General features: G+C 58.7%; 50 protein-coding genes. 33 read left to right on the top strand and 17 right to left on the bottom strand.

Translation table 11 applies throughout. The features are described 5' to 3' along the window. Nucleotides 1-369 precede the first annotated feature (369 nt). Nucleotides 370-1,866: a polyphosphate:AMP phosphotransferase gene (gene pap / locus ACIPY9_RS18440; RefSeq protein WP_400704463.1), complete on the bottom strand. Its 1,497-nt coding sequence runs from the start codon at nt 1,864-1,866 to the stop codon at nt 370-372. 139 nt (nt 1,867-2,005) lie between these two features. Further along, the gene (locus ACIPY9_RS18435) at nt 2,006-2,587 is read right to left on the bottom strand and encodes a ferritin-like domain-containing protein (RefSeq protein ID WP_400704460.1); all 582 of its coding nucleotides are present in this window, start codon (nt 2,585-2,587) and stop codon (nt 2,006-2,008) included. Between the two features lie 256 nt (nt 2,588-2,843). Between ACIPY9_RS18435 and ACIPY9_RS18430 the strand changes: the two genes are divergently transcribed. From ACIPY9_RS18430 to ACIPY9_RS18420, 3 genes are all read left to right on the top strand, one after another. After that, on the top strand, nt 2,844-4,076 hold the full coding sequence (locus ACIPY9_RS18430) for a zinc-dependent alcohol dehydrogenase (protein WP_400704457.1): 1,233 nt from the start codon (nt 2,844-2,846) through the stop codon (nt 4,074-4,076). Nucleotides 4,077-4,157: 81 nt separating this feature from the next. Beyond that, entirely contained in the window at nt 4,158-5,807 is a 1,650-nt protein-coding gene (locus ACIPY9_RS18425) for a J domain-containing protein (protein ID WP_400704454.1), read from the top strand. Further along, nucleotides 5,797-6,747: a DUF3829 domain-containing protein gene (locus tag ACIPY9_RS18420; RefSeq protein WP_400704451.1), complete on the top strand. Its 951-nt coding sequence runs from the start codon at nt 5,797-5,799 to the stop codon at nt 6,745-6,747. Before ACIPY9_RS18425 ends, ACIPY9_RS18420 begins: the two co-directional genes overlap by 11 nt. 5 nt (nt 6,748-6,752) lie before the next feature. Here the strand turns inward: ACIPY9_RS18420 and ACIPY9_RS18415 are convergent, their stop codons facing one another. Then, a complete protein-coding gene (locus tag ACIPY9_RS18415) occupies nt 6,753-7,484 on the bottom strand; it encodes an aspartate/glutamate racemase family protein (protein ID WP_400704448.1) in 732 nt (243 codons plus the stop codon). Between the two features lie 394 nt (nt 7,485-7,878). On the opposite strand from ACIPY9_RS18415, the gene ACIPY9_RS18410 reads away from it, so the two are divergent. The 5 genes from ACIPY9_RS18410 (at nt 7,879) to ACIPY9_RS18390 (ending at nt 15,832) form a co-directional block, all read left to right on the top strand. Beyond that, a complete protein-coding gene (locus ACIPY9_RS18410; protein WP_400704445.1) occupies nt 7,879-9,330 on the top strand; it encodes an NCS1 family nucleobase:cation symporter-1 in 1,452 nt (483 codons plus the stop codon). 133 nt (nt 9,331-9,463) lie between these two features. After that, nucleotides 9,464-11,446, top strand: a complete 1,983-nt coding sequence (mnmC, locus tag ACIPY9_RS18405) for a bifunctional tRNA (5-methylaminomethyl-2-thiouridine)(34)-methyltransferase MnmD/FAD-dependent 5-carboxymethylaminomethyl-2-thiouridine(34) oxidoreductase MnmC (RefSeq protein WP_400704442.1) — start codon at nt 9,464-9,466, stop codon at nt 11,444-11,446. Nucleotides 11,447-11,621: 175 nt separating this feature from the next. Further along, complete coding sequence (locus tag ACIPY9_RS18400) at nt 11,622-12,290, top strand: ABC transporter ATP-binding protein (protein WP_400704439.1); 669 nt, start codon at nt 11,622-11,624, stop codon at nt 12,288-12,290. A gap of 1 nt (nt 12,291) precedes the next feature. Continuing rightward, nucleotides 12,292-14,772 (top strand): FtsX-like permease family protein, encoded by a 2,481-nt coding sequence (locus ACIPY9_RS18395; RefSeq protein WP_400704436.1) that lies wholly within the window; start codon nt 12,292-12,294, stop codon nt 14,770-14,772. Further along, the gene (locus tag ACIPY9_RS18390) at nt 14,762-15,832 is read left to right on the top strand and encodes a lipocalin-like domain-containing protein (protein WP_400704433.1); all 1,071 of its coding nucleotides are present in this window, start codon (nt 14,762-14,764) and stop codon (nt 15,830-15,832) included. Before ACIPY9_RS18395 ends, ACIPY9_RS18390 begins: the two co-directional genes overlap by 11 nt. A 168-nt stretch (nt 15,833-16,000) precedes the next feature. Here ACIPY9_RS18390 and ACIPY9_RS18385 read toward each other — a convergent pair whose 3' ends face one another. Next, entirely contained in the window at nt 16,001-18,790 is a 2,790-nt protein-coding gene (locus ACIPY9_RS18385; protein ID WP_400704430.1) for a polysaccharide lyase family 8 super-sandwich domain-containing protein, read from the bottom strand. 241 nt (nt 18,791-19,031) lie between these two features. On the opposite strand from ACIPY9_RS18385, the gene ACIPY9_RS18380 reads away from it, so the two are divergent. The 4 genes from ACIPY9_RS18380 (at nt 19,032) to ACIPY9_RS18365 (ending at nt 24,216) form a co-directional block, all read left to right on the top strand. Beyond that, a complete protein-coding gene (locus ACIPY9_RS18380; protein ID WP_400704427.1) occupies nt 19,032-20,804 on the top strand; it encodes an N-acetylglutaminylglutamine amidotransferase in 1,773 nt (590 codons plus the stop codon). 3 nt (nt 20,805-20,807) lie between these two features. Then, nucleotides 20,808-22,556 (top strand): N-acetylglutaminylglutamine synthetase, encoded by a 1,749-nt coding sequence (gene ngg, locus ACIPY9_RS18375; RefSeq protein ID WP_400704424.1) that lies wholly within the window; start codon nt 20,808-20,810, stop codon nt 22,554-22,556. 143 nt (nt 22,557-22,699) lie between these two features. Next, the gene (locus ACIPY9_RS18370) at nt 22,700-23,896 is read left to right on the top strand and encodes an osmoprotectant NAGGN system M42 family peptidase (RefSeq protein ID WP_400704421.1); all 1,197 of its coding nucleotides are present in this window, start codon (nt 22,700-22,702) and stop codon (nt 23,894-23,896) included. A gap of 92 nt (nt 23,897-23,988) precedes the next feature. Next, nucleotides 23,989-24,216 (top strand): YheU family protein, encoded by a 228-nt coding sequence (locus ACIPY9_RS18365; RefSeq protein ID WP_400704418.1) that lies wholly within the window; start codon nt 23,989-23,991, stop codon nt 24,214-24,216. Nucleotides 24,217-24,218: 2 nt separating this feature from the next. Here ACIPY9_RS18365 and csrA read toward each other — a convergent pair whose 3' ends face one another. Then, nucleotides 24,219-24,410 (bottom strand): carbon storage regulator CsrA, encoded by a 192-nt coding sequence (gene csrA, locus ACIPY9_RS18360; RefSeq protein ID WP_400704415.1) that lies wholly within the window; start codon nt 24,408-24,410, stop codon nt 24,219-24,221. Nucleotides 24,411-24,581: 171 nt separating this feature from the next. Continuing rightward, a complete protein-coding gene (locus ACIPY9_RS18355) occupies nt 24,582-24,914 on the bottom strand; it encodes a YnfA family protein (RefSeq protein WP_400704412.1) in 333 nt (110 codons plus the stop codon). A gap of 157 nt (nt 24,915-25,071) precedes the next feature. On the opposite strand from ACIPY9_RS18355, the gene ACIPY9_RS18350 reads away from it, so the two are divergent. From ACIPY9_RS18350 to ACIPY9_RS18340, 3 genes are all read left to right on the top strand, one after another. Next, on the top strand, nt 25,072-25,587 hold the full coding sequence (locus tag ACIPY9_RS18350; protein WP_400704409.1) for a sigma-70 family RNA polymerase sigma factor: 516 nt from the start codon (nt 25,072-25,074) through the stop codon (nt 25,585-25,587). Further along, complete coding sequence (locus tag ACIPY9_RS18345; RefSeq protein WP_400704406.1) at nt 25,584-26,546, top strand: FecR domain-containing protein; 963 nt, start codon at nt 25,584-25,586, stop codon at nt 26,544-26,546. Before ACIPY9_RS18350 ends, ACIPY9_RS18345 begins: the two co-directional genes overlap by 4 nt. Before the next feature lie 75 nt (nt 26,547-26,621). Continuing rightward, nucleotides 26,622-29,024, top strand: coding sequence for a TonB-dependent siderophore receptor (locus tag ACIPY9_RS18340; protein ID WP_400704403.1), 2,403 nt, complete (start codon nt 26,622-26,624; stop codon nt 29,022-29,024). A gap of 6 nt (nt 29,025-29,030) precedes the next feature. Here ACIPY9_RS18340 and ACIPY9_RS18335 read toward each other — a convergent pair whose 3' ends face one another. Together ACIPY9_RS18335 and ACIPY9_RS18330 are read right to left on the bottom strand one after the other, a co-directional pair. Continuing rightward, nucleotides 29,031-29,846, bottom strand: a complete 816-nt coding sequence (locus ACIPY9_RS18335) for an SDR family oxidoreductase (protein WP_400704400.1) — start codon at nt 29,844-29,846, stop codon at nt 29,031-29,033. Between the two features lie 105 nt (nt 29,847-29,951). Further along, the gene (locus ACIPY9_RS18330; protein ID WP_400704397.1) at nt 29,952-30,329 is read right to left on the bottom strand and encodes a DUF2784 domain-containing protein; all 378 of its coding nucleotides are present in this window, start codon (nt 30,327-30,329) and stop codon (nt 29,952-29,954) included. A 314-nt stretch (nt 30,330-30,643) separates the two neighbouring features. Between ACIPY9_RS18330 and ACIPY9_RS18325 the strand changes: the two genes are divergently transcribed. Next, nucleotides 30,644-30,802: a DUF3309 family protein gene (locus ACIPY9_RS18325; RefSeq protein WP_400704394.1), complete on the top strand. Its 159-nt coding sequence runs from the start codon at nt 30,644-30,646 to the stop codon at nt 30,800-30,802. Nucleotides 30,803-30,862: 60 nt separating this feature from the next. Here the strand turns inward: ACIPY9_RS18325 and ACIPY9_RS18320 are convergent, their stop codons facing one another. From ACIPY9_RS18320 to ACIPY9_RS18310, 3 genes are all read right to left on the bottom strand, one after another. Further along, on the bottom strand, nt 30,863-32,521 hold the full coding sequence (locus ACIPY9_RS18320; RefSeq protein ID WP_400704391.1) for a cation acetate symporter: 1,659 nt from the start codon (nt 32,519-32,521) through the stop codon (nt 30,863-30,865). After that, a complete protein-coding gene (locus ACIPY9_RS18315) occupies nt 32,518-32,829 on the bottom strand; it encodes a DUF485 domain-containing protein (protein WP_400704388.1) in 312 nt (103 codons plus the stop codon). Before ACIPY9_RS18315 ends, ACIPY9_RS18320 begins: the two co-directional genes overlap by 4 nt. A 225-nt stretch (nt 32,830-33,054) precedes the next feature. Continuing rightward, nucleotides 33,055-33,909, bottom strand: a complete 855-nt coding sequence (locus ACIPY9_RS18310) for a glycine betaine ABC transporter substrate-binding protein (protein WP_400704385.1) — start codon at nt 33,907-33,909, stop codon at nt 33,055-33,057. A gap of 1,203 nt (nt 33,910-35,112) precedes the next feature. Here ACIPY9_RS18310 and ACIPY9_RS18305 point away from each other — a divergent pair. Continuing rightward, on the top strand, nt 35,113-36,411 hold the full coding sequence (locus ACIPY9_RS18305; protein WP_400704382.1) for a serine/threonine protein kinase: 1,299 nt from the start codon (nt 35,113-35,115) through the stop codon (nt 36,409-36,411). Next, on the top strand, nt 36,404-37,216 hold the full coding sequence (locus ACIPY9_RS18300; protein ID WP_400704379.1) for a VacJ family lipoprotein: 813 nt from the start codon (nt 36,404-36,406) through the stop codon (nt 37,214-37,216). The genes ACIPY9_RS18305 and ACIPY9_RS18300 overlap by 8 nt, the downstream gene beginning before the upstream one ends. A 99-nt stretch (nt 37,217-37,315) precedes the next feature. Here ACIPY9_RS18300 and ACIPY9_RS18295 read toward each other — a convergent pair whose 3' ends face one another. Beyond that, nucleotides 37,316-37,609 (bottom strand): hypothetical protein, encoded by a 294-nt coding sequence (locus ACIPY9_RS18295; protein ID WP_400704377.1) that lies wholly within the window; start codon nt 37,607-37,609, stop codon nt 37,316-37,318. Between the two features lie 165 nt (nt 37,610-37,774). On the opposite strand from ACIPY9_RS18295, the gene ACIPY9_RS18290 reads away from it, so the two are divergent. After that, nucleotides 37,775-38,584: an alpha/beta hydrolase gene (locus ACIPY9_RS18290; RefSeq protein WP_400704374.1), complete on the top strand. Its 810-nt coding sequence runs from the start codon at nt 37,775-37,777 to the stop codon at nt 38,582-38,584. Nucleotides 38,585-38,589: 5 nt separating this feature from the next. On the opposite strand, the gene ACIPY9_RS18285 is transcribed toward ACIPY9_RS18290, so the two are convergent. Further along, entirely contained in the window at nt 38,590-41,166 is a 2,577-nt protein-coding gene (locus ACIPY9_RS18285; protein WP_400704371.1) for an autotransporter domain-containing protein, read from the bottom strand. Between the two features lie 311 nt (nt 41,167-41,477). Next, a complete protein-coding gene (locus tag ACIPY9_RS18280; RefSeq protein ID WP_400704368.1) occupies nt 41,478-41,846 on the bottom strand; it encodes a DUF805 domain-containing protein in 369 nt (122 codons plus the stop codon). 295 nt (nt 41,847-42,141) lie between these two features. Here ACIPY9_RS18280 and ACIPY9_RS18275 point away from each other — a divergent pair, with 295 nt between their 5' ends. After that, the gene (locus ACIPY9_RS18275; protein WP_400704365.1) at nt 42,142-42,996 is read left to right on the top strand and encodes a pirin family protein; all 855 of its coding nucleotides are present in this window, start codon (nt 42,142-42,144) and stop codon (nt 42,994-42,996) included. 103 nt (nt 42,997-43,099) lie between these two features. On the opposite strand, the gene ACIPY9_RS18270 is transcribed toward ACIPY9_RS18275, so the two are convergent. Both ACIPY9_RS18270 and ACIPY9_RS18265 read right to left on the bottom strand, forming a co-directional pair. After that, nucleotides 43,100-44,284 carry a patatin-like phospholipase family protein gene (locus tag ACIPY9_RS18270; protein WP_400704362.1) on the bottom strand — a complete coding sequence of 395 codons (1,185 nt, stop codon included), beginning with the start codon at nt 44,282-44,284 and terminating at the stop codon, nt 43,100-43,102. A gap of 31 nt (nt 44,285-44,315) precedes the next feature. Further along, a complete protein-coding gene (locus ACIPY9_RS18265) occupies nt 44,316-45,248 on the bottom strand; it encodes a lipid A biosynthesis lauroyl acyltransferase (protein WP_400704359.1) in 933 nt (310 codons plus the stop codon). 121 nt (nt 45,249-45,369) lie between these two features. On the opposite strand from ACIPY9_RS18265, the gene minC reads away from it, so the two are divergent. From minC to ACIPY9_RS18230, 7 genes are all read left to right on the top strand, one after another. Beyond that, nucleotides 45,370-46,110, top strand: a complete 741-nt coding sequence (gene minC / locus ACIPY9_RS18260; protein ID WP_400704356.1) for a septum site-determining protein MinC — start codon at nt 45,370-45,372, stop codon at nt 46,108-46,110. Nucleotides 46,111-46,339: 229 nt separating this feature from the next. Further along, nucleotides 46,340-47,152, top strand: a complete 813-nt coding sequence (gene minD / locus ACIPY9_RS18255; protein WP_400704353.1) for a septum site-determining protein MinD — start codon at nt 46,340-46,342, stop codon at nt 47,150-47,152. Continuing rightward, nucleotides 47,153-47,413, top strand: coding sequence for a cell division topological specificity factor MinE (minE, locus tag ACIPY9_RS18250; protein WP_400704351.1), 261 nt, complete (start codon nt 47,153-47,155; stop codon nt 47,411-47,413). It begins immediately after the preceding gene. A gap of 91 nt (nt 47,414-47,504) precedes the next feature. Continuing rightward, nucleotides 47,505-48,140 (top strand): RluA family pseudouridine synthase, encoded by a 636-nt coding sequence (locus ACIPY9_RS18245; protein WP_400704348.1) that lies wholly within the window; start codon nt 47,505-47,507, stop codon nt 48,138-48,140. A gap of 117 nt (nt 48,141-48,257) precedes the next feature. After that, nucleotides 48,258-49,547 (top strand): M18 family aminopeptidase, encoded by a 1,290-nt coding sequence (locus tag ACIPY9_RS18240; RefSeq protein ID WP_400704345.1) that lies wholly within the window; start codon nt 48,258-48,260, stop codon nt 49,545-49,547. Nucleotides 49,548-49,678: 131 nt separating this feature from the next. Continuing rightward, the gene (locus ACIPY9_RS18235; RefSeq protein ID WP_400704342.1) at nt 49,679-49,843 is read left to right on the top strand and encodes a hypothetical protein; all 165 of its coding nucleotides are present in this window, start codon (nt 49,679-49,681) and stop codon (nt 49,841-49,843) included. Between the two features lie 346 nt (nt 49,844-50,189). Further along, nucleotides 50,190-50,531, top strand: a complete 342-nt coding sequence (locus ACIPY9_RS18230; protein ID WP_400704339.1) for a hypothetical protein — start codon at nt 50,190-50,192, stop codon at nt 50,529-50,531. Between the two features lie 67 nt (nt 50,532-50,598). Here ACIPY9_RS18230 and ACIPY9_RS18225 read toward each other — a convergent pair whose 3' ends face one another. Beyond that, nucleotides 50,599-51,345: a UTRA domain-containing protein gene (locus ACIPY9_RS18225; protein ID WP_400704336.1), complete on the bottom strand. Its 747-nt coding sequence runs from the start codon at nt 51,343-51,345 to the stop codon at nt 50,599-50,601. 354 nt (nt 51,346-51,699) lie between these two features. Here ACIPY9_RS18225 and ACIPY9_RS18220 point away from each other — a divergent pair, with 354 nt between their 5' ends. From ACIPY9_RS18220 to ACIPY9_RS18195, 6 genes are all read left to right on the top strand, one after another. Then, nucleotides 51,700-52,767 (top strand): ABC transporter substrate-binding protein, encoded by a 1,068-nt coding sequence (locus tag ACIPY9_RS18220; protein WP_400704333.1) that lies wholly within the window; start codon nt 51,700-51,702, stop codon nt 52,765-52,767. 91 nt (nt 52,768-52,858) lie between these two features. Beyond that, nucleotides 52,859-53,665 (top strand): alkaline phosphatase family protein, encoded by an 807-nt coding sequence (locus tag ACIPY9_RS18215; protein WP_400704330.1) that lies wholly within the window; start codon nt 52,859-52,861, stop codon nt 53,663-53,665. Continuing rightward, entirely contained in the window at nt 53,662-54,504 is an 843-nt protein-coding gene (locus ACIPY9_RS18210; protein ID WP_400704328.1) for an ABC transporter permease, read from the top strand. The genes ACIPY9_RS18215 and ACIPY9_RS18210 overlap by 4 nt, the downstream gene beginning before the upstream one ends. Beyond that, on the top strand, nt 54,491-55,288 hold the full coding sequence (locus tag ACIPY9_RS18205) for an ABC transporter permease (protein WP_400704325.1): 798 nt from the start codon (nt 54,491-54,493) through the stop codon (nt 55,286-55,288). Before ACIPY9_RS18210 ends, ACIPY9_RS18205 begins: the two co-directional genes overlap by 14 nt. 1 nt (nt 55,289) lies before the next feature. Beyond that, the gene (locus ACIPY9_RS18200) at nt 55,290-56,279 is read left to right on the top strand and encodes an ABC transporter ATP-binding protein (RefSeq protein ID WP_400704322.1); all 990 of its coding nucleotides are present in this window, start codon (nt 55,290-55,292) and stop codon (nt 56,277-56,279) included. 131 nt (nt 56,280-56,410) lie between these two features. Beyond that, nucleotides 56,411-57,064, top strand: a complete 654-nt coding sequence (locus ACIPY9_RS18195; RefSeq protein ID WP_400704319.1) for an HAD family hydrolase — start codon at nt 56,411-56,413, stop codon at nt 57,062-57,064. Nucleotides 57,065-57,671: the final 607 nt, after the last annotated feature.

Genomic DNA, 57,671 nt, shown 5'->3' with positions numbered 1-57,671 from the left:
ACCGATGTGTTCGGTGGCGGCACTGAATGATGAAAGCCATTCAATTCAAACGGTAATTGACCTGAAATTCTTGATTATGGCCAACACCTTTCCTAAGTGAGCTCAAATAACGATTAAAGCCATTTAAGGCGATGCTCTTTACATATGAGAGTGTCTTCGCGGATAAATCCGCCCTCATAAAACAAAACGCAATATCATTATTTACAATCTCTTCTGTGGGAGCGAATTTATTCGCGAGAGGCCCGTGAGGCAGAAGAGAATCTATAGCCTTCAATGACGTCTCGCGAATAAGCGGATTGCCGCCCGATTCGCTCCTACAGTTTGCGCGGCGTTTGGGCGATCTCCGACACCAGAACGTGCAAGCCCATTTTATTTCTTCTTGTCCCTGGCAAACGCCCTCTCCAACGCCTCATTCAACGTCCGCAATACCTTCACCCGCGCCCAGCGTTTGTCATTGGCCTCTACCAATGTCCATGGCGCAATCTCGGTGCTCGTACGGTCCACCATGTCCCCCACGGCCTGTCGGTATTGCGGCCATTTCTTGCGGTTGCGCCAGTCGTCTTCGGTGATTTTGTAGCGTTTGAAGGGGATTTTTTCCCGGGCCTGGAAGCGTTCCAGTTGGGTCTGTTCGTCGATGGCCAGCCAGAACTTCACGACGACGATACCGGCGTCGGTGAGTTGTTCCTCGAAGTCGTTGATCTCACCGTAGGCCCTCGACCAGTCGGACTCACTGCAAAAGCCTTCGACACGCTCCACCAGCACCCGGCCGTACCAGGAGCGGTCGAAGATGGTGAATTTGCCGCGTGGCGGGATCTGTCGCCAGAAGCGCCACAGGTAAGGCTGGGCCAGTTCGTCCTGGGTCGGGGCGGCAATCGGTACGATGTTGTAGTGACGGGGGTCCAGCGCGGCGGCGACCCGGCGAATCGCACCGCCTTTGCCCGCGGCATCGTTGCCTTCGAACACGGCCACCAGGGCATGTCTTTTCATGCGTTTGTCGCGCAGGTTGCCAGACAGTCTCGCCTGCTCGGTAATCAAGGCTTCTTCGTAATCGTCCTTGCTCAGGCTGAGGTCCAGATCAAGGCTGTCGAGCAGGGTCCGTTCGCCGTGGTTGGCTGGCAATGGCCCTACCGTCAGTGGCCTGGCCTTGGCCTTGGGCTGTTTGAGCGCGGCCTGCATGCCTTCAAGCAGCAAGCGGCCGACGGTCAGGCTGCGGTAGTTGGCGTCCATACCCTCGATCACATGCCAAGGCGCATATTCGCGGCTGGTGCGTCGCAGCACCCGCTCGCCGAAGCGCACGAACTTGTCGTAGGTCTTGGATTGCTGCCAGTCCAGCGGGCTGATGCGCCAGCTGTGTAGAGGGTCGTCCTTGAGGGTCTTGAGCCGCGCTTTCATCTGTTTCTTGGAAAGGTGGAACCAGAATTTGAAGATCAGCGCGCCTTCGTCACAGAGCATCTTTTCCAGACGCTCGGCACCGCCTATCGCTTGGTCGAGTTGTGCATCCTTGAACAGGCCATGCACCCGCCCCTGCAACATCTGGCTGTACCAGTTACCGAAGAAAATCCCCATGCGTCCCTTGGCTGGCAATTGCCGCCAGTATCGCCAGACAGCGGGATGCGCCAGCTCTTCGTCGGTCTGTTGGTCGAAGGTGCGGACTTCGATGAAGCGCGGGTCCATCCACTCATTGAGCAGTTTGACCGTTTCTCCCTTGCCTGCTCCTTCGATCCCGTTGATCAAGACAATGATCTGACGCCCGGCCTGCTCATGTAAATCGTACTGGGCTTCCAGCAACGCTTCGCGCAGCGCGGGCACTTCAGCGTCGTAGGTTTCCTTGGCGATGACATGACCGATTTCAGCGGACTCAAACATTAGCGGCTCCCTTCAAATGATCTGCGGCTAATGTAGACCACTCATGCCATCTGGCTATCCTCCTGGATCAATTAAAAAGCGGGATGGGAAAACCAGCCAGGCCTGACACCCGGCAAACCGGTTTTCCTCGATCACTCAATCAGGCCTGTTTTTTCTTTTGCTTGCCTGACGGCTCTTCCTCTTGATCGTCCTCGGGCTCCTCCTCTTCCGGGTCCATCGTGGCGGCCTGAGTCCCGCCCTCTTCGGCAATTGCCGTGAGTTTTTCATCGGCAGCCTTTTCTTCTTCCAGGGTATCGCCCAGCAAGCTCGCAACATCGTCAAGGCCCAAATGTCTGGCCATGGCGATCAACGTTCCGTAGCCGGCAATTTCATAGTGCTCGACCTTCTGGCACGCGGCGATCAGCCCTGCATCCAGCACCGGGCCTTTTTCTATTTCATCCAGCAGTTCCTTGCTTTCTTCGATCAACCCTTCCATGGCAATGCATTTGACGCGCTTGAGCTTGATCTCGGACTGCTCGACCAATTGATCGATACGCTGGATCTGGCCCTGTGTTTCTTCCAGATGTGAATTGAACGCTTCGGCCAGTCTGGGGTTTGTGGAAGCCCTGGCCAGCCGGGGCAATGCCTTGGTGATCTGTTTTTCAGCGCTGTAGATATCGGAAAGCTCGTGAATGAACAGATCCTCTATGGTTGTTCTGGTCTTGCTTGATGCCTTGTTCATCGGGAACCTCGTGGAGTGAGTCCTGCTTCGGATTGACTGCCTTGAAGGGTCCGACTGCTTACCCGTCAGAGGATCGACTGGGCAGGAAAACAGCCGTTCAAGCCATAGAAAAAGAAGCCGACGAACAGCCAGGACAGACTCTGTACACCATTGCCAATGGCCAGTAACCGTTAATCCCCTGCCCTGAACCAAATACGGCAACCCTCATTCCTCTGAGGCAAGACCAGACGCCTTCTGGCAGAAGCGAGGATTGATCATGAGAGCATTGACGTATCACGGAGCACACAGTGTAAAAGTCGATAGCGTGCCGGACCCGGAAATTCAGCAGGCCGACGACATCATCCTGCGCGTGACGGCCACCGCCATCTGTGGCTCGGACCTGCACCTTTATCATGGCAAGGTCCCGGCCATGGAGCATGGCGATATTCTGGGTCATGAGTTCATGGGGGTCATCGAAGAAGCAGGGGCCGGTGTGAGCGCTGTCCAGCGTGGCGACAGGGTTGTCATTCCGTTTGTGATTGCCTGCGGGGACTGCTTCTTCTGCCGACAGGACCTGTTCGCCGCCTGTGAAACCACCAATACCGGACGTGGCGCGATCCTCAACAAGAAGTCCATCCCGCCCGGTGCCGCGCTCTTCGGCTACAGCCATTTGTATGGTGGCATTCCCGGCGGGCAAGCCGAGTATGTGAGGGTGCCCAAAGCCAATGTCGGCCCGTTCAAGGTGCCTGGCACACTGGCGGACGAACAGGTGCTTTTTCTGTCCGATATTCTGCCCACCGCCTGGCAAGCGGTGATCAATACCGGTATCGGCCAGGGGTCGAGCATCGCCATCTATGGCGCAGGCCCCGTCGGGCTGCTCAGTGCGGCATGCGCCCGGATGCTCGGGGCCGAGCGGGTTTTCATGGTCGATCATCAGCCCTATCGGCTGGCTTACGCGCAGAAGACTTACGGAGTCGTTCCGGTCAATTTCGATGAAGATGACGACCCGGCTGACACCATCATTCGCCAGACACCCGGCATGCGCGGCGTCGATGGTGTGGTGGACGCCGTCGGTTTCGAGGCCAAAGGCAGCACCACGGAAACCGTGCTTGCCACTCTCAAGCTGGAAGGCAGCAGCGGCAAGGCGTTACGCCAGTGCATCGCCACTGTACGGCGCGGGGGTGTGGTGAGCGTACCGGGGGTCTATTCGGGGTTCATTCACGGCTTCATGTTTGGCGACGCCTTCGACAAAGGCCTGACCTTCAGGATGGGGCAAACCCATGTCCAGCACTTCATGCCTGAATTGCTGGGTCATATCGAAACCGGTCGCCTGACCCCTGAAGCCATCATTACCCACCGAATGTCCCTGGAAGATGCGGTCATGGGCTACAGGATCTTCGACAAGGGGCAGGAAGACTGCCGCAAAGTGATCCTCACACCGGGCAGCCGTTCGATCAGCCTGCCGGAACCGGATACCGGGGCGGAAGTCCCTGCGACCGTATCGCTTTAACGTGAACGCAAGTTTGTGAACTCCCTGCCGATACAGCGGATCACCGCCAATACCCGCCTGCGCTCAAGGAGTTTCACGCCCATGAATTGCTGGTCTGTTCTGGGCCTTGAACCCGATGCCGATGCCCGCAGCATCAAGCGTCAATACGCCGCCCTGCTCAAGCAGCACCGTCCAGACGATGACCCTGAGGGTTTTCAACGCCTGCGTGAAGCCTATGAGCAAGCGTTGTACCGGGCTGACAAGCCTCAGGTGTCAGAGGCTTTTGATCCCGTCACGACGTTTGATCCATCCCTTTTCCAGCCCGTGAACGACGAAGCGATTTCAGCCTGGAAACGGGCAGAACAATTGGTCGAAGGTATCACTGCCGATAATCTGGTTGCCCGTATTGAGCAGGCGCAAACGGACGGTTGCGATGCGGAGTTTGAACAAAGGCTGTTGCAACTCTGCCTGTCAGACGCCGACGTCATGAGGGAAATGGCAGAGCCTGCCGTGGAGCACCTTTATTGGCAGACGTCCTGGCAGCGTCAGGATCTTTCCTATTCGGCCACCGAGCCCGTGTCGAACTATCTGCTGAACAATGCCGAACGCCAGTTGCATGACACACTGAAGACTAGAAACACCCAGCGCTTGCTGGAGCTGTGCCACACGCTGGAACAAAAAGCCTGGCTACAAACACTCGACCGCCGTCACTGGTTCAATGAATGCCTGGCTCGCCAGTTACTCAACATCCAGCCCTGGTCCAACACCTTGTTTGAAACCCTGTGCATTCGGCAGGGCTGGAAACAGACCGGCAACCTGACGCCCTGCCCCGAACCCTATTGGAGCGAGCTGCTGCATCGCAGCCACAAATCGTCCTTTCTGGAAGAGCAACAACGTCTCGCCGCACAAGACGATAACAGCCCCGCCTCCAGAGCCGCCCGCCTGTTTTTCCGGCCCATGCACGAGGACGCCCGCGTGCAATTCACGGCTGCGTTCAATAAGGCCGACTGGCAAATGTGCGAAAAGCTGGCCAGTACCCTGCTGCAGCGCTATCCGGAACTGGTGAATGAAATGCCGGGAATGGACCCTTATTTCTGGCGTCCTCTGCAGCGCATCCCTTCGGTATGGGCTATGCCCTTCGCCATTTTCTGCACATCGGCCGAGATGGCCTTCAATGATTTCTTTCGCCAAGGTAGCAGCCTGCTTGCAACACTGGCCGCGATGCTGCAAATAGTGGGAATGTTCGGTCTGCTGGCCTGGGGCCTTCACTGGTGCTGCAGGCACCTCGGTCTGAAAGTCTGGCGCGTGGACATGTACCTGATGGAACGCTGCGGCAAATGGCTGAGCTTACGGCGGCCAGTACCATTGCCCATACGCGATAGTCTGGCGGTCTGGCTATTTACAATACTGGTTTATCTGTCTGGAGGACTGAGCGCACTGCTGGTCTATACGGCCCCCCTGCTGGGCCTGTCCTTATGGAGCCGTACACGCCTCAGTCAGAAGGTTGTAAAACTTCCTCCGGGCTCATGGCCGAGAGAGATTGTAATCGGCGTTGTCTTCGGTCTGCTGGCCTCATCGCTCTGGGGAACAGTCGCCATCATCAACTACCGTCCGCTGAACCAGAATCAAGGCCTGCAAGCATGGCCAATGCGCATCTGCGCGATCGCTACCGACTCTGCCTGCAAGGTCCCGGCAACCCGCGAGCAATGGTACTCACCTGTCCCAAACAAGGAGGCGGGTCATGATCAGTAATCGCGCCTTTGCCATTGCAGTATGTGTATTCCTGGGGATTGTCTGGAGCTACAAGATGCTCGTGCCGGCTCGCGAGAGGCTCAGTGACGAATCGGTCAGGTTGCTGGAGATGAATCACTGCCTGGCTTATAGCGATACGGTGCTGCGTATTCGCTTTCTCGATTACCAAACCTACTTCGACACGCTGATTGACCGCAAGAGCATGCCAATATTGCATTTCGCCGGTTTCGGCATGGGCTCTGGAGACCGGTATTCCACGAATGAAAAGCCTTCTCCCTGCACCTTTTATCAGAGAAGCCTGCATAAAGCCTCCAGCCCTCTGGACATTGCAGCCAATGCTTATGTCCAGGCCTATGACAAGATGCGTCCGGAAGCCCGTGCAATCGAACAACTGTACGCCAGACGATCCCCCGAGGTACCTCAAGCGCTCCAATTCCATCAGGCCATTGAAAAGGCCATGGAAGAACTGCAAGCGCGGGCAATCCCCTTCAATCAGGCGCTTGAGTCCCCCATGTTGACATTGCGCGCCAGCCAGCTGGAGCAGATCGAGGAGCGCCTGGGACGTGATCAGCACTGGTACACGCTCAACTTCATGCTCATGGCGCGCCAGGGCATCGATCAATTGACTGAACTGGCAGGCAACAAGCGCCTGACCCCTGATCAGGTTCAAGCCTTGCATCATTCATTGCTAGCCGCCTGGAACGACGCCGAAGGCTACTTCAAATCATTACCCCGCCTGACTTCAGCCGAGGGCGGCAAACCTGTATGGAGCGGCATCAGAGAGCCCGCCAAGGCCTGGATCGATACCCTGGCAACCCTGCAACAACACTGGACAGCCCAGGCAGAACCGATTCAATTGAGTAGCGACTTTGAAGTCATGGGCCAGGGCTATGACCGGATGTGGATGCGGTACAACCTTGCCGTCCAGAACCAGTACTGAGCCTTTCACCGTCCCAAATACGCAAACCGCCCCTTGAACGGCTTGCCGATAGGGTCGGCCAGGTCGCCATGTTTGCTGGTGGTCAGCCCCAGGTCCACCAGCGATTCGGCCAGTTTCACGGCGGCGCTCACGCCGTCTATCACCGGCAGACCAATCGCGTCGCTGAGCTGGCGATTGAGATCGGCCATGCCGCCGCAGCCCAGCACAATGGCACCCGCGCCTTCTTCGTCGCGGGCGCGGCGGGCCTGTTCGGCCATGCATTCGATCAGTTCCGGGCCGCTTTCTTCCAGGGCCAGGACGGGCAGGTCGATGCAGCGCACCGAAGTACACAACTCACTGAAGCCATAACGCTGAAGCAGGTGTTCGGCAATGATCCGGGTACGGCTCAAGGTGGTGACGACGGCGAAGCGCGTGGAGATCAGGCTTGCCATGTGGAAGGCTGCTTCGGCAATGCCGATGACCGGTGCACTGGCGCATTCCCGGGCGGCCAGCAGGCCGGGATCGCCGAAGCAGGCAATGATGTGCGCATCGACCTGCTGTTCCCGGCCCTTGCGCACTTCGTCCAGCACGCCCAGCGTGGCGATGGCTTCGTCGAAATGCCCTTCGATGGACACCGGACCGTCCTGAGGGCTGCACGCGATGATCTGCGTGCCCGGCCGTGCGACCGCCTGGGCGGCCAGCCCGATCTTGTGGGTCATGGCGTCGCTGGTGTTGGGGTTGATCACTTGAATACGCACAGGGCCTCCTTCAGCGCCGCTTGAAAATAGTATGAATCCACTGCTGTGCCGGGCAGCTCAATGGCCATCAGCTCACGACAAACGCAGATGATTGTATACAAAAATAATGCCGCAATGTGTTATCGCCCCCATCTGTGTCTTTCTCCCCAAAAGCCCTTCCCTTTGAACCAGATGCCCCTTAATCGAGCAAAAACGCCCTCTTTGCGTGCAAAAAGGCACGAACCATAAGCTATCCAATCCGTCAGCTTTTCTGCCATGAGCCCAGCGCACGCAATGCTCTGGAGAGTTCTGGAACGGTAAATCAACCAATGGCATACGTTTTGCGTACAGAATCGTATACAAAATGCCATTGTTCGTTCCCGCTGCAGCAATGGCCCAACAAGGAGGGAATGCCATGACAGACCAACGCCCGGCCGGGTACAGCCCGCGACTGCACAATCATGACCTGGGGCCGATCCCTCAGAAGTGGACCTGGTACAACATCTTTGCCTTCTGGATGAGCGACGTTCACAGCGTCGGCGGGTATGTGTTCGCCGCCAGCCTGTTTGCCCTGGGGCTGGCGAGCTGGCAGGTGCTGATCGCGCTGTTGGTGGGCATCTGCATCATTCAGGTGATTGCCAATCTGGTGGCTAAACCCAGCCAGCAGGCGGCGGTTCCCTACCCTGTCATCTGCCGTCTCGCCTTCGGGGTGTTCGGGGCCAACATTCCGGCGATTATCCGCGGGCTGATCGCGGTGGCCTGGTATGGCATTCAGACTTACCTGGCCTCCAGCGCGCTGGTGATTGTGGTGCTGCGGTTCTTCCCGGAACTGGCCGCCTATCAGGAGCAGAGTTTTCTGGGGCTGTCGTGGCTGGGCTGGTTCGGCTTCCTGGCGCTCTGGGTCGTGCAGGCCGTGGTGTTCTGGTCCGGCATGGAATCGATCCGGCGTTTCATCGACTGGGCAGGTCCTGCCGTGTATGCCGTGATGTTTGCGCTGGCAGGCTGGATCGTCTGGCGCGCGGGCTGGGACAACATCAGCTTCACCCTGGCGGAAAAGGAGCTGTCTGGCTGGGCCGCTTTTGGTCAGGTCATCATGGCCATTGCATTGGTGGTGTCGTACTTCTCCGGGCCGACCCTGAACTTCGGTGACTTCAGCCGCTATTGCCGAAGCATGCAGGACGTGCGACGCGGCAACTTCTGGGGCCTGCCGGTGAATTTCCTGGCGTTTTCCCTGGTCACCGTGGTGATCGTTTCCGGCACGCTGCCGATCTTCGGTGAGATGATCCACGACCCGATCGCGACCGTGGCGCGCATCGACAACACCACCGCCGTGCTGCTCGGCGCGTTCACCTTTGTCACGGCCACCATCGGCATCAATATTGTCGCCAATTTCGTCTCCCCGGCCTTCGACTTCGCCAACGTGGCACCCAGCCGCATCAGCTGGCGTGCAGGCGGCATGATCGCGGCGGTCGCCTCGATCTTCATCACGCCCTGGAACCTGTTCAATAACCCGGAAGTGATTCACTACACCCTGGATATCCTGGCCGCCTGCATCGGCCCGCTGTTCGGCATTCTGCTGGTGGATTACTACCTGGTGAAGAAACAACAGATCGATGTCGATGCCCTGTTCAACGACACACCCAGCGGTCGCTACTGGTACACCAACGGCGTGAACCGGGTGGCGGTCATTGCGTTGCTGCTGAGTGCGCTGGCGGGCCTGTGCTTTACCTTCATTCCGTGGTTCAAGCCGATTGCCAACTTTGCCTGGTTCACCGGCTGCTTCCTGGGCGGTGCCCTGTACTATGCGCTGACCCTGTTGCCAGGCAAGCAACCGGACAATGTGAGCAGCCCGGTCGTCCAGCATTGACAGGCCGCCGGACAAGTCCTGCAAAGGCCTTGTCCGGCGCTCTGCTTGCCCTGGGTCAATCTGAAGCACATCCCCTGCCGCTTTTGTCTGCACAGACGGGTAAAATGCCGGCTCTGCCAACGCCGAGCCGAACATGACCATGACCCGCCACGCCCAGATCGACTGGGACGAACAAGGCAACCCGCATTCCCGCGCCTTTTCCGATGTGTATTTCTCCACCGAATCCGGCCTTGAAGAAACGCGCCATGTGTTTCTGGTCCAGAACGATCTGCGCGAGCGCTTTACCGCCTTGCCTGCAGGCGAGCGGCTGGTCATCGGTGAGACCGGTTTCGGCACCGGGCTGAATTTCCTCTGTGCCTGGCAGTTGTTTAAGGAGTGCGCTCATCCCGAGGCGCGGCTGCATTTCGTCAGCGTCGAGAAATTTCCGCTCAACCGTACCGACCTGCAACGCGCACTGGCTCTGTGGCCGGAGCTGTCGGCGTTTACCGGTCCGTTGCTCGATCAATACATCGCGGTGCATGAAGGCTTTCAGCGTCTGGTATTCGATGAGGGCCGTGTCACCCTGACACTGCTGATCGGCGATGCCTTGCAGATGCTGCCGCAACTGGACGGGCAGATCGACGCCTGGTTTCTCGACGGATTCGCCCCCGCCAAAAACCCGGAGATGTGGACGCCGGAGCTGTTCGCCGAACTGGCCCGCTTGTCGGCACCGGATGCCAGCATTGGCACCTTTACCAGCACCGGCTGGGTGCGACGCGCCCTGAACGCGGCAGGCTTCAAGATGAAGCGCGTGCCGGGCATCGGCCATAAATGGGAAGTGCTGCGCGGCAGGTTCATCGCCTGGCCCGAAGACGTTGCGCCTCCTGCACCCATCAAGCCATGGTTTGCACGCGTGCCTGCTCATCAGGGCGAACGCAAGGCGCTGGTGATCGGTGCGGGGATGGCCGGTTGCACCACCGCCAGCAGTCTGGCGAAACGCGGCTGGCAGGTCAGCCTGCTGGAGCGTCATGCCGAACCGGCTCAAGAAGCCTCGGGCAATCCACAAGGCGTTCTTTACCTGAAACTGTCCGCCCACGGCACGACGTTGTCGCAGTTGATCCTCAGCGGCTTCGGCCACACCCGACGTCTGCTTGAACGGCTGCAACGCGGCGTTGACTGGGACGGCTGCGGCGTCCTGCAACTGGCCTTCGACGACAAGGAAGCCCAGCGCCAGCAGCAACTGGCCGACGCCTTCCCGGCGGAGCTTCTGCATCGTCTGGACAAGCCTTCGGCCGAAGACCTCAGCGGTATCGCGCTGAATGGCGGCGGTCTGTTTTTCCCCGAAGGCGGCTGGGTTCACCCGCCCGCGCTGTGCCACTCACAGATCGCACATCCGAACATCAGACTGATTGCACAGCATGAAGCGCTGGAGTTGCGCCGTGTCGAGGGTCAATGGCAAGCCTGGAATGGAACGCAACTGATCGACAGCGCACCCGTGGTCGTACTCGCCGGGGCTGCGGATATCAAACAGTTCCCGCTCAGCGCCGACCTGCCGCTCAAGCGCATTCGCGGGCAGATCACCCGCTTGCCACAGACGGATACCAGCCAGAGCCTGAAGACGGTTGTCTGCGCAGAAGGTTATGTGGCCCCGTCGCGGCTGGGCGAACACACACTGGGTGCCAGTTTCGACTTCCACAGCGAAGACCTGACACCCAATACCGCCGATCACCTGGGCAATCTGCAACTGTTGCAGGAAATCTCCGAAGACCTGGCTGTGCGCCTCAACACAACAGAGCTGGTGCCAGAAGATTTGCAAGGGCGTGCGGCGTTCCGCTGCACCAGTCCGGACTACCTGCCCATCGTCGGGCCGCTGGCCGACAAGGACGCCTTCACCCAGGTTTATGCCTCACTCGCCAAGGATGCCCGGCAGATCCCGGACACGCCCTGCCCGTGGCTGGAGGGGCTGTACATCAACAGCGGCCATGGGTCACGCGGCCTGATTACCGCACCGCTGTGCGCCGAACTGATTGCCGCGTGGCTGGATAACGAGCCCTTGCCGCTACCCCGCAGCGTGGCCGAAGCCTGCCATCCCAACCGGTTTGTCTTGCGGGGCTTGATTCGCAGGCAGGGAAAATAAACACCCAGACTATGTAGGAGCGAATTCATTCGCGAGAAGCCCGTGAAACGAAAAGAAGATCTATCGCTTTCAATGACGTTTCGCGAATGAATTCGCTCCTACACCACCTCCTACACGCCTGATATGGCGAGTAAGGGTTATCCTCAACGTCTGACCACTTCAACCGGGCATCCCCATGTTGCATGTGCACAACGTGTTCAAAAGCTACTCCTCGGCTCAAGGCCCGGTCGAAGTGTTGCGTGGTGTCGAGCTGCATCTGCAACACGGCAGCAGTCTGGCGCTGATGGGGGAATCGGGCAGCGGCAAAAGCACCTTGCTGCATCTTGTCGCCGGGCTCGATAAGGTCGACAGCGGAATCATCAGCGTTGCAGACCGACCGCTCAACAGCATGAGCGAGTCTCAACTGGCCAACTGGCGGCGCACCGAAATCGGGCTGGTGTTCCAGCAGTTCAACCTGATCGAAAGCCTCAGGGTCGAAGACAATCTGGCATTCCAGGCGCGTCTGGCCGGACGTCATGATCCTCAATGGCAGGCCCGATTGATCGAGCGTCTTGGTCTGGGCAATCTGCTCGACCGCTACCCGGAGCAGTTGTCCGGCGGCCAACAGCAGCGTGTCGCCATCGGACGGGCCCTGGCTTCACGTCCCGCTCTGCTGCTGGCCGATGAACCCACGGGCAATCTCGACGAAACCACTGGCGATGAAGTGCTGCAACTATTGCTGGATCTGTTGAACGACAGCACCACCAGCCTGCTGATGGTCACACACAGCACTCATGTCGCAGAACGACTGGCCCATAAGGTCAGGTTGCACAAAGGGCAGGTAGTCGTCGAAGGCGAAGGCTGACATGCGCGTGTTTTATTGGACATTGCACGCCCTGCTCAGCCACTGGCGGCGTCATCCGGTGCAGCTTTTCAGCCTGCTGACCGGGCTATGGCTGGCCACCAGCCTGTTGACCGGCGTACTGGCCCTGAACAGTCAGGCACGGGAAAGCTACCAGAGGGCCAGCCAGTTGATCGGCGGCGAACCGCAAGCCAGTCTGGCCTCCCCCGACAATGCAGCCTTCCCTCAAGCGCTGTTTGTCGAACTGCGCCGGGTCGGCTGGCCCGTGTCGCCCATGGTGCAGGGGCGTATCACGCTGAAAGGGCTGGAAGATCAGCGTCTGCAACTGATCGGCATCGAACCGGTCACACTGCCCAGCGGCGCTTCACTGGCTGGCCAGACGCTGGATACCCGGCAGGTCGTCGACTTTCTCGTACCGCCGGGTGCCACCTGGGTTGCACCTCAAACCCTGCAAGCGCTGGGTTTGCAGGAAGGTCAGCGCCCACAGGCCGAAAGCGGCCTGATGCTGCCGCCCTTGCGTATCAAACCGGAGATGGCACCCGGTGTCCTGCTGACCGATATCGGTTTTGCCCAGCCCCTGCTGAACCTGCCCGACCAATTATCCCGTCTGTTGCTGCCCAAGGACTTTGCTGCCAGTCAACCGAGCCTGCCAACGGCCCTCAACGAACGGCTGGTGATGAAAACAGGCGGTGAAGAAAACAACCTGGAGCGCCTGACCGAAAGCTTTCACCTGAACCTGAATGCACTGGGCGTGCTGTCGTTCGTGGTCGGGCTGTTTATCGTGCATGCCGCCATCGGGCTTGCTCTGGAACAGCGTCGAGGCCTGATCCGCAACCTGCGGGCGTCGGGTGTCAGTGCCCGCCTGTCGATCGCGGCACTGGTACTGGAACTGGGCGTCATGGCACTGCTGGGCGGGCTGCTCGGCGTGATCAGTGGCTACCTCTTGGCCAGCCTGTTGCTGCCCGACGTCGCGGCCAGCCTGCGAGGTCTGTATGGGGCCGAAGTGGGCGGGCAGTTGAACCTGAATGTCGGCTGGTGGTTCAGCGGCATTGGCCTGAGCCTGCTCGGGGCCTTTCTGGCCGGGGCCAACAGCCTGTTGCGTGCGGCACGCCTGCCCTTGCTGGCGCTGGCCCATGCGCAAGCCTGGCAACAATCCCATGCCCGCTGGCTACGGCGTCAGGCCTGGGTCTCGGCAGGCAGTGCTTTTGTGGCGCTGGTGGCCTGGGGCGTCGGCAACAGCCTGACTCTGGGGTTCGTGTTGATATCCGCGCTGTTGCTGAGTGCGGCACTGGGCTTGCCCGTTCTGCTCGATGCGCTGTTGAGGGGATTGTCGAAACGACGCCACTCCGTTCTGGGCCAATGGTTTCTGGCCGATTGCAGACAGCAGCTGCCGGCCCTGAGTCTGGCGCTGATGGCCTTGCTGCTGGCGATGGCCGCCAATATCGGCGCAGGCAGCATGACGTCGGGGTTTCGCCATACCTTCACGAACTGGCTGGAACAGCGCCTGACCGCCGAGCTGTACGTCACCCCGCAAAACCCGGAGCAAGCGCACGAACTGCAAGGCTGGTTGAGCAGCCAGCCGGGGATAGACGCCGTACTGCCCAACTGGCAAGTGCCCATTCAGCTTCATGGCTGGCCTGCCGATCTGTTCGGCGTCATCGATCACGACACCTATCGCCAGCACTGGCAGTTGTTGGAGGCGACGGCAGAAGATCCCTGGGATCAACTGGTCAGCCAGGACAGCATCATGCTCAGCGAACAGCTGGCCAGACGGCTTGAGGTCAGGCTGGGCGACACCCTGAGCATTCAGGCCCCCACAGGCAAATGGTCGCCCCGTGTCGTCGGCATCTACGCCGACTACGGCAACCCAAAGGGCCATCTGCTGGTCAACGCCGGGCACCTGCTCAGCCACTGGCCTCAGCTGGCCCCCAATCGTTTCAACCTACGGATAGATAATGCGGCGATTGCTCCGCTGGTGGCCGGACTGCAACAGCGCTTTGCCCTCGACGACAACCGTATCGTCGATCAGGGCCAGCTCAAGCGCTGGTCGAGTCAGGTTTTCGAGCGCACCTTCGCCGCCACTGCGGCCCTCAACAGCCTGACCCTGGGGGTGGCGGGCGTGGCGCTGTTCATTGGCCTGCTGACCCAGAGCCAGAGCCGACTCGGCCAACTGGCACCGCTCTGGGCTATGGGGGTTACCCGACGTCAGTTGATGCTGCTCAATCTGGCCCAGACCTGGCTGATGACAGTGCTGACACTCCTGTGCGCACTCCCCCTGGGGCTGATCCTGACCGGCTGCCTGAATACGGTGATCAACGTCCAGGCATTCGGCTGGCGCCTGCCCTTGCAGGTTTTCCCGCTGCAACTCTTGCAGTTGATGGCGCTGGCCATGCTGGCCACCTTGCTGGCCTCGGCCTGGCCATTGTTGAAGCTGTATCGCTCCCGACCGGCAGACCTGCTCAGGACCTTCGCCCATGAAAACTGACTGGCGTGTGCTGACAGCCTTTCTGTTGTTGCTGACCGCCTGCGACCCGCAACAGCCTCCTGACACCGGCTTTGCCGGTATGGGTAGCCAGGCCGGTGAGTTCACGCCAGTCAAGGCCGGACGGGTGTTTTCATTCCCCGAGGATCACGGCCCGCATCCGGGGTTTCGTATCGAATGGTGGTACATCACCGCCACCCTCAAGGATGAGCAAGGCCAGGATTTCGGTGTGCAATGGACCCTGTTCCGCAACGCACTGCGCCCCGGCACGCCGGGCACGGGCTGGCATGACACGACCGTCTGGCTGGGCCACGCCGCCGCAACGTCTGCCACCCGGCATCATGTGGCCGAACGCTATGCACGCGGCGGAGTCGGTCAGGCTGGTGTCACACTCGCACCGTTCAGCGCCTGGATAGACGACTGGTCACTCAACGGTGAAACGCCAAACCCTCTGACGAGCATGCAACTGCGGGCCAGCGGCAAGGATTTCCGCTATGACCTGCAACTCACCTCCAGCAAACCGCTGGTGCTGCAAGGCCAGCAGGGCTACAGCCAGAAATCGGATCAGGGTCAGGCTTCGTACTACTACAGCCAGCCCTTTTTCGAGGCCAGCGGTACGCTGGAAATGGACGGCAAATCCTACCAAGTCAGCGGCCATGCCTGGCTGGACCGGGAATGGAGCAGCCAGCCCCTGACAGCCAATCAGACCGGCTGGGACTGGCTGTCACTGCATCTGGCAAACGGCGAGCGGCTGATGCTGTATCGCATGCGCCACCGAAAGGGCGAGCCCTATCTGAGCGGCACCTGGATCGAAGCCGATGGCAAGGCGCAAAGCCTGCTGGCCAGTGACATCGACATGAAGCCGCTGAACGAAACGGAAGTGGCCGGACGTCATCTGCCCACCCGCTGGTCGATCAGAATTCCCGGCAAGCATCTGGAGATCACCACCGACGCCCTGAATCCCAAGGCCTGGATGGACGTGAGCATTCCCTATTGGGAAGGGCCGGTGAAGGTCAGTGGCAGCCAGAGCGGGGTCGGGTATCTGGAGATGACGGGGTATTAGGTTCTGTACGTAAAGTGGCTGCGCTCGGTCATGCTGCGTTAAAAACCGGCTCGGAATGCTCATTGACAACCCGTCAAGTCGAGCGCGACTCCGACCGTTCCTCGCCGTTTTTTGCCTTGCCTGACCTTCGCTCGCCGACTTTTCGTACAGAACCTAGCTGCGATCAGCTCAACTGAAAACGCATTCACCTGCCGGGTACACCCCCGATACCGCCTGACCGCGATCGTCTCCTTGCGGAACGGATACTTCAAGACGACGCAAAGGGTTACCGGCCTCATCCATCTCGACGATAAACGACAACTTGTCTCGGGTCTGTGTCGAATCGGCACAGGTCAGGCTGAACTGAGTCCCCTCCAATCTATAAATGTATGAACAGGCCTGCTCAGGAAGGAACACACACTCGCGCTCATCGACGTTGTAAAGAGTCGGCACCGGTTTGAAAAAGCTTGCCATCAGTGAGTTGTCTATATCGGCCCACAAGTGCACATCATCCGTTGCCGATGTCATTGCCAACACTGAACGTGTTGCGGGAAAGTCATCAGCAACGCTGATTTCATAAAGATAAGAGCCATTTTCACCCTGAGCGTGATTGATCCAAAGTGAAAACACAGGGTATTCCACCTTGTCTGGCGAACCACCCACATTGATATCGGACCATGCACCGCTGCACACTTTCACTTCAATCGTAACGCTGGGATGCCCCCACAAGACGCCGAATCGATACACAAATCCATCGTGATACACCATATGGATATCGTTTGCTGTAATCGTCTGCCCCACTGCAACGTCATGCTCCTGCCCTTTCAGATCGAGATAACGAACAGCCCCCTTGAGCATGCACTGATTGACACTGGTCACCACGGGATGTGTAGCAGCAGTGCTATTGATCCTGGTGCCGATGCAAACGATATGATCGTCCAGCGCCATAACGGTCTTGTAAGCATGAGTCACGTTCTCTCTGGATAACTCCATGGACAAGAGGCTTCTTTTCCCGTCACTGACTCCGCCCGAAAAATCATGGCTGCCCCACATGTTTACCCCCCAGATATCGGGCCATGTAAAGTCAGGCACTTGCTCAACAGTGGTGCCCGGCAGGCGCTGCCAGTCCCAGACAGGCTGGATACCTTCATACTCCTTACCGTGGCGAGTCAGGAAATAAGTGCCCGCCCCCATGTAATACCCTTTGGGGTTTTCTCCAATTCCCCCTTCCCCACCCACTGTTCGGGTAGAGATCGCCTTGGCCCACAAGCAATAGCGGGAGCCGATGTGGGCCATATAATCGTTGACCCAGAAAATACGACCTCCCTTGTAATACTGATTATTTGACTCATCGCCTTCGGCACGACGGATCAATTCGCTCAACGCCTGCTTGTTCTCCACGTCGGCAATGGGCAAAAGCGCTCTGGCCCAGTTTGCATAGTAAGAGCTCATCAGCACCCCGCGACTGATCGCCCTGCCACAGACATGAAAGTCGAGATGGCGGGCAAACCCCATCCACCCATTACCGTTCACAACAACCTTGGTCAACCCACTGAGTGCTGCATTCGTCAGTGCAAACTCCTTGCTCAGAACCGCCATGCTCTCAAAGATCCGGCCCAACAATTCGGCCCCATAAGTCCCCGAATAAAGCTGTGAGCAGTACACATCATTGTGTAAAACGTTGTGCTGGCTGATGGAAAAATCGGCGCTGATTCCCTCTCCATGCTGTACCCCATTGCGCTCCACGGGCAGGCATAACTCGGACAACACATCGGCTGACGCCCTCAAATAGAGAAGGTATGTGTCCTCATTCGAGTTTTTCCAGGCACAGAGACTCCAGGTAATCTGAATGGATGCAAAGTCGGCAAGATTGGCCCCTGTCTGTGTGAAGCTGTAAGTGTTGGTTGTCCTCATTGCATAAGGCACGAAAACCCCCATCAACTCCTGCTGTTTCACATGTTTGGCAAGCAACAGCCCGGCCCTGCCAGCCAGCTTGGCCAACCCGATGTTCCGGTACCACCAGTTGGCCGTTCTATAATCTTGCGCCGCGAAGAAAACCAGAGCTTCAAGCGCTTTGACCTGATAATCGACTGGCAACGGAGAGGTCTGCTGGTACAGGTAGCTGGCTATTTGTAAAGTACGTTCCAGATGGGTAATCAACGGCGTGACATCGCTCACGGGGATATCCGAGGCTGGATAAGAAAGGTCCTGGAACTTTCCATCGGCAAACCCCTTCAGCCATCCCTCGATCACCTGTGGGGTGGGTGGCTTTACCATCACCTTGGCACACAACGCGTTATAAATACTCAACGCACTGACCAACGCGCTGCTGGACACTGAAACCTGATAGTGAGCCGATAGAGGGAAACCGGAAGGCCCCCACAGACGATTTTTACCGCTGCTGCCGACCGGGACAAAAGTCTTGCTGGATGTGTTTTTTTCACCGGCCCTCAGCAAGTTGCTCGCCGTATTGATTGAGTGGCTCAGAAAAGCGGGCCAGGAATAACGATCACACTGATCGTCTGTAATCGGCACCATCATGGTCTGGTAGACGTCGCCATGATCCTTGCTCGATAACCGGCACGTAATGGATGTCCCACTGGGTAATGAACCGACAGACGTTATCACCCCCAGATCCGACCAGCCGTCCAGATCACAGGCCGTCGTCAGAAAGGTCCGTGCCGTAGTACCGCCCTCGACCCACAACTCATTCAGGTAGTGGCTGAATTCAGCCTTGAATGACCCATCGGCTTGTCTGACTCCTGCCCGAATATGAGTTGCCATGAGATTGATATGTTCAGCCAGGCGCTGAGGCCAGGCGCATTGCTCCAGGCTGTCGGGAGGGGGACTGAATAGAACAATCTCAATCAGATCGCCGGTCTCACTTGCAATCAATCGGACCTGTAGTTTTTCCCCCTCGGTCAAATCGCGATCAGACGTGATACGCCCCAACGAGATCCAGTCAGTTGCGCTTTCCATAGCATGCTCCCGGGCATTCAGCGGGGTCAGGATCGACCCCGTCCGGCCTGAAAGATTGCGCCTTCAAGCGAATGAAAGGTACTGACAGTTATGACAGTCTGTGGCTGCCGGACTGAGAGGCAGAAGCATGGATCTCGGCCTTTATAACTTTTTGATCTAAAACTCCCTCTCCCCCTCCGGGTCAGTTTCTGGGTGACTGGACTTTCCGGTCACCTCCCCAACGGAAACCCGGTAAGGAATTATGTGCGGATTAGCAGGTGAATTACGTTTCGATCATCAACCGGCGGATCTGGCCGCGGTTGAACGCATGACCCATGATCTGGCGCCACGCGGCCCCGATGCCTGGGGCTTTCACAGCCAGGGGCCGATTGCCCTGGGTCATCGACGATTGAAGATCATGGACCTGTCGGACGGCTCGGCCCAGCCGATGGTCGACAGCTACCTGGGCCTGTCCATGGCCTTCAACGGTGCCATCTACAACTTCCCCGAACTGCGTGCCGAACTGGAAGGCCTGGGTTACCAGTTCCATTCCGGTGGCGACACCGAGGTCCTGCTCAAGGGCTATCACGCCTGGGGTGCGGACATGCTGCCCCGGCTCAATGGCATGTTTGCACTGGCCATCTGGGAGCGCGACTCCCGACAACTGTTCATCGCCCGTGACCGTCTGGGCGTCAAGCCGCTGTATCTGTCTCATACCGACCATCGCCTGCGCTTCGCCTCGACGCTGCCCGCCTTGCTCAAGGGCGGCGACATCAGCCCGATGCTCGACCCGATTGCGCTCAACCATTACCTGAATTTCCATGCTGTGGTGCCAGCACCGCGCACCTTGCTGGCGGGGGTCGAGAAACTGCCGCCTGCCAGCTGGATGCGTATTCAGGCCAACGGCACGATCGAGCAGCAGACCTGGTGGCATCTGCCTTATGGCCCCCATGACGATGAGCGAAACCTGACCCTGGAAGACTGGCGCGACCGTGTGCTGGACAGCACCCGTGAAGCGGTGGCGATTCGTCAACGGGCGGCCGTCGACGTGGGCGTGCTGCTTTCCGGTGGCGTCGATTCGAGCCTGCTGGTCGGTTTGCTGCGTGAAGTCGGCACCAAGGACCTTTCGACCTTTTCCATCGGCTTTCAGGATGCCGGTGGCGAGCGTGGCGATGAATTCCAGTATTCGGACCTGATCGCCAGACACTATGGCACCCGCCATCATCAGTTGCGCATTCAGGAAAACGAGATCATCGAGCAGTTGCCTGCGGCCTTCCGCGCCATGAGCGAGCCGATGGTCAGCCACGACTGCATTGCCTTCTACCTGCTGTCTCGCGAAGTGGCCAAGCACTGCAAGGTGGTGCAGAGCGGTCAGGGCGCGGACGAGCTGTTTGCCGGTTATCACTGGTATCCGCAGGTCGATGGCGCGAGTGATCCGGTGGCGGCCTATCGTGCCGCATTCGTGGACCGCAGCTACGACGAATACACCGCGACCGTACAGGCCCGCTGGCTGACCGCCAATGACGCCGCCGGAGACTTTGTGCGGGATCACTTCGCCCAGCCCGGCGCGGCTGCCGCCGTGGACAAGGCTCTGCGCCTGGACAGCACCGTGATGCTGGTCGACGACCCGGTCAAACGGGTGGACAACATGACCATGGCCTGGGGCCTGGAAGCCCGGACGCCGTTTCTCGATTACCGGCTGGTGGAGCTGTCGGCGCGCATTCCCGGCCAGTTCAAGCTGCCGGATGGCGGCAAGCATGTGCTGAAAGAAGCCGCGCGGCTAGTCATTCCCTCCGAGGTGATCGACCGCAAGAAAGGCTACTTCCCGGTGCCGGGCCTCAAGCATTTGCAGGGCGATACCTTGAACTGGGTGCGCGACCTGCTGCTGGACCCCAGCCAGGACCGAGGCCTGTTCAACCCGTCGATGATCGATACGTTGTTGACCAACCCTCAGGGACAACTCACGCCGTTGCGCGGCTCCAAGCTGTGGCAACTGGCAGCGCTGAATCTGTGGCTCAGCGAACAAGGACTTTGATCGATGAAACAGAATGCGACGGCTTATAGCCAACGGTTGTTGCGCATACAGTCGCCCTCCTACGAACGCCTGCAGGCACGTTTCGCCGAAGATGGCAGCCTGCCCGATGCCGAACCCCTGGCCGTGCATTGCGGCTGGGGCCGTCTGTTGATTGGTCACACCTACCCCGATGCCTCGGCACTGGCGCAGGAACTGATCAACGAAAAGCCTGGAGAACGGGATATCGCCCTGTATGTGGCCGCCCCCCAGCAAGTGCTGGCCCAGTCGCCACAGCAGTTGTTCCTGGACCCGTCCGACACCCTGCGCCTGTGGTTCAGCGACTATCGCCCGGCGCAACGGGTCTTCCGGGGCTTTCGCATCCGCCGGGCACAGAGCGAAGCGGACTGGCAGGCCATCAATAACCTCTACCTGGCGCGTGGCATGCTGCCCATCGATCATGCCCTGTTGACCCCACGTCATCAGGGCGGCCCGGTATACTGGCTGGCGGAAGATGAAAGCAGCAACGCCGTGATCGGCAGTGTCATGGGGCTGAATCATCAAAAGGCGTTCAACGACCCGGAAAAAGGCAGCAGCCTGTGGTGTCTGGCGGTAGACCCTCAATGCACACGCCCCGGCGTGGGCGAAGTGCTGGTGCGCCATCTGGTCGAGCACTTCATGAGCCGCGGCCTGAGTTACCTTGACCTGTCGGTGCTGCACGACAACAACCAGGCCAAGGCGCTGTACGCCAAGCTGGGCTTTCGGACCCTGTCGACCTTCGCCATCAAGCGCAAGAATGGCATCAATGAGTCGTTGTTCCTCGGCCCCGGCCCCCAGGCCAACTTCAATCCCTATGCGCGGATCATCGTCGAAGAAGCTCATCGTCGAGGCATCGACGTGCAGGTCGACGATGCCGATGCTGGCCTGTTCACCCTGAACTACGGCGGACGCCGGATTCGTTGCCGCGAGTCGCTGAGCGACCTGACCAGTGCCGTGAGCATGACCCTGTGCCAGGACAAGAGCCTGACCCATCGCACCCTCAAGGCTGCCGGGCTGCGCCTGCCCGCCCAGCAACGGGCCGCCAGTGCGGATGACAATCTGGCCTTTCTTGAAGAGCACGGGCAGATCGTAGTCAAGCCGCTGGATGGCGAGCAAGGCCAGGGCGTTGCCGTGGACCTGCGCACCTTCGACGAAGTGCAGAGCGCCATCGAACGCGCCCGCCAGTTCGACACTCGCGTGATTCTGGAAAGCTTTCATGAAGGCCTGGACTTGCGCATCGTGGTCATCGGTTTTGAAGTGGTGGCCGCCGCGATTCGACGTCCGGCGGAAATCACTGGCAATGGCCGCCACACCATCAGGCAACTGATCGAAGCGCAAAGCCGTCGCCGTGCGGCAGCCACCGGTGGCGAGAGCAAGATCCCCATGGATGAGGAAACCGAAAGAACGGTCCGCGATGCCGGCTACGACTACGCCAGCATCCTGCCGATCGGCCAGTGTCTCGCCGTACGCCGCACCGCCAACCTGCACACCGGCGGCTGCCTCGAGGATGTCACCTCGATCCTGCATCCCGTGCTGACCGATGCGGCCGTGCGCGCCGCACGGGCACTGGATATTCCTGTGGTGGGCCTGGACCTGATGGTCCCTGCCGCCGACCAGCCCGACTACGTGTTCATTGAAGCCAACGAGCGCGTCGGGCTCGCCAACCACGAACCTCAACCCACTGCCGAACGCTTCGTCGATCTATTGTTTCCGCACAGCTTGCCTGTGCATGGGTAAACAGTAGCGGCAAGCTATAAGCGTCAAGCTGCAAGACGGGTTATGGCCTACGCTTGTAGCTTGTAGCTTGTAGCTTGTAGCTTGTAGCTTGTAGCTTGTAGCTTGTAGCTTGTAGCTTGCCGCTGCTCCAAAGGAGTACCTCCATGCCTGCCGAGAAAATCCCTGACCCGGACCTGAACTACCTGCAGAAAGTCCTGCTGGAAATGCTCGCTATCCCCAGCCCTACGGGCTTTACCGACACCATCGTGCGTTATGTCGCCGAACGCCTGGAAGAACTGGGCATTCCGTTCGAGCTGACCCGACGCGGCACCATTCGCGCCACCCTCAAAGGCAAGCAGAACAGCCCGGACCGTGCCGTTTCCGCGCACCTGGACACCATCGGTGCCAGTGTGCGAGAGGTCAAGGACAACGGTCGTCTGGCCCTGGCAGTGATCGGTTGCTGGTCCAGCCGTTTTGCCGAAGGCAGCCGGGTCAGCGTATTCACGGACACGGGCATCATTCGTGGCAGCGTCCTGCCGCTGATGGCGTCCGGTCATGCCTTCAATACCGCCGTGGACGAGATGCCCATCAGTTGGGACCACGTCGAACTGCGTCTGGACGCCTATTGCACGACCCGCGCCGACTGCGAATCGCTGGGCATCAATATCGGTGACTTCGTAGCGTTCGACCCGTTGCCGGAGTTCACCGAAAGCGGTCATATCAGCGCCCGGCACCTGGACGACAAGGCGGGTGTGGCGGCGTTGCTCGCAGCGCTCAAATCCATTGTCGACAGCGGTATCGAGCCCCTGATCGACTGTCATCCACTGTTCACCATCACCGAGGAAATCGGCACCGGTGCAGCAGGCGTATTGCCCTGGGATGTCAGCGAATTCGTCGGCATCGATATCGCGCCAGTCGCCCCCGGCCAGCACTCCAGCGAACATGCCGTGAGTGTGGCAATGCAGGATTCGGGCGGGCCTTACGACTATCACCTTTCACGGCACCTGTTGAATCTCGGGGTCGAGAACGAGCTGCCCGTGCGTCGCGACCTGTTTCGCTATTACTACAGCGATGCGCATTCGGCGGTCACGTCGGGGCATGACATCCGTACCGCGTTGCTGGCCTTTGGCTGCGATGCTACGCACGGCTATGAACGCACCCACATCGACAGCCTCGCGGCCCTGAGCAAGCTGCTGGGAGCCTATATGCTCAGCCCACCGGTATTCGCCAGCGATGCCAAACCGGCCCAGGGTTCACTGGAGCGCTTCAGTCATCAGATAGAGCATGACGCCCAGATGGAATCCGAAACCCGTGTTCCGCCTGTGGACAGCCTGATCGGGCAGCATCGCGAAGAGGTGTGAGTCATTCGCGGATGAATCCGTAGGAGCGAATTCATTCGCGAATAAATTCGCTCCTACGGATATCATCGCAGGCTACTGATACGAGAGCCGCCATGCTGATCCCACACGACCAACTTGAACCCGACACCCTCACCCGTCTGATCGAGGACTTCGTGACCCGCGAAGGCACTGACAATGGCGACGAAACACCGCTGCAAACCCGTGTGCTGCGCGTTCGTCATGCGTTGAGCAAAGGCCAGGCCGTGATCTTCTTCGACCTTGAAAGCCAGCAATGCCAGCTGATGCTCAAGCATGATGTGCCCAAGGAGTATTTCGACTGAGCTCAGGCGGCCGGTGACTGTTGCTGCGAAAGCTTTTTGGCAATGCGTCGGAACACTTCGGCGCGGTGGATCTTGATGTCCTTGGGGGCATCGATGCCGAGCCGGACCTGATTGCCGTTCACCCCCAGAATCTGCACGGTGATGTTGTCACCGATGGAAAATGTCTCGCCAATTTCCCGCGTCAATACCAGCATTTTTCCGACTCTCTTATTGTTACAAAGAGTGCAGAGTGCGCCCCTGACAATGTCGCATCAATGAGCCGGCGGCAAATCAGTAACGTCCTTCAATCCCACAGGATCAGGCTTACGGAAGCGTCTTACCTGTGAGCCCTTACAGCCGGAAAAATCGCCATGCAACGCTGTCCGTCAGGACGCTGACCAGCGTGGTCCCAGCAGAATGATCGTGGCCCCGATGACGCACAAGGCAACGCCGAGCCAGTCCGAACCGAGCGGACGAATACGCTCGACCACACCCAGCCAGGCAATCGAGGCCACGATGTAGATCCCGCCGTAGGCGGCGTAGGCTCGTCCGGCATAAGCCGCTTCCACGCGGGTCAGCAGCAGGGCGAACAGGGTCAGGCTGATCAGGGCCGGGATCACCCACAAGGCACTCTTGCCCTGGCGCAGCCACATCCAGAAGGCATAGCAGCCGAAGATCTCGAACAGGGCAGCCAGGAAAAACCAGAGGTAGTTGAGCATGGAAATCCTCGTCAGAAGGGCCAGAAATGGCCGGCAACCCTAGCAGAAAAAACCCCTGAGGATGGCTGTGCATGATGTCGTGAGTGTGTACGGATTGCCGCGAAGATTATGCAAAGTCTAGAATGAGAGCCATTCTCACCAGATACACACTCTCGTCATGCCCGACCCAACGGACCGTGCTCCTGTTCAACAGCTCTATCAGGCTCACCACGCATGGTTGCTGGGCTGGCTGAATCGTCGAGTCAACAATCGCTGCGATGCCGCCGACTTGAGCCAGGACACCTTCGTCCGTCTGCTCACCTCTTCCCAGGCACTGCCGGATGTGCGCGAACCACGTGCCTACCTGGCGACCATCGCCAGACGCCTGCTGGCCAACCTCTATCGACGCCGCTCACTTGAACAGGCCTACCTCGAAGCGCTGGCCTCGCTGCCTGAGGACGAGATGCCCTGCGCCGAATCCCGTGCTGCCATTCTGGAAGCCCTGAACGAGGTGGCCAGGGTGCTCGCTCGCTTGTCGACCAAGGCGCGAACGGCGTTTCTGATGTCCCAGCTTGAGGGCTATACCCAGGAAGAAATCGCCGAGGTGCTGGCCGTCAATGTGCGTTCCGTCCAGCGCTACCTGCAACAGGGCTTCACGGAGTGCATCGTACTGGCATCGAGTGAATGGCCGTGAGTCCGAAGCATGCGCCGATAGACCGGAAAATCGCCAGCCAGGCCGCGTCCTGGTTTGTGCGACTGCAAGCCACCACCGCCACGGAACAGGATCATGAAGCCTGTGCCCAGTGGCGTCGATCACACAGCGATCATGAACGGGCCTGGCAACTGGCGGCTCGCTTCAACGAACAACTGCACACGATTCCTCCATCGCTCGGGCGCTCTACACTGTATCGCCCGACACCGATGAGCAGGCGCACGGCCGTCAAGGCCCTGACCTCGCTGGTGCTACTGGGTTCGCTGGGCATCGCAGCATCACGCACGTCGACCGTGGCGTCCCTGACCGCCGATATCAGCACCCGGACAGGCGAACGTCGCAAGGTGACACTGGTCGACGGCACGGAGGTTCACCTGAACACCGACACCGCCCTCGATATCCGCTACACCGACACCGCTCGCACGCTGGTGCTGAGAAAAGGCGAAGTCTTCATTCAAACGGCCAAGGACGATCCACGCCTGGCTCGCCCCTTCATGCTCGAATCCGCCCGGGGCTTTTTTCAGCCCCTGGGGACACGCTTCTCGGTGCGCCAGTTCGATGACCACGATCAGCTCAAGGTGATCGAAGGCACAGTGGCTGCCACACCACGAGAAACGCCTGCACACAGGACTGAAATCCAGGCAGGCCAACAGGCAGACATGACCGGCCAGCGTGTCACTCCCCTGCCCGGCAGCCCGTCGACCATCGACTGGGTTGAAGGCGTGCTGCGCGTGGACCGGATGCGTCTTGCCGATTTCGTCAACGAACTGGGGCGCTATCGACAGGGCTGGACCCGCTGCGAACCCGACGTTGCAGACCTGCGTATCTCGGGCGCTTTCCAGTTGCAGGACATCGACAGCGTGCTGGCGGCGGTTGCCATGACATTGCCCGTACGGGTCCGTTATGTCACACGTTATTGGGTGACACTCAGTGCGGTATAAAAAACGTGTCGGGTTTTTGCCCGCTCGCGTGTCCTCTTCCTGAATTCGCATTTTCACGCAATCAGGAAGCCCTTCATGCGTACCTGTACTTCCGCACCTGTTCCCACCCTGCTTCGTGTCGCCCTGCTCTCTCGCGCCATTGGCACGCCACTGCTTGTGAGCTTCGGCATCGGCGCACCACTGACCACCATGGCTCAACAGAGCGTACAGTCCCATGAAATACCGGCGGGTTCCTTGAGCGACGCTCTGGCGACCTTTGCCGCCAGGGCTGGTGTAACCTTGCCCATCGATCCCGCGCTGGTGCAGAACCTCGACAGTCCCGGGCTGCAAGGGAAATGGAGCACGGCTCAGGGGTTCGAGCAGTTGTTGAAAGGCTCGGGTCTGGAAGCCGTACCGCAATCCGCGAACATTTACACACTCCGGCTCAAACCCGTTTCCGGAGAAGCCTTGAATCTGGACGCGACGACGATTTCCGGGGCCTATGCGGCCAGGCCTTCAGCCATAGGCCCGCTTCACGGCTACGCCAATTCCCACAGCAGCACGGGCACCAAGACCGATACCGCCTTGCGTGACATCCCGCAGTCGATTCAGGTCATCTCCCGTGAAGTGATCGAGGATCAGCAGATCAACAACCTGGGGGATGCGTTGAGCAATGTCAGCAGCATCCAGCGCGGCAATACCCATGGCGGCACCACCGAAAGCTTTTTCATACGGGGTTTCCAGGCCACGACCTATGCGGTCGATGGGATGCTCACCAACTCGCTGGTGGTGCGACCGGAAATCCTCAGCGACCTGAGCGGCGTCGAGCGGGTCGAGGTGCTCAAGGGGCCGGCCTCGGTTCTGTATGGACGCGGCAATCCGGGCGGCCTGATCAATCTGGTCAGCCGCAAGCCGACCTTCACACCCCATGCCCAGGTCAAGGCACAGGCTGGCTCGTTCGATTACCAACGCTTGCAAGCCTATGTCAGCGGACCGCTCGACCCGCAGCAGTCACTGGCAGGCGGGTTGGCCATGGCCTGGCAGACCAAGGGCGGCTTTCGTGATCACTACCATGACAGCACCCGTCACTACATTGCGCCTTCGTTGCTGTGGGACGCATCCGACAGCACCCGTGTGGAAATGGGGCTTGAATACACCGAAACCGATGCACCTTATGATCGCGGGCTGCTGGAATTGAACGGCAAGGTCGACTCACGCTCGACCGTCTTTCTGGAAGAACCCTGGTCGCGGGCCGAAAGCGACAAGAAGGCCCTCTGGTTACGGGTGGAACATACCGCCAACGACTGGCTGACCCTGCGGCAGGTGACCCGCTGGGACAAATCGACCAAGCAGATGCTCAACGTCTCCCAGCGGACCCTGCAAAGCGATGGCCGCACCATCGTCCGTCGGGCCACCGATTTCGACGAATCGGCACAGTCCCTCAGCGCCCAGTTCGAGGCCATCGCCGAGTTCACCACGGGAGGGCTGGCACACAAGGCGCTGGGGGGCGTCGAGACAGTCAACGGCCACCGTCGGGTGACCATGCTTCGCGCCACACTGGCGCCGCTCGATATCTACGAACCGGTTTACGGGGCAATGCCCGGCCCTTTCACCTTTGGTGAGGACTCCCGGTTCGACCAGAACAGTTATGGCGTTTACCTTCAGGACCAGATCGACCTGAACGAACAGTGGAAGCTGCTGCTCGGCGTACGCTGGGACAAGATCAATCAGCGCAATCGCAATTACACCGCGACGGGCAGCTACACCGATATCGACATTGCGCCTTCCGATACCTCGCCTCGTGCGGGTCTGGTCTATCAACCCACCGAACGCCTGGCGCTCTACGCCAGTTACAGCACGTCATTCGCCCCCCAGAATCGCCAGACCCGGAATGGCAGCGTGCTGGATCCCGAGACCGGTGTGCAGTACGAGATCGGGGCCAAGTACGAGCTGATTCCGAACCGCCTCGACGCCACGCTGGCCGCCTTTGAAATCCGCCGGGAAAACCTGGCGGCAACCGACCCGCAGGATTCCGACTACTCGATCCAGACCGGTGAACAGCGCGTGCGCGGGCTGGAACTGGATGTCAGTGGCGAAATCCGTGAGGGCTGGAATGTCATCGGCAATATCGCCCTGCTGGACGCCAAACTGGTCAAGGACACGCGCCTTCCGGAAGGCAACCGCCTTGAAGGCGTACCGATTGCCAGTGGCTCCCTGTGGTCGACCTACCAGTTGCAGGAAGGCCCGTTGCGCGGGCTGGGCATGGGGGCCGGGGTCTTTTTCGCCGGCAAGCGACAAGGCAACCTGGCCAATACCTACAACGCCAGCGGCTATGCCCGGATCGACATGAGCCTGTTCTACGACATCACCGAACAACTGCGCGTCTCGCTCAATGCCCGTAACGTGACGGATCGCGACTACATCGAAACCATCGCCAGCTCCGGCAATTATGCTGGCGAGCCCGCCGCCCTGACGGCGACGGTCAGTGCCGGTTTCTGATCCCGTTCACGCCTTGGCCTGACGGGCCTTGGCGCGCATCTTCGCGCACATGACTGTCATCTCGTCATAGAGCGCCTGGGGATGCTTGCGCTTGAGCTTCCAGGCCTCGCGCCCGACCTCATGAGGCAGGATCATGAACTCGCCCTGGGCGACCTGCCCGAAAATATAGTCGGCAATATCGCTGGCGGTGATCGGCGAACTTTCCAGCAGTTTGCCGACCTGGGCCTTCATCGCAGGTGTCGGTCCACGGAAGGAGTCCAGCAGGTTGGTCTGAAAGAAATACGGGCAGACCACATGCACGCCGATCTCCTGCTCGCTCAGTTCGACCAGCAGGCTTTCCGACAATGCCACCACGCCCGCCTTGGCAACGTTGTAGTTGCTCATGGCCGGCCCCTGCATCAAGGCCGCCATCGAGGCGATATTGATGATCTTGCCCTTGCTGGCTTCCAGCATCGGCAGAAAGGCCTTGCAGCCCTTGACCACGCCCATGAGGTTGACTGCGATCTGCCAGTCCCAGTCTTCCAGAGACAACTCGCTGAAAAAACCACCCGAAGCGACACCGGCATTGTTGACGATGATATCGATGCCGCCGAAACGCTCCTCGCAGGTCTGGGCCAACGCCATGAGCTGGCTGTAGTCCCGCACGTCGCAGCGCTGGGTAAACCCCTCGCCTCCTGCCTCGCGAACCCGTGCAAGGGTTTCCTGCAAACCGGCGTCGTTGACGTCCGACAATGCCAGACGCCATCCCTCACGCGCCCAGCGCAGTGCCATTTCACGGCCCAGGCCTGAGCCGGCACCGGTAATCATGATGCGATTTTGCATAGGAAAATGCCTTGTGGTGTGCAGGACGATCACTGGAGTGTAATCACAGCCTGGCACCTGCAATGCCACCATCAAGACGCTGAATGCCGGGTGAAAACCTGCACCTCATGCCTGCCGGCCACGTCTCGCGAAACGGACCAGCCACCGGCCATAGATACCGGCATTGATCGACAGCACGACGGCGCCCAGCCAGAACTGGATCTGTGGCGTCAGCGCGGCCGGATAGATCAACGGGATCAGGTAGTGCTCGATGAAACCACCGTCATAGCCTTGCTGACCGGCCTTGAGGCGCAGGCTGTTTTCCAGGGGCGTCAACGGGCAATACAGATGAAAGAACTCCACCGCCATTCCCCACGCCATGGCCGGGATATGCAGAGCCCCCACCCATGGCCTGCGCAGGACCAGCAACCCGCCCAGGAGTACGAACACGATGAAGAGCAGGTGAAACACGACAACGGCATCGGCAGCGAATCGATAAAGCATGAGCACGTCCCCGAATGAAAGTTCCTCTTGCTTTTACAGGACCTTCTCGCCTCGAAACAGAGCGAAGGCGTTATATAAAACCGAGAAAGTTCAATAATAATCGCCATTGATTTCAATGTTTAACTGCACGCAAAAATAACCTAACCCATTGAAATAAATAACCTTTAAAAACCCCACAATACCCCATCGAATGTTTCGAACCTTTTCGGAATGGCCACAGTCGGATCTTTCAAGCAGCCAAAACTTTATGCCTGTCGGCGAAAAGCTTTTTACTGCAGTCGCCACCCGATACTCACGAAAAGAAGGAACTCATCATGGGCATAAGCACAATTCTTATCATCGTCCTGATCCTGATACTGATCGGCGGTCTGCCGGTCTTCCCGCACTCGCGCAGTTGGGGTTACGGGCCTTCGGGGGTCGTCGGCACGATCCTGATCATTCTGTTGATTCTGGTATTGCTTGGCAGGATATGACACGTGTCGAGCGCCCACGAAAAAGCAGCCCGAAGGCTGCTTTTTCATTACCGGTGAAACTTAGTGTGACACCGCACCGCTGGCTCCCAGACCGGTCTGCGAACGAACGAACTGCGGGAAGAACAAGGCACGCTCTTCATCGGCCTCTTTCGACTTGTCGGTAATGGAGAAGAACCAGATACCGATGAAAGCGATGATGATGGAGAACAGCGCCGGGTACTCATACGGGAAGATGGCTTTCGGGTTGTGCAGGATCTGCACCCAGATGGTAGGCCCGAGAATCATCAGCACCACCGCACTGATCAACCCCATCCAGCCGCCGATCATGGCGCCACGGGTGGTCAGGTTCTTCCAGTACATCGAGAGCAACAGCACAGGGAAGTTGCAGCTCGCGGCGATGGAGAACGCCAGGCCGACCATGAACGCGATGTTCTGGCTTTCAAAGGCGATACCCAGCACGATGGCCACCACCGCCAGGGCAATGGTTGTCATCTTCGATACGCGGATCTCGTCCTTCTCGTTGGCCTTGCCTTTCTTGATCACGCTGGCATACAGGTCATGGGACACCGCCGAGGCACCGGCCAGGGTCAGCCCCGCAACCACGGCCAGAATGGTGGCAAACGCGACCGCCGAGATGAAGCCCAGGAACAGGCTGCCGCCCACGGCATTGGCCAGGTGCACCGCCGCCATGTTGTTACCGCCGATCAACGCGCCCGCCGCATCCTTGAACGCCGGGTTGGTGCTGACCAGCAGGATCGCGCCAAAACCGATGATGAAGGTCAGGATGTAGAAGTAGCCGATGAAGCCTGTGGCGTAGAACACCGACTTGCGGGCTTCCTTGGCATCGCTCACGGTGAAGAAACGCATCAGGATGTGCGGCAGACCAGCCGTACCGAACATCAGGGCCAGGCCGAGGGAGAACGCCGAGATCGGATCTTTCACCAGGCCGCCGGGGCTCATGATCGCTTCACCTTTGGGGTGAACCTTGACCGCCTCGGAGAACAGCATGTTGAAGTCGAAGTTGACGTGTTTCATCACCATCAGCGCCATGAAGGACGCACCGGACAGCAGCATCACCGCCTTGATGATCTGCACCCAGGTGGTCGCCAGCATGCCACCGAACAGCACATACAGGCACATCAGGATACCGACCAGTACCACCGCCACGGTGTAATCCAGGCCGAACAGCAACTGGATCAGTTTGCCTGCACCGACCATCTGCGCAATCAGGTAAAACGCCACGACCACCAGCGAACCGCAGGCGGACAAGGTACGGATTTCCTTTTGCTTGAGGCGATAAGAGGCCACGTCCGCGAACGTGTATTTGCCCAGGTTACGCAGGCGTTCGGCGATCAGGAACAGAATGATCGGCCAACCCACAAGAAAGCCGATCGAATAGATCAGGCCGTCGTAGCCGGAGGTGTACACCAGCGCGGAAATACCCAGGAAGGACGCCGCCGACATGTAGTCGCCCGCGATGGCCAGACCGTTCTGGAAACCGGTGATCTTGCCGCCTGCCGCGTAGTAGTCCGATGCCGATTTGTTTTTCTTGGATGCCCAGTAAGTGATGTAAAGCGTAAAGCCCACGAACAGCACGAACATGACGATGGCCGAAATGTTCAGGGGTTGTTTCTGAACCGCCCCGGTCAGGGCATCAGCCGCCAGAAGAGACGGCGCAAATACTGCAAGGCCAAGGGCCGCTGATAGACGACGGATCATTGCTGAATCTCCTTGAGAACCGCATTGTTCAGTTCGTCGAATTCACCGTTGGCCCGGCGCACGTAAATGCCCGTCAGGATGAATGCCGCGACAATCAGGCCGACCCCGATCGGCATGCCCCAGGTAATGGTTGATGTCGCGCTTATCTTGGTGCCCAGAATATGCGGCCCGTACGCAATCAAGAGAATGAATGCGGCATAGAGCCCGAGCATGATCGCCGAGAGTATCCAGGCGAAACGCTCTCTTTTGGAAACCAGCTCCTTGAAACGCGGGCTGTTTTGAATCGAGAGGTAAATGCTGTCGTTCATTGTTTTTGTCCTCGCAGCACAGATGAGATGTCACGTGTTCAACTTTAGTCCTGTCCGGCATGCACTCCAGACGACCTTAGTATTAGAACGATATTAATCACTGCGCCCCTTTACATCCGGCTTTACATTCAGAGTAAGAAGAACGATTCAACCGCAGATAAGCAAAAGGCCATCCGACGAAAACGCCGGATGGCCTTGAAAGGTTCGAGCCAGAAGCCTGGAGGATTATTTAGCCGTCCACGCTGCAACGCGCTCCGGGTGTTTGGCGACCCATTCCTTGGCCGCAGCATCAGGCTTGGCTCCGTCCTGGATGGCCAGCATCACTTCACCGATCTCGTCCTTGGACTCCCACTGGAATTTTTTCAGGAAGGCGACCACATCCGGCGCTTTCTTTTCCAGGTTCAGGCTGGCCACGCTGTCGACCGTTTCAGCCGCGCCATAGACCCCCTTGGGATCGTCCAGAAAACGCAGCTTCCATTTGGCGAACATCCAGTGCGGCACCCAGCCCGTCACAACGATGGATTCCTTGCGTTTTTCGGCACGGGTCAGCTCGGCAATCATGCCGGCCCCTGAGCTGGCCTGCAGTTTATAACCATCCAGCGCGTAATCCTTGATGGCCTCATCGGTCTTGAGCATCACGCCCGAACCGGCATCGATACCGGTGATCTTTTTCTTGAAGGACTCATCCGTCTTGAGGTCGGCGATGGTCCTGGCCTTTACATACTCAGGCACGATCAAGCCAATCTTGGCGTCCTTGAAGTTGGGGCCGTAATTCACGACCTGATCCTTGTATTTGGCGTAGTACTCGCCGTGGGTTCCGGGCAGCCAGGCCGACAGCATCATGTCCAGCTTGTCGGTGGCAACCGCTTGCCACATGATCCCGGCCGCGACAGATTGCAGCTTGATGTCATAGCCCAGCTTTTCCTTGAGCACTTCGGCAGCAACGTGAGTCGTTGCAACACTGTCGGACCAGCCTTCGACGTAGCCGATGGTCAGTGTCTTGGTTTCAGCAATGGCCAGCGTGGAGCTGGCGGCCAGTACCAGAGCGGCACCGGCCCCCAGGATTTTTCGCATATTCATCATCACGTCCCCGGAAGTTCTGCACCGACGGATGTCAGGCAGCATTAACGTTTTTTTCAAGGATGCCCTTCATGCCCGGCTTTGGGGCAGACGCAATCCTTCACGCCTCGACCACTCCTTTGGAGGCAATGACAGACATTGCCCGGCCTCCTGATCATCAACCTGGCCATCATTCAGACATGCTCTGTCTACGACACAGAACAAGCGGTAAACGACATTACGCAGCCATCAGCGACAACCACCCTGAAAAAAACGGCCCGGAATCCCCCGATTTCGCATGTGGGCATTCGCATACCTTCCCTGACGCCTTGGCAGCGTCCATGCCAGGACACAGCGACATGCCCCATCCCGGTTCACACCCGGCACGGAAACAGGATGTGTTACCGCAGGCACCTCGCCATCACCCAGAACGGGTAACACGGAAACAAACACTTTGTTTTTTCTGTTTACCTCTGTGTCCGAAAAATCTTCAAGCCATTGTTTTAAAAGACTTTTAAAAAGTTGGCACAGCTTCTGCTATCTCTCGAGCACAACAAAAATAAAAAACAGGCAACACACCAATAAAAACAAGACGAAACGGCTCTGACATAACAAGAACAACACGGACAGAGGCGCAGCTAACAGATTTTTTTGAAGTGGAAAGGCTTTACTGAGATCACCTGGTGCAAGGGATCTCGCAACCGGACAGAGAACAATAAAACTACCTCAAGGTAGCTCCCGTACCGGCTGGACCATGACGTTTCACATCACATGGTTAAAGCGGATCAGCGTTCAAAAAAATACGTTTGCTCTTGATCCCGGATGGGGATCGCACAAGAACGCAGTAAAGGGACAGGTCGCCAAAAACAACAACAGGCCGCCCTATAACAATAAAAAGAGCATGCAAAACACATTGGAGGAGAGCTTAGGCTCTCCTTTGTGTTTTTCACGGATCGGTAGGAGCGAATTCATTCGCGAAAAGGCCATTTAATGCAATAGCCTCACGGGCCTCTTCGCGAATGAATTCGCTCCTACAGGCAGGCTATTCATCCCTTCCCCCTCTTCTGCATCAAAAAAAGCACGGACATGCATTGCAGAATCCACAGAACGTGTATTGTTTCGGTGGATTTACAACAGTCGGTGTGTTTATACGGCACTTTGGCATTACACCGGTGGTCATAGCCTGCGTACCTCACCAGCACTTCTTTCCCAAGGGATTCAGTCATGCTCCGTTTTCTGCGCTTCGCTACCGTTCTGGGTGGCTTATGTTTGAGTGCATCAGCTCTGGCGACCAACATTGATCCCGCCACCTACGGCTATCCGTTGACGAATCCGTTCGAAGCCACGATTGCGACCACACCACCGGACATGCGGCCGGAACTGCCCGATGACGAAGACATCGATCAGGACGTTTACACGTTAAACCTGCACCCTGAACGCGAGTTCACCCTGCCCGACAATTTCTGGGCGGTAAAAAAGCTGAGCTACCGGCTGGCCAGACAAGACCACGCAGCCCCGCTGATCTTTCTGATTGCCGGTACGGGCGCGCCCTACAACAGCACCCTCAATGAATTCCTGAAGAAGCTGTATTACGGCGCGGGTTATCACGTCGTACAGCTCTCCTCGCCCACCAGCTATGACTTCATGAGTTCGGCCTCGCGCTTTGCCACGCCAGGAATCTCCAGGGAAGACGCCGAGGACCTGTACCGGGTGATGCAGGCCATTCGCGCCCAGCAGGCACAATTGCCGGTCACCGACTATTACCTGACCGGTTACAGCCTAGGCGCACTCAATGCCGCGTTCGTCAGCCAACTGGACGAAACCCGTCGCAGCTTCAACTTCAAGAAAGTCCTGCTGCTGAACCCGCCGGTCAACCTGTACACCTCGATCACCAATCTGGACAAACTGGTGCAGACCAGCGTCAAGGGCATCAATAACACCACCACGTTCTATGAACTGGTCCTGGCCAAGCTGACGCGTTACTTCCGGCAAAAAGGCTACATCGACCTCAACGATGCACTGCTCTATGACTTCCAGCAGTCCAAGCAGCACCTGAGCAATGAGCAGATGGCGATGCTGATCGGCACCTCGTTCCGCTTCTCGTCGGCCGACATCGCGTTCACATCCGACCTGATCAACCGCCGCGGCCTGATTACCCCGCCGAAATTTCCCATCACCGAAGGCACCAGCCTGACGCCGTTTCTCAAGCGTGCCATGCAATGCGACTTCGACTGTTACCTGACCGAGCAGGTGATTCCGATGTGGCGTGCCCGCACTGATGGCGGCAGCCTGTTGCAGCTTGTCGATCAGGTCAGCCTGTATGCCCTCAAGGATTACCTGCACAGCAGCACCAAGATCGCCGTCATGCATAATGCCGACGATGTGATTCTGGGCTCGGGTGACCTGGGTTTCCTGCGCAAGACTTTCGGTGATCGCCTGACCGTCTACCCCTACGGCGGGCATTGCGGCAACCTCAACTACCGCGTCAACAGCGACGCCATGCTGGAGTTCTTCCGTGGCTAAACGTCTTTTACTCCTTGCCGCCCTGCTGGGTGCGGGTACGGCTCTGGCCGATGATACGGACACCGGCAACAAGACCCTGCACCCGGCCACCGTGGAGCGCCACATGGACGCCGACGGTTTTACCCAGCCGTTGAAGTCCCTGCAATTCAACCCCGGCCTGGACCAGCGGGAATTCGAGCGCGCCTCCATCAATGCCCTGGAAGTCTACGACCCGCTGGAGTCCTGGAACCGCCGGGTCTATCACTTCAACTACCGCTTCGATGAATGGGTCTTCCTGCCGACCGTCAACGGGTATCGCTACATCACCCCGGGCTTCGTGCGCAGCGGTGTCAGCAACTTCTTCAGCAACCTGGGGGATGTCTCCAACCTGCTGAACAGCCTGTTGCAGTTCAAGGGGCAGCGCGCCATGCAGACCACGGGGCGCCTGCTGCTCAACACCACGATCGGTGTTGCCGGCCTGTGGGACCCGGCGACCATGATGGGCCTGCCGCGTCAGACCGAAGACTTCGGCCAGACCCTGGGGTTCTATGGCGTACCGGCCGGCCCTTATCTGGTGTTGCCATTGTTCGGTCCTTCAAACCTGCGTGACACCGGCGGGCTGGTATTCGATTACGCCGCCGAAACCCAGATCAACTTCCTGAACGTGGCCGAAGTCAGCAGTGACCACCCGGAAATCATCCTGCTGCGAGCCATCGACCGCCGCTATGTCACCAGCTTCCGCTACGGGCAGCTGAACTCGCCGTTCGAGTACGAGAAGGTGCGTTACGTCTACACCGAATCGCGCAAGTTGCAGATTGCCGAGTAAGTTGTACTGCTGAAAGGAAACGGCCAACCGGAGTGATCGGGTTGGCCGTTTTTGTTTTCTTGGGGGGTGCAAATCCTGCTGAAGACGTTGCCAGAAACGTCACTCCGCAACGGCCCTGGCTCTGGAACGCTTGTGCCGCCCCAGCTCGGCCCAGTTTCTTTCCAGGCAATCCACACGCCTCGCCAGGTCACTCGCCAGTGCTTTCAATTTGGACTCGCCAAAAGCGATGGCTGCCTTTCTGGTGGGGAAAAGCTCGCTGACCTCGTAGTTGCGCCCTGACCGGGTACGGTCATAAGCGCTGTTCACATAACCCGGTCCTACCAGTTCGATTTCTCGTGGCTGAAAGTTTCGTGTCAGAAGCCAGGCGGTGTAGGGATAAGTTCTTGTGTCCATTCAGGCATCGGTCCAGATCATTCGCTATATAAAAAACAATATAGCGATAAGCCAAACCCTGACAAGCCCTCCTCTTCCATTCTCCCGGACCTGCCACTCGACAGCCTCGACTTTGCCTCGGTTCAAAGGCAGGATCGCTTTCTTTTCATCGATTATCGAAACGCCATGCAACACTCAATCATGGTCATCACGCTGGTAGCCGGTCTGTTCCTGTCAGGCTGCACCAGCCAGCAGGAAAAACTTGCTGCATGGGGTCAAGCCAGAGGCGCAGAAACCCGTGTGGTGCATACGCGCACCTTCTCGTTACAGATTGTCACGCCCGGTTCCCTGCCCAAGGGCGGCCGCTTGAGCCTCTTCATCGAAGGGGACGGCCAGGCCTGGGCAACCGGCAGTCAGCCGAGTCTGGATCCGACGCCCGGGCAACGGGACATGGCCCGTCTTGCTCTGGATGTCGATCATGTCGGTATCTACATGGCTCGCCCCTGCCAGTTCGTGAAATCCCCGGGCTGTTCCTCGGAGGTGTGGACGGATGCGCGCTTCAGCCGCGTCGCGATCGAGGCGTTCAACGATGCGATCGACACCCTGAAAGCCCGCTACGAGGCGTCATCCATTGAATTGATCGGTTATTCGGGAGGCGCGGCGATCGCGCTATTGATTGCAGAAGAACGCGATGACATTTCCCGGATACAGACCATCGCCGGCAATGTCGATCCTCATGCGTGGGCCGATCTGCACCGGCTTTCCCCCTTGCACGGCTCACTGGACCCGCTCGAAGAAAGCCTGCGGCTCAAGCACATAGAACAGCGGCACTTCGTGGGAAGTTCGGACACGGTAGTACCCCCTTCTCTGCTGACGGGGTTTCTTGCCCGGACGCGACCGGACTGCAGTGAGGTCGTCAGCTTGCCTGCCTCGCATGCAACCCTGGTGAACCACGTGACCGGACGGATGCTTTCCCGCCCGGTCACGTGCCAATGAAACGGTCAGAACGCGTAACGAGCTTTCAGCATCACGGTGTCGGCGTCATACCCCGAGCGCCCCTGATAGGTGTAACTCGCTCCCAGTGTCAGAGCGCTGATGGCGTAATTCACGCCAAAAGAACCTTCGTAGGTATCGCGGGCCGCTTTCGCTCCCGTGATCACGAAGCTTGAACCGCCCTGAACAAAGGCTGACGTCTGATTGATGCGATCTCCGATCAGGTCGTGATACGCCATCAATGTCAGTTCGGGCGAAAGCGTCCCGCCCAACAGAGACGTCTGGGTGGCCACTCGCAGACCAGCCCCCAGCTCCCCGGTTTCAAAACGCTGACCGCCGTTGCGCAACGCCGCCGACGAGCCACGCTCGGTATAGGCATCGACTCGCACATGCGAGTAACGGGCTGCCACACGGGGTTCAAGCGACACCTGATCGCTGAACCGATAGCTGTACCCTCCAAGGGCACTGACACTCAGCACATCGCTGTCGAAGTTCCCCTTGGCCAGAGTGCCAGCCACATAGCGGCGGCTGTCGTTGTCGTTGCGTCCATAGGACAGACTGCCCTGGGCAAACCAGTTGCCCAGCTCTCGATTGCCATACAGCGTCAGCGCGTTGCCTTGCACATCGGTCTTGTAGCCGAGGTCGGAGGTCGAATTGGCGTTTACAGAGGAATAGGCCAGCCCCAGAGTCGTACCGGAAGCAAGCGTGCTGTCGATCCCCACCGCCACACCGCTGGCATTGGCCGAGTAACCCTCGACACCACCGCGGCTGTCCTGATCCATATTGCTGTTCAACGCCTGTATCCAGACGCCGGTATCGGACAACTCATCCCCCGAGGACAGACCGCTGCGCAATCCCGCCATCCGGGTGTCGATCACCGAACGGGTTGCCCCCTGACCGGCCAGCGCAGCATCCACGCCGCCACGGCTGACGTCGGGCGACAACTGTCGGCCAAGGGTTGCCAGCTCACGGGTTGTGGCGTTGGCAAACGACTGATAGACCCGGTCATTGTTCGCGAGTTGGCCCATCACATTGTTCTTGAACTGGTTGACCAGACCTTGTGTGCGCTGACTGCCACCGACACTGCCCAGTTCCTGACTGACCTGCTGGTCAGGCTTGAGCTTGACCACCGCCTCAACCGAATCGGTGTCGACGCTGTAACTGGCCACATCGAGCAAGGCCGAGGCACTGCTCACGGTCAGCCCGTTGTCCTGCACACTGGCAGCGGATAACAAGGCATAGGTCTTGCCCTCGGCAGTCGGGTTGAAATCACCGGGGGTGGCACTCAGGGTAATGTGCGATCCCGAAGCAAAGGTCGCCGTGCCCGAGACCGTCAGATAAGGCGTGGTATTCACGACGCTGTCGGACAGACGCATGTCCAGCCCACTCAGGCTCGCCACCTGCAGATTGCCTGTAATGTTGCTGCCTGCGCGCTCCAGATTCAGGGAGCCGCCCTGAAGGATGCTGACGTTGCTGTCGATGGTCGAGCCCGTGAACCCGGCCATGCCCTGAACGTTCACGGCAGCCATGTCGAGAAGGTCACCGCGAATCTCGCCGCCGGTCCAGTTCAATGTGGCCAGGTTGCCGCCCCGGATGGCAGCCCCCGTATCACTGGCGATCAGCCCCGCCTTCTGATTGATTTCAAAACCGACGGGCAATGCATCGGCGGTCACCACAATCGCATCGCCCTGGGCGTTGATGGTACCGGTGTTCACGATGCCTCTTGAGCCGGAAGCACGGGTGGTCGTGAAGTTGACCCCTTGAATCTCGATAGCGTGTGAATCCTGGTCTCCAGTGGCGCTGATAAGGCCGCTGTTGTTGAGGGCATCGAGCGTACCGTCCCACAGAGCAATACCTTCGGAAGCATTGCCCCGGGCAATGATCGAACCGCTGTTATCGAATTGCATGGCGGTTGTAGGCGACTCGATATCCAGCCCGATGGCGTGATCACCTACGACGAGAATGGAGCCGGAGTTGATCAGCTTCCCGGCAAGGCCCAGGCCTGTAGAGCCATGCCTGTCGATGATCAAACCAAAGGCATCCTGACTGTGAACTTCAATGGAGCCCGAGTTGATGAGGTCGCCCCCGATCTGCGTGCCATGCAGGTAGATGCCTTCTGCCGTAGAGAAAGCAGTCAATCCGCTCTGCTCAACCACCAGGATCTGGCCGGCATTGACGACAGAACCTGTGACATTGATGTTACTGATTTCAATGCCGTCGGCATTGTTGGCTCTCTGGAGCGTGATGGATCCGTCGTTGCGCAGATCCCCTACAATCGAACCGCCCCCACCGGGACCGTTATCGGCACCAGGGGTGAAAGGATCAAACACGCCACCCAGTCTCAGCCCCTGGACAAAACGACCATCCGTATCGACAGTAATATCCGCGGCGTTGATGAACGACCCCGTCAACGCAGAGCGTCTGAACTGAAAAACGGTTTCATTCGAGGAGGATTGCAGTGAAACCTGGCCAACCAGATTGACGCCACCGCTCAACGTCTGGTCATTAAACGCGGTACGGCCCTGACTGACATCGTAATCCTGAGCAAAAACCTGACATGCACAGGCCCCAACGATCAGTGCCAATAGTGTTTTCTGAAAATTCCGATTCAAAGCGTATGGTCCGTCAATATCACTTCAGCAGCAGCCCTGCCAGGCGTGCATTCCACCGTGAATGCGTGTTGCACTCCGGTTGCCGAGCGTTGAGCGACCAGAGCCTTAAGGCGCGTTGTCGGCTGGCAGGTACAAACCTTTACAGGAATCGATACATTTCAGATACATAAAAGCCATCGACCGAGTCGATCAACAAACCGAAAAAACTCAAACTCATCAAACGATCCAGGCTGTAGAAAAACGCCCGGCCCAGGTTACCGGGTCGGGCGTTTTTCATAGCACCTTCAAACTTTTGTATGAGGTGCCGGGCCGTAGTCGTTCACCCCGTCGGTGCCCGGTAAAAACAGCAAGGATATCTGGAACAGCGGGCCCACGATTGGAACAAGGCCAATCAGCACGAACCAGCCGCTGAGATTGATGTCGTGCAGCCTTCTGATGCTCAGAGAGAGATTGGTCATGAACATGGCCACGACCAGGAAAGCGGTTGCACCCCCGATGCCTGTCTCCAGATCAAACCAGTCGTTACTGAGATCAATCCACACTGCCACCGCGAACAGCGCGGCACAAAGCAGAGCGAAGACGAATAATTCCATCCTTGACGCCCGGCCACTGAAATCGAATGTTTTTGCAAACACGTTATACAGATGATTCATCCCTGCTTCTCTTCTTTATGACTGTACTTGCATCCCTGGTCAGTGACTGACCACGAATACCCCTAGCGGCGACCAATCTAAAGATTTAAAAAAATAGGGATGCAGTCACCCTCCGAAATATCTGTAGGAAAAATCAACAGAGCCAAGATTCACCACGCTTTGGGTGCCATCGAAAGCCCACGGATTGTTTTAATCATCAAAAAAGCAGATCTATATGTGGCAAAAATCAAACCCATCCATCAATCGAACAGGCATACCATGGGTGCCATTGCTGCCTGACCCGGAGTGCCCTTTCATGACCCCATTTCGCAAAGTGCTGTCGATACATACTGGCCAACCCACCTCGGACGGAGCCGGTGTGCGCCTGACGCGGGTGTTCGGCGGTCAGGGTGTCGAGCAGTTCGACCCGTTCCTGATGCTGGACGAATTCGGTTCGGACAAACCGGACGATTACATTGCCGGGTTCCCGCCCCATCCGCATCGCGGCTTTGAAACCGTGACCTACATGCTCGAAGGCCGCATGCGTCATGAAGACCATATGGGCAATGTCGGCCTGTTGCAGAGCGGTGGCGTGCAGTGGATGACCGCTGCCCGCGGCATCATTCACAGCGAGATGCCGGAGCAGGAAGAAGGCGTGATGCGTGGTTTCCAGCTATGGCTGAACCTGCCGGGCAAGAACAAGCTGATGGACGCCAGCTACCAGGACATTGCACCGGAAAACATTCCCCGCCTGACCACGGAAAACGGTGTGGATGTGGTGGTGATTGCAGGCGAATTCGACGACGGTCAGGTTCAGCAGGCCGGTGCCGTGCAACGCCCGGATACCGAGCCGCAGTATTTCGACTTTCACCTGCCGGCAGGCAGCCATATCAGCCCTCGTCTTGCTCAAGGGCATCGTGCCTTGCTGTATGTGTATGAAGGCAATATCGAGGTCGAAGGTTGCCCACAGTCCGTGAGTGCTAGCCGTCTGGTGCGTCTGGACGATGAAGGTGAATTGCACATTCGCAGCACAAGCGGCGCACGGGTGTTACTGATTGCCGGCAAACCGTTGCGTGAGCCTGTCGTGCAATACGGGCCATTCGTCATGAATACCCGCGAAGAGATCGAACAGGCGTTGCGGGACTTCAGGGATGATCGTTTAACGGCCTGATGACCGCGTCTTTTCCCTGTAGGAGCGAATTCATTCGCGAAAGCGGCATTTCAAACGATCTGTATCTGTTGGATGTACCGGCTCTTCGCGAATGAATTCGCTCCTACGGCAGGCGCAGGAATCGCTTCAGTTCGTCCTTCTGGGCCAGAGCATCGCGACGGCCCAGTTCGATCAGTTCGCTGCAATAACCCGCCTCGAACAGCAGATAGCTCAGAACGCTGGCACCGCTGGTCTTGGTCGCACCCGGGCCACGTAAAAAGGTACGCAATGCCGGCGGTAATTCATGGCGGTGACGGGCAGCGATTTCGTCCAGCGGCTGGCTGGGGGAAATGATCAGAACTTCAACCGGCGACATGCCCGGTTGACGCCTGTCCTTCTCGTTGGCCAGCAAGGCGCTCATCTGATTCAACCGCTCTAGCAATTCGATATCACTTTCCAGATTATCGATGAAGGTGCTGTTGAGCATGTGACCGCTGATTTGCGCCAGGGTCGGCTGGATGCCGCTGGTTGCCCGATGGATCTGCTTATTGGGCTGAACGCCACGCGGGTTGCCGCTAACGCCCACCACCAGCACCCGGTTGGCCCCCAGGTGCAGCGCAGGGCTGATCGGTGCCGATTGACGCACCGCACCATCGCCGAAATACTCATGCTCGATCTTCACGGGCGCAAACAGCAATGGAATCGCCGAACTCGCCAGTAAATGATCCACCGTCAGTTGGGTCGGCAGGCCGATGCGTCGGTGACGCAGCCAGGGCTCGATGGTGCCTCCGCCCTGATAGAACGTCACCGCCTGACCGGACTCATAACCAAAGGCCGTGACGGCTATCGCTCGCAGGTGACGGCTGTCGATGGCCGCATCGATGCCCGACAGGTCCAGTCGCTCGTTGAGCAAGTCACGCAGTGGCGAACTGTTGAGCAGTGCAACAGGAATGTTGCGTCCCAGTCCGATCAGGCTGCGCCCGAAAAAACGCCCCGCCTGATGAATCACGCCGGGCCAGTCGCTGCGCAGCACCTGATGACTGCGAAATGCCTGCCAGAACTCGGTCAGTTGATGGATGGCAATGCGAAAGTGAAGCGCGCCACTGGCCAGCTTCACGGCGTTGATCGCACCTGCCGAGGTGCCGACGATCACGGGAAACGGATTCGGCGATCCGGCAGGCAGGAGATCGGCAATCCCCGCCAGCACCCCCACCTGATAGGCGGCACGGGCACCGCCTCCAGAGAGTATCAACCCGGTCACTGGCTCGGCTTCGTTCACTGCGCTTGTCACTACTGCGGGCTCTGGCATCTACAACGGACCTCAGTGAACAACCACTCTTCTATTTATGTTTTTTGTATAGCCTTGGTTCACCTGCCGGTCGACTTTTAAAACGTCGATGCGCCCAGAGATATTGCTCCGGGCATTCCGTGATGGCAATTTCAATCCACTTATTGATGCGCAGGCAATCCTCTTCATCGCTCTGGCCCGGGAAATCCTGCAACGGCGGATGGATCACCAGCTTGTAGCCGCTGCCGTCCGCCAGACGCTGCTGGGTGAAGGGCACCACCTGGGCACGTCCCAGCTTGGCAAACTTGCTGGTAGCCGTCACGGTGGCTGCCTGAATGCCGAACAGCGGTACGAACACGCTCTGCTTTGCGCCGTAATCCTGATCCGGTGCGTACCAGATGGCACGACCGGCACGCAGCAGCTTGAGCATGCCACGCACGTCCTCGCGCTCCACCGCCAGAGAGTCGAGGTTATGCCGCTCGCGACCGCGACGCTGAACGAAATCGAACAGCGGGTTCTTGTGCTCGCGGTACATGCCATCGATGGTGTGCTGCTGGCCCAGCAAGGCCGCACCGATCTCGAGGGTCGTGAAATGCAGGGCCATGAGGATCACCCCTTCGCCCTGCTGCTGGGCACGCTGTAGATGCTCCAGCCCTTCGATATGAGCCAGCCCGGCCAGGCGGCGTCTGGACCACCACCAGCTCATGGCCATCTCGAAGAAGGCAATGCCGGTCGAGGCGAAGTTTTCCTTGAGCAATTTCTTGCGCTCGGCCGCGGACAACTGCGGGAAGCACAGCTCAAGGTTGCGCGAAGCGATATATTTTCGATCAGTGGCCACGCAGTACATCGCCGCGCCCAGCAGGCGTCCGATCACCAACAGCACTCGAAACGGTAACTGGACAATCAGCCACAAGAGCCCCAGCCCCAGCCACAGGGGCCAGAAACGGGGGTGAAGAAAACTGGCTTTAAAACGCGGGCGATCCATTTAAGCTTCCGTCAGGACAAAGGCTGCGCATTCTACATCGGTTCGACCCGGCTTGCGGCTCGCGGGCGTTCTCGTTATAAGTCTCGGCACTTTTAGCGACAAGCTGTTGTGTACACCGACCATGAGCCAGATCGAATCGCAAAACCCGGACCCCGTGTTTCAGCTCAAAGGCAGCATGCTTGCCATCACCGTCATGGAGCTGGCCCGGAACAACCTTGACGCGCTCGACCGTCAGCTGGCGGCCAAGGTCGCCCAGGCCCCCAACTTCTTCAGCAACACTCCGTTGATCCTGGCACTGGACAAACTCGCGCCCAACGAAGGGACGGTCGACCTGCCCGGCCTGATGCGTGTCTGCCGTCAGCATGGCCTGCGCACCCTGGCGATCCGGGCCAACCGTATCGAAGACATCGCCGCCGCCATCGCCGTCGACCTTCCGGTGCTTCCACCTTCGGGTGCCAGAGAGCGTACGCTGGACCCTGTCGAGACAGAAGCACCGAAAAAAGTGCCTGAGAAACCGCCAGAACCTGTCGTCAAGCCGACCCGTGTCATCACCGCCCCGGTGCGCGGCGGGCAACAGATTTACGCCCAGGGTGGCGATCTGGTGGTCGTGGCCCCCGTAAGCCCGGGTGCGGAACTTCTGGCCGATGGCAACATCCATGTTTACGGCCCGATGCGCGGCCGGGCACTGGCAGGCATCAAGGGCGACACCAAGGCACGGATCTTTTGCCAGCAACTGGGCGCAGAGCTGATCTCGATCGCCGGGCAATACAAGGTTTCCGAAGACTTGCGCAGGGACCCTCTCTGGGGGGCTCCCGTACAAGTCAGTCTGTCAGGCGACGTGTTGAACATCATTCGTCTTTAACGGATACTGCCGCCATTTTCAAAGCATCTCTGATTCGTCGCGAAAACGTAGCAAAGGTTGTAGGAAATCCGGAGAAACATTTGTTTCTCGACAGTTGTACCTCTTGAAAGTAATGGCACAAAGCCATCTTTCGATAACCGGTTTCCATGATTTCCATCACGCTTCTTACGCCGTTTCAAGGGATGCTCTTCAGGGACTGACCGTCCTTTTCCTCTAGGGGTGATACACCTTGGCCAAGATTCTCGTGGTTACATCCGGCAAGGGTGGTGTGGGCAAGACCACCACCAGCGCCGCCATCGGTACAGGCCTCGCTCTGCGTGGTCATAAGACAGTGATCGTCGACTTCGACGTCGGCTTGCGTAACCTGGACCTGATCATGGGTTGCGAGCGCCGTGTGGTGTACGACTTCGTCAACGTCGTTCAAGGCGAAGCCACGCTCACGCAAGCCCTCATCAAGGACAAGCGCCTGGAAAACCTCTACGTGCTTGCTGCGAGCCAGACTCGCGACAAGGACGCGCTGACCTCCGAAGGCGTCGAGAAGATCCTGGATGAGCTCAAGGAAAACTTTGAATTCGTGATCTGCGACTCCCCGGCCGGTATCGAAAAAGGTGCCCACCTGGCCATGTACTTCGCTGACGAAGCGATTGTCGTGACCAACCCGGAAGTGTCGTCGGTCCGTGACTCGGACCGCATGCTGGGCCTGCTGGCCAGCAAGTCTCGTCGTGCCGAGCGCAACGAAGACCCGATCAAGGAACACCTGCTGCTGACCCGCTACAATCCGGAGCGCGTCACCAAGGGCGAAATGCTGGGTGTCGAAGACGTCGAGGAAATCCTCTCGATCCGTCTGCTGGGCGTGATTCCCGAGTCTCAGGCAGTCTTGAAGGCTTCCAACCAGGGTATCCCGGTCATTCTCGACGACCAGAGCGACGCCGGTCAGGCGTACAGCGATGCCGTCGATCGTCTGCTGGGCAAGGAAGTTGCTCATCGCTTTGTCGATGTGCAGAAAAAAGGATGGTTCGAGCGTCTTTTTGGAGGCCGCTAAATGAATATTTTTGACTTCTTTCGTGACCGCAAAAAAGAAAGCACGGCCTCGGTAGCGAAAGAGCGTCTACAGATCATCGTGGCGCACGAACGCGGCCAGCGAAGCTCACCGACGCCCGACTATCTTCCTGCCCTGCAGAAAGAGCTGGTGGAAGTGATCCGTAAATACGTCAACATCGAGTCCGATCAGGTACAGGTCGCTCTGGAAAACCAGGGCAGCTGTTCGATTCTGGAACTCAACATCACCCTGCCGGATCGCTGATCCGGCGGTCGTCCACGGCGGCATGGGCAGCACTCCCGACAGAGTGTCGCCCATGTCGCCGTTGGCGTTTATAGCGTCTCGAGGCCGTTGCATGCCGTTGTCGAACATCCGCATCATTCATCAGGACGCAGCCGTTCTGGTGATTGATAAACCTACCTTGCTGCTTTCCGTCCCCGGTCGGGCCGACGACAACAAGGACTGCCTGATTACCCGCCTGCAGGAAAACGGCTACCCCGAAGCCCGCATCGTTCACCGGCTGGACTGGGAAACCTCCGGCATCATTCTGCTTGCCCGCGATGCCGACACCCATCGAGAACTCTCGCGCCAGTTCCATGACCGCGAAACCGAGAAGGCCTACACCGCCTTGTGCTGGGGCCAGCCGACGCTGGACAGCGGCAGCATCGACCTGCCTCTGCGCTATGACCCGCCCACCAAGCCCCGGCATGTGGTCGATCATGAGTCCGGCAAGCACGCACTGACCTTCTGGAAGATCGTGGAACGCTACGACACCCATTGCCGCGTCGAGCTCACGCCCATTACCGGACGCTCGCATCAGTTGCGGGTACACATGCTGTCCATCGGGCATCCGCTGCTGGGCGATGGCCTGTATGCCCATCCCGAGGCATTGGCGGCCTATCCACGCCTGTGCCTGCACGCCAGCATGTTGAGTTTCACCCACCCGGTGACTGGCGAGCGCCTGAAGTTCGAGTGTGCAGCGCCGTTTTGACCGGTTCGCGAATGAATTCGCTCCTACCCCAGGTATCGGTAGGAGCGAATTCATTCGCGAAAAAGCACGACACGGGCCAATACGGTAAACTCGCGCCACTGCTGTCTGGAGCTACTTATGCGCGAAGAGCTGAACAAAGGCCTGATCGACTTCCTCAAGGCTTCCCCTACTCCGTTTCATGCCACTGCAACGCTTGTACAACACCTCGAAGCGGCAGGTTTCCAGCGTCTGGACGAGCGCGAAACCTGGGCCGTCGAAACCGGCGGGCGTTATTACGTCACCCGTAACGACTCCTCCATCGTGGCCTTCAGAATGGGTCGCCATTCGCCAGTGACCGGCGGCATCCGCATGGTCGGCGCCCATACCGACAGCCCTTGCCTTCGGGTCAAGCCACAACCGGAACTGCAACGTCAGGGTTTCTGGCAACTGGGTGTGGAAGTGTATGGCGGTGCATTGCTGGCTCCCTGGTTTGACCGCGACCTGTCGCTGGCCGGGCGCGTCACCTTCCGCCGTGATGGCAAGGTCGAAAGCCAGTTGATCGACTTCAAGCTGCCCATCGCGATCATTCCAAACCTGGCGATCCACCTCAATCGCACGGCCAACGAAGGCTGGGCGATCAATGCCCAGAACGAATTGCCACCGATTCTGGCCCAGGTAGCCGGTGACGAACGTGCTGATTTCCGCGCCCTGCTCACCGAGCAACTGGCCCGCGAGCACGACCTGAACGCCGATGTCGTGCTCGATTACGAGCTGAGTTTCTACGACACCCAGAGCGCGGCCGTGGTCGGCCTCAATGGCGACTTCATCGCCGGAGCCCGCCTGGACAACCTGCTGTCGTGCTATGCAGGCCTGCAGGCACTGCTTCACAGCAACACCGATGAAACCGCCCTGCTGGTCTGTACCGACCATGAAGAAGTCGGCTCTTCGTCGACCTGTGGCGCAGACGGCCCGATGCTGGAGCAAGTCATCCAGCGCCTGCTGCCCAACGGTGAAGACTATGTACGCAGCATCCAGAAATCGCTGCTGATTTCCGCCGACAACGCCCATGGCGTACACCCCAACTACGCCGAAAAGCACGATGCCAATCACGGCCCGAAACTCAATGCCGGCCCCGTCATCAAGGTCAACAGCAACCAGCGCTACGCCACCAACAGCGAGACTGCCGGTTTCTTCCGCCATCTGTGCATGGCCGAAGAAGTGCCGGTGCAAAGCTTCGTGGTGCGCAGCGACATGGCCTGCGGCTCGACCATCGGCCCGATCACGGCCAGTCATCTGGGCGTTCGCACGGTGGATATCGGCCTGCCGACCTTTGCCATGCATTCGATCCGCGAGCTGGCAGGCAGCCATGACCTGTCACACCTGGTGAAGGTGCTCAGCGCGTTCTACGCCAGTCACGAGCTGCCTTAACCCTTCACGGGCAAGCCCTCTCCCACAGGGGCTTGCCCGCGACAGCCACCCATAACGCTGTCCCATATCAAAGCGCCAGCCTCAAACGCGACTAGACTCACAAATGCCGAGTCAGTTTGAGGTACAAGGCCATGGATCCCTTCCATTCAATGCTGATCATCACCGTCATCGGAATGCTGTTGCTCAGCGTTGGTTTCAGTTACCGGGATAAAGGTATCGGCGTGTTCATGATCTGGATCGGGATGGTCTTCGTGATCGGCACGGTCGGTTTCAAGATTCTCGAAAAGTTGACCTGAAAGCCCCCCTCTACAGCCTGTTTCAAGCGCAACGCCTGAAACATTCCCCCCCTACGTGTCAGCCAAAAACAGTTGACAGCAACTGACGACCTCCGATTCAACAACCACTAGGTTCTGTACGAAAAGTCGGCGAGCGAAGGTCAGGCAAGGCAAAAAACGGCGAGGAAGCGGAGTTGACTGGTTGTCAATGAGCATTCTGAGCCGGTTTTTAACGCCGCCTGACCGAGCGCAGCCACTTTACGTACAAAACCTAAAGCCCTTGACGATCTCGGGAGGCGACAACGTTGCGTTCCCGGCACTGGCTTTTGAGTGTGAATAAATACAAAAACCAATAAGGACATGAATCATGAACAAACAGACAACAGATCACCTACCCGCACCTTCATTGCCTCAGTTGAGCGGCGACGGCACCCTGAGCCTGTCGGCCATTCACGGGACAGGCGTACAGATCCTTGTGCCGGTCTATCCCGGCATGAAAGTCGGCGATCGGCTTTCGGCGCCCTGGGAAGGAACGCCAGGAAGCCCGGAATTCACGTTCCCGATCATTCATGTGGTCGAGCATGTAAGGGAAATGATCATCAAGATTCCACCCTCTTCCGTTCATGCCGGCTGGAAGAAGCTGAAAGTTCGCTACAACGTCAAAGGCGTCGGTCACTCCGACTGGGTAGAGGTTGATATCACGCCATAACCTCACCCGATCAATACCGTCATGCCAACGTGACTCGCCTCATGTGCCGATTCGGCCTTGAGGCGGGTCACACTCCGGTCACTGGCCGGCCTGCCGAAGAATCACCCGCCACTGCACTGACATGAATAGCGTCGTGCCGCCAATACTCCAGGTCGCAATCGATCAGGCGATCACGCTGATCGTAGTTGACCCTGGCAATGCACAACCCTGGACTTCCGACCGAAACCTTGAGCGCCGCGCAGGCGTCGGCATGCAGCGCCGTCGGCACGATCTCGAAATGCACCTTGCCGTAATACAGGTCATACCGGCTGGCGTACAACTCGGTGAGCGACTGGCTGAGGTCGCACTCCAGGATGCCAGGAAAGAACTCCGGGTTCAGGTAATGCTCGACATACAGCACCAGACGCTGGTCGATGCGCCGTGCGCGACAGATCTGTATCACGCTGGAGAGCGGGGGCAATTGGAGCTTCTCGCATATCCTGGCAGAAGCCGGTTGCAGACGCGCCGAAATGACCTGGGTTTCGGCCACGCGCCCTTGTGCCTGGACCATCGCATGAAAGTGGCTGCGACGAATCAGGTCATAGGCCAGACGTGGCGGCGAGACAAACCAGCCACGACGCTCTTCGCGATAGATGAGCCCTCGGGCCTCGAGTTGCACCAGCGCTTCACGCAGCGTGATCCGGGTGGTGTCGAACACTTCACTGAGCTTGCGCTCGGCAGGCAGCTTGCTGCCGGGCAGCAGCAGACCATGCTCTATCTGCTCCTGCAAGGCGTTGCAAATGGTAGTGACCGCTCGTGGTACATCTTCGCGCATTTAGATACCAAGCTGGACTAGACCAGCGCCATTAAAGGGCACGCATCAAGGCTTGCCTACCCCGTTGAAGGTGTGTGTTCAAGCCTAGGTCGCGTATATGACCGTCATGTGACAGGTCGTTTCACAATCCATGCCAACCGCTGTCTGGGCGCCTCCCAGCCCTTTAATATCAAGCCATCCGGCGTGAACTACGCTTGCTGGGTGGTACCGGCCACTAACCCTGCCTCTATCACCAAAAACGGCACCCGACACAAAAATGTCATGCAAGAAGCCTAACTTGGCTCAGGTATTGCTGATCTAGACCAAACCATCCGCAACGAACACTTCTGAAAGGAAGTGCAAAAGGAGACTGGAATGAAACACCTATTGTTGGCATCACTCCTCGGTTCCGCCATTGCGCTGAGCACTTCGGCCATGGCAGCGGACACAGACCTCAAGACCCTCGAAGCCGCAGCCAGAACCGAAGGCGCGATCAATAGCGTCGGCATGCCGGATGACTGGGCGAACTGGAAAGGCACCTGGGCCGACCTTGAAAGCAAGTACGGCCTCAAGCACATGGACACCGACATGAGTTCGGCTCAGGAAGTGGCCAAGTTCGATGCGGAAAAAGACAACGCCAGCGCCGATATCGGTGACGTCGGTGCGGCCTTCGGCCCTATCGCAGTCGCCAAGGGCGTCACTCAACCTTACAAACCCAGCACCTGGGAACAAGTCCCGGACTGGGCCAAGGACAAGGAAGGTCACTGGGCACTGGCCTACACCGGCACCATCGCCTTCATCGTCAACAAGAAGCTGCTGCACGGATCTGAAGTACCGACCAAATGGGCAGACCTCAAGAACGGCAAGTACAAGGTCACCATCGGTGACGTGAGCACCGCAGCCCAGGCCGCCAACGGCGTGCTGGCCGCCTCCATCGCCATGAAAGGCGACGAAAGCAACGTCGCTCCGGGCCTGCAACTGTTCACCGAACTGGCTAAACAGAAACGTCTGGCTCTCAACAACCCGAACATTCAGAGCATGGAAAAGGGTGAAGTCGAGGTCGGTATCGTCTGGGACTTCAACGGTTTGAGCTACAAGGCCAAGATGAGCAACCCCGATGACTACGTGGTGCTGATCCCGTCCGATGGTTCGGTGATTTCCGGCTACACCACCATCATCAACAAATACGCCAAGCACCCGAACGCCGCCAAACTGACGCGTGAGTACATCTTCAGCGACGCTGGCCAGATCAACCTGGCAAAAGGCAACGCACGTCCGATTCGTGCCGAGCATCTGACTCTGCCAGCCGACGTTCAGGCCAAGTTGCTGCCAAACGAGCAATACAAAGGTGTAACACCGATCAAGAACGCTTCGGCGTGGGAAGCGACGTCCAAGAAGCTGCCACAGATGTGGAACGAGCAAGTCATCGTCGAGATGAACTGATCCGGCAAAAGCCTCCGGGCGAGTCAGCATGCCTGCTCGCCCTTCTCTCCTGTAATGCCCTTGTACCGTTTGCTGTCGGAGCGACTGGCTCATGAAACACAATGTCATCCTCATCGTGCTCGATGGCCTCAATTACGAAGTGGCCAGGCACGCCATGGGCCATCTTCAGGCATATAGCCATGCCGGTCGCGCCGCACTCTACAAGCTCGAATGCGAGCTGCCTGCGCTGTCGCGCCCCTTGTACGAATGCATTCTGACCGGGATTCCTCCGATTGAAAGCGGCATCGTACACAACCAGATTTCACGCCTGTCCAGCCAGCGCAGCATATTTCACTATGCCTCTGATGCCGGGCTCACCACCGCAGCGGCGGCTTACCACTGGGTCAGCGAGCTGTATAACCGCACGCCGTTCGACGCTGTCCGCGACCGACATACCGACGATCCGGCGCTACCGATACAGCACGGCCACTTTTACTACGTCGACCATTACCCTGACTCGCACCTGTTCGCCGACGCTGAAAGCCTCCGGATCAGGTATACGCCCGACCTGTTGCTGATCCATCCCATGAACATCGACGACGCCGGGCACAAGCATGGCCTCGACAGTCCGCAGTACCGCAACAGCGCACGTAGCGCCGACATCCTGATCGCCGACTACCTGCAAGGCTGGCTCGATGCCGGGTACCAGGTCCTGGTGACCGCCGATCACGGCATGAACAACGACAAATCGCATAACGGCCTGCTACCCGAAGAGCGTGAGGTCCCGCTGTTCGTGCTGGGCGACGCGTTCAGCCTGAATCCTCAGGCAGCCCCCAGACAGACCGATCTGTGCGGCATTGTCTGCGAACTGCTTGGCGTGCCCCACGACAAGCCTGTATGCCGGGAGATCCTCAAGTGACCACAAACAATCGAGGTAAATGGCTGGGGCTGCTCTGCCTGTTGCCGTTCGCGATCTTTTTCTTCGTGTTTCAGATCGCACCGCTGGGTTGGGTGGCGATCAACAGCCTGCACTCCGAAGCAGGCTGGGGCATTGAGAACTTCATCAATGCGTTCAGCTCCCGGTTCTATCGCCAGGCCATGCAGTTCAGCCTGGAAATCAGCTTCTGGTCCAGCCTGTTCGGCATCATCATCGCCGTACTGGGCAGCTATTCACTGCGCAATGTGGACTCGCGGCTGCGGGACTTCGTCAACTCCTTCGCCAACATGACCAGCAACTTCTCCGGTGTGCCGCTGGCCTTCGCCTTCATCATTCTGCTGGGTTTCAACGGCGCCGTGACCCTGATGCTCAAACAGGCGGGAATCATCGAAGACTTCAACCTGTACTCGAAAACCGGGTTGATCATCCTCTACACCTATTTCCAGATCCCCCTGGGCGTGCTGCTGCTCTACCCGGCCTTCGACGCCCTGCGCGAAGACTGGCGCGAATCGTCGGCCTTGCTCGGTGCCAGCAGCTTCCAGTTCTGGCGCTACATCGGCCTGCCGGTCCTGACCCCCGCCCTGCTGGGGACCTTCGTGATTCTGCTGGCCAATGCCCTGGGGGCCTACGCCACCGTCTACGCCCTGACCACCGGCAACTTCAACGTATTGCCCATCCGTATCGCGGCCATGGTTGCAGGGGATATCAGCCTCGATCCGAACATGGCCAGTGCACTGGCCATGATTCTGGTCGGCCTGATGACACTGGTCACCGTCGTCCATCAGTGGTTGCTGAAGAGGAGCTACCATGTCTCGCGCTGAAAAAGGTCCTGCCGGGCTTTACCACCGGTTCGTGGTCTATCTCTTGTTCTTCATCCTGCTGCTGCCGCTGGCCGGTACGCTGCTGTACTCACTGGCCACCAGTTGGTCGGCCAGCATTCTGCCCAGCGGCCTGACCTTCAAGTGGTACATCGCACTGTGGAGCGACCCGCGCTTTCTGACGGCATTCGGTCAATCGCTGCTGGTGTGCGTGGGCGCGCTGATTTTGTCCGTGGTGTTGATCCTGCCGCTGCTGTTCGTGGTGCATTACCACTTCCCGCGCCTGGATGCGTTGATGAACATCCTGATCCTGCTGCCCTTCGCGGTGCCGCCCGTGGCTTCATCCGTCGGTCTGCTGCAACTCTATGGCTCCGGCCCTTTCGCCATGGTCGGCACCCCCTGGATTCTGATCGGCTGCTACTTCACCGTCGCCCTGCCCTTCATGTACCGGGCCATCAGCAACAACCTGCAGGCAATCAACCTCACCGACCTGATGGATGCCGCCCAACTGCTGGGGGCCAATACCTGGCAGGCCGCATTCATGGTGGTGCTGCCCAACCTGCGCAAGGGGTTGCTGGTCGCGCTGCTGCTGTCGTTTTCCTTCCTGTTCGGTGAATTCGTCTTCGCCAACCTGCTGGTCGGCACCCGCTATGAAACCTTGCAGGTGTACCTGAACAACATGCGCAACAGCAGCGGTCACTTCAACAGTGCGCTGGTGATCTCTTACTTCCTCTTCGTGCTGGTGCTGACCTGGGCCGCCAATCGACTGAACAAGGACAAAGACTGAGATGAGTTTTGTCAGTATCGAAAACCTGCAAAAGAGTTACGCCAGCACCGCGGTGTTCAGCGACATCAACTGCACCATCGAACGCGGTGAATTCGTCACCCTGCTTGGCCCGTCCGGATGCGGCAAGTCCACCCTGCTGCGTTGCATCGCCGGCCTGACCTCCGTGAACAGCGGGCGCATCCTGCTCGATGGCCAGGACCTGGTGCCGCTGACACCGCAGAAACGCAACATCGGCATGGTGTTCCAGAGCTATGCGCTGTTCCCCAACATGACCGTGGAACAGAACGTCGCGTTCGGCCTGCGCATCCAGAAGGTCAATGCCGACGACACTCACAAGCGGGTCGCCGAAGTGTTGAAGCTGGTCGAACTGAGCGATTTCGCCAGCCGCTACCCGCACCAGATGTCCGGCGGACAATGCCAGCGCGTGGCCCTGGCCCGTTCGCTGGTCACCCGTCCGCGCCTGCTGTTGCTCGACGAACCGCTGTCGGCTCTGGACGCACGGATTCGCAAACACCTGCGCGAACAGATCCGCGCCATCCAGCGCGAACTGGGCCTGACCACGATCTTCGTCACCCACGACCAGGAAGAAGCACTGACCCTTTCGGACCGTATCTTCCTGATGAACCAGGGCCGCATTGTGCAGAGCGGCGATGCCGAAACCCTCTACACCGCCCCCGCAGACGTCTTCGCGGCAGGCTTCATCGGCAACTACAACCTGCTCGACCCCGACGATGCCTCTCGCCTGATGCAGCGCCCGATCAACAGCCGCGTCGCCATCCGTCCCGAAGCCATCCAGTTGAGTCTGAGCGGCGCACTGGAAGGTGAAGTGCTTGGCCACAGCCTGCTGGGCAACGTGATCCGCTACCGCGTCCAGGCCCGAGGCGTGGAATTGATGGTCGACGTATTGAACCGCAGCGCGGATGATCTGCACCCTGACGGACGCCGCGTGACCCTGACTATCGAACTGTCGGCGCTATGTGAGGTGGCTTAGGGGCAGCTACAAGCCATAAGCCTCAAGCAGCAAGTTGAGAAGCCCGGACCGCTTGCAGCTTGAAACTTGCGGCTTACAGCTGCGTGCCCTCACCTGTTTACCGAAATAAACGCTTAAAAAAGGAGGCACGCATGCCTTTAGCAATTTTCGATCTGGACGAAACCCTGATCGGTGGCGACTGCGCCAGCCTGTGGAGCGAGCAGATGGGGCGTCTGGGGTGGGTCGATCCCGAATCGTTCATGCAGCGCAACGACGAGCTGATGGCCGCCTACAGTGCCGGCAAGCTGGCCATGGAGGATTACATGGCGTTCAGCCTGGAGCCCATGGCAGGCCGCACGCCTGAAGAAGTCGAGCATCTGGTCGGTCCCTGGGTGGAAGATTTCATCGAACCGATCATCTACAGCGATGCCTGCAAATGCATCGCACAGCATCGCGCCAGAGGCGACCGAATTCTGGTGATTTCGGCGTCCGGCGTGCATCTGGTCAAACCCATTGCCGAGCGTCTGGGCATCGATGAGGTTCTGGGTATCGAGCTGGATATACAACACGGGGTCTACAGCGGTGCAACGGTCGGTGTGCTGACCTACCGCGAGGGCAAGATCACTCGTCTGATGGAGTGGCTGGATACCGAAGGTGAAAACCTCGAGGGTGCCAGCTTCTACTCCGACTCACGCAACGACCTGCCGCTGTTGCTCAAGGTTGACCACCCCAATGCGGTCAATCCCGATGCTGTATTGCGCGAGCATGCCGAAAAGGCTGGCTGGCCGGTGCATAGCTGGAAATAGAAGAGCGAATTGAGGAATGTGCCTGTTCCTTGATGACTCGTTTGACTTGAGGCCGCCTTGCGCCTTTACGGCGCGTCCCTTTGGTTCCGGCCAAAGGAACCAAAACCATTGCTCCGGGTTCGGCCCCGCCTGACGGCAGGGTTCCTTCGCTCCGGCGCTGATCCGGCGGTCGCCACAATGGGCCATCCATGGCCCAGTGCGGCTAATTCTGCATCCCTGCAGAATTCCCATCGGATCACCACCTCCACTCAGCCGTCACCAACGTCGCGTCTTGCGGTGTTCACGCCATCGCGGCACAGAGCTTTTTAGCTTTTCTTTGCTTTTCAAGCACAAAAAGTCCAGACACCACCGATTGCGACGCTGGTGAAGGCTGAGTGGAGGTGTTGTGGAGTGGGGTGCGAGGCAGGAGCCGAGCAAGCGCCGCCAGGCCATGGATGGCCCATCGGCGCGGCCCCATGGAACAACGCCGGAACGAGGGAACCTCGCCGTCAGGCGGGGCCGAACCGGAGCCGATGGTTTCGCCCCTTTGCCGAAACAAAGGGGCCCGCCGTAAAGGCGGAACCGATACTCGCCACACAACAAAATCCGGATATGCCCACAGTAGAGA

Source organism: Pseudomonas sp. NPDC089734, from assembly GCF_044748865.1.
Classification (GTDB): Bacteria; Pseudomonadota; Gammaproteobacteria; order Pseudomonadales; family Pseudomonadaceae; genus Aquipseudomonas.
The sequence above is the reverse complement of the archived record's forward strand: the minus strand, read 5'-3'. Positions and strand labels throughout refer to the sequence as shown.

What these genes read in the sequence shown, in the direction of transcription:
- ACIPY9_RS18310 (WP_400704385.1), bottom strand. Translation starts at nt 33,909, where the DNA reads ATGAATATGCGAAAAATCCTGGGGGCCGGTGCCGCTCTGGTACTGGCC.
- ACIPY9_RS18390 (WP_400704433.1), top strand. Translation starts at nt 14,762, where the DNA reads ATGAAAACTGACTGGCGTGTGCTGACAGCCTTTCTGTTGTTGCTGACC.
- ACIPY9_RS18205 (WP_400704325.1), top strand. Translation starts at nt 54,491, where the DNA reads ATGTCTCGCGCTGAAAAAGGTCCTGCCGGGCTTTACCACCGGTTCGTG.
- ACIPY9_RS18350 (WP_400704409.1), top strand. Translation starts at nt 25,072, where the DNA reads ATGCCCGACCCAACGGACCGTGCTCCTGTTCAACAGCTCTATCAGGCT.
- pap (WP_400704463.1), bottom strand. Translation starts at nt 1,866, where the DNA reads ATGTTTGAGTCCGCTGAAATCGGTCATGTCATCGCCAAGGAAACCTAC.
- ACIPY9_RS18200 (WP_400704322.1), top strand. Translation starts at nt 55,290, where the DNA reads ATGAGTTTTGTCAGTATCGAAAACCTGCAAAAGAGTTACGCCAGCACC.
- minC (WP_400704356.1), top strand. Translation starts at nt 45,370, where the DNA reads ATGAGCCAGATCGAATCGCAAAACCCGGACCCCGTGTTTCAGCTCAAA.
- ACIPY9_RS18290 (WP_400704374.1), top strand. Translation starts at nt 37,775, where the DNA reads ATGCAACACTCAATCATGGTCATCACGCTGGTAGCCGGTCTGTTCCTG.
- ACIPY9_RS18355 (WP_400704412.1), bottom strand. Translation starts at nt 24,914, where the DNA reads ATGCTCAACTACCTCTGGTTTTTCCTGGCTGCCCTGTTCGAGATCTTC.
- ACIPY9_RS18295 (WP_400704377.1), bottom strand. Translation starts at nt 37,609, where the DNA reads ATGGACACAAGAACTTATCCCTACACCGCCTGGCTTCTGACACGAAAC.
- ACIPY9_RS18270 (WP_400704362.1), bottom strand. Translation starts at nt 44,284, where the DNA reads ATGCCAGAGCCCGCAGTAGTGACAAGCGCAGTGAACGAAGCCGAGCCA.
- ACIPY9_RS18335 (WP_400704400.1), bottom strand. Translation starts at nt 29,846, where the DNA reads ATGCAAAATCGCATCATGATTACCGGTGCCGGCTCAGGCCTGGGCCGT.
- csrA (WP_400704415.1), bottom strand. Translation starts at nt 24,410, where the DNA reads ATGCTGGTATTGACGCGGGAAATTGGCGAGACATTTTCCATCGGTGAC.
- ACIPY9_RS18400 (WP_400704439.1), top strand. Translation starts at nt 11,622, where the DNA reads ATGTTGCATGTGCACAACGTGTTCAAAAGCTACTCCTCGGCTCAAGGC.
- ACIPY9_RS18305 (WP_400704382.1), top strand. Translation starts at nt 35,113, where the DNA reads ATGCTCCGTTTTCTGCGCTTCGCTACCGTTCTGGGTGGCTTATGTTTG.
- ACIPY9_RS18265 (WP_400704359.1), bottom strand. Translation starts at nt 45,248, where the DNA reads ATGGATCGCCCGCGTTTTAAAGCCAGTTTTCTTCACCCCCGTTTCTGG.
- ACIPY9_RS18365 (WP_400704418.1), top strand. Translation starts at nt 23,989, where the DNA reads ATGCTGATCCCACACGACCAACTTGAACCCGACACCCTCACCCGTCTG.
- ACIPY9_RS18430 (WP_400704457.1), top strand. Translation starts at nt 2,844, where the DNA reads ATGAGAGCATTGACGTATCACGGAGCACACAGTGTAAAAGTCGATAGC.
- ACIPY9_RS18280 (WP_400704368.1), bottom strand. Translation starts at nt 41,846, where the DNA reads ATGAATCATCTGTATAACGTGTTTGCAAAAACATTCGATTTCAGTGGC.
- minE (WP_400704351.1), top strand. Translation starts at nt 47,153, where the DNA reads ATGAATATTTTTGACTTCTTTCGTGACCGCAAAAAAGAAAGCACGGCC.
- ACIPY9_RS18425 (WP_400704454.1), top strand. Translation starts at nt 4,158, where the DNA reads ATGAATTGCTGGTCTGTTCTGGGCCTTGAACCCGATGCCGATGCCCGC.
- ACIPY9_RS18235 (WP_400704342.1), top strand. Translation starts at nt 49,679, where the DNA reads ATGGATCCCTTCCATTCAATGCTGATCATCACCGTCATCGGAATGCTG.
- ACIPY9_RS18325 (WP_400704394.1), top strand. Translation starts at nt 30,644, where the DNA reads ATGGGCATAAGCACAATTCTTATCATCGTCCTGATCCTGATACTGATC.
- mnmC (WP_400704442.1), top strand. Translation starts at nt 9,464, where the DNA reads ATGACCATGACCCGCCACGCCCAGATCGACTGGGACGAACAAGGCAAC.
- ACIPY9_RS18410 (WP_400704445.1), top strand. Translation starts at nt 7,879, where the DNA reads ATGACAGACCAACGCCCGGCCGGGTACAGCCCGCGACTGCACAATCAT.
- ACIPY9_RS18215 (WP_400704330.1), top strand. Translation starts at nt 52,859, where the DNA reads ATGAAACACAATGTCATCCTCATCGTGCTCGATGGCCTCAATTACGAA.
- ACIPY9_RS18230 (WP_400704339.1), top strand. Translation starts at nt 50,190, where the DNA reads ATGAACAAACAGACAACAGATCACCTACCCGCACCTTCATTGCCTCAG.
- ACIPY9_RS18220 (WP_400704333.1), top strand. Translation starts at nt 51,700, where the DNA reads ATGAAACACCTATTGTTGGCATCACTCCTCGGTTCCGCCATTGCGCTG.
- ACIPY9_RS18395 (WP_400704436.1), top strand. Translation starts at nt 12,292, where the DNA reads ATGCGCGTGTTTTATTGGACATTGCACGCCCTGCTCAGCCACTGGCGG.
- ngg (WP_400704424.1), top strand. Translation starts at nt 20,808, where the DNA reads ATGAAACAGAATGCGACGGCTTATAGCCAACGGTTGTTGCGCATACAG.
- ACIPY9_RS18330 (WP_400704397.1), bottom strand. Translation starts at nt 30,329, where the DNA reads ATGCTTTATCGATTCGCTGCCGATGCCGTTGTCGTGTTTCACCTGCTC.
- ACIPY9_RS18240 (WP_400704345.1), top strand. Translation starts at nt 48,258, where the DNA reads ATGCGCGAAGAGCTGAACAAAGGCCTGATCGACTTCCTCAAGGCTTCC.
- ACIPY9_RS18195 (WP_400704319.1), top strand. Translation starts at nt 56,411, where the DNA reads ATGCCTTTAGCAATTTTCGATCTGGACGAAACCCTGATCGGTGGCGAC.
- ACIPY9_RS18380 (WP_400704427.1), top strand. Translation starts at nt 19,032, where the DNA reads ATGTGCGGATTAGCAGGTGAATTACGTTTCGATCATCAACCGGCGGAT.
- ACIPY9_RS18275 (WP_400704365.1), top strand. Translation starts at nt 42,142, where the DNA reads ATGACCCCATTTCGCAAAGTGCTGTCGATACATACTGGCCAACCCACC.
- ACIPY9_RS18435 (WP_400704460.1), bottom strand. Translation starts at nt 2,587, where the DNA reads ATGAACAAGGCATCAAGCAAGACCAGAACAACCATAGAGGATCTGTTC.
- ACIPY9_RS18225 (WP_400704336.1), bottom strand. Translation starts at nt 51,345, where the DNA reads ATGCGCGAAGATGTACCACGAGCGGTCACTACCATTTGCAACGCCTTG.
- ACIPY9_RS18315 (WP_400704388.1), bottom strand. Translation starts at nt 32,829, where the DNA reads ATGAACGACAGCATTTACCTCTCGATTCAAAACAGCCCGCGTTTCAAG.
- ACIPY9_RS18420 (WP_400704451.1), top strand. Translation starts at nt 5,797, where the DNA reads ATGATCAGTAATCGCGCCTTTGCCATTGCAGTATGTGTATTCCTGGGG.
- ACIPY9_RS18370 (WP_400704421.1), top strand. Translation starts at nt 22,700, where the DNA reads ATGCCTGCCGAGAAAATCCCTGACCCGGACCTGAACTACCTGCAGAAA.
- ACIPY9_RS18340 (WP_400704403.1), top strand. Translation starts at nt 26,622, where the DNA reads ATGCGTACCTGTACTTCCGCACCTGTTCCCACCCTGCTTCGTGTCGCC.
- ACIPY9_RS18320 (WP_400704391.1), bottom strand. Translation starts at nt 32,521, where the DNA reads ATGATCCGTCGTCTATCAGCGGCCCTTGGCCTTGCAGTATTTGCGCCG.
- ACIPY9_RS18385 (WP_400704430.1), bottom strand. Translation starts at nt 18,790, where the DNA reads ATGGAAAGCGCAACTGACTGGATCTCGTTGGGGCGTATCACGTCTGAT.
- ACIPY9_RS18245 (WP_400704348.1), top strand. Translation starts at nt 47,505, where the DNA reads ATGCCGTTGTCGAACATCCGCATCATTCATCAGGACGCAGCCGTTCTG.